Origin of the sequence: Streptomyces sp. NPDC006314, from assembly GCF_040613075.1 — a bacterium.
Classification (GTDB): Bacteria; Actinomycetota; Actinomycetes; order Streptomycetales; family Streptomycetaceae; genus Streptomyces.
This window is the reverse complement of the sequence record NZ_JBEXRL010000029.1, coordinates 1-55,270: the sequence shown is the minus strand read 5'-3', so window position 1 is coordinate 55,270 and position 55,270 is coordinate 1. Positions and strand designations below refer to the sequence as shown.

52 protein-coding genes and 8 pseudogenes are annotated in these 55,270 nt (G+C 72.3%); 28 read left to right on the top strand and 32 right to left on the bottom strand.

The window, feature by feature from the left end; all coding sequences use genetic code 11:
- Window positions 1-68: 68 nt before the first annotated feature.
- Window positions 69-2,261 (bottom strand): MMPL family transporter, encoded by a 2,193-nt coding sequence (locus tag ABZ079_RS33980; RefSeq protein WP_356943306.1) that lies wholly within the window; start codon window positions 2,259-2,261, stop codon window positions 69-71.
- Between the two features lie 549 nt (window positions 2,262-2,810).
- Here ABZ079_RS33980 and ABZ079_RS33975 point away from each other — a divergent pair.
- Window positions 2,811-3,767 (top strand): MerR family transcriptional regulator, encoded by a 957-nt coding sequence (locus tag ABZ079_RS33975; protein WP_356943305.1) that lies wholly within the window; start codon window positions 2,811-2,813, stop codon window positions 3,765-3,767.
- 91 nt (window positions 3,768-3,858) lie between these two features.
- Window positions 3,859-4,503 (top strand): FMN-binding negative transcriptional regulator, encoded by a 645-nt coding sequence (locus tag ABZ079_RS33970; RefSeq protein WP_356943304.1) that lies wholly within the window; start codon window positions 3,859-3,861, stop codon window positions 4,501-4,503.
- A gap of 58 nt (window positions 4,504-4,561) precedes the next feature.
- Here the strand turns inward: ABZ079_RS33970 and ABZ079_RS33965 are convergent, their stop codons facing one another.
- A complete protein-coding gene (locus ABZ079_RS33965; RefSeq protein ID WP_356943303.1) occupies window positions 4,562-5,185 on the bottom strand; it encodes a histidine phosphatase family protein in 624 nt (207 codons plus the stop codon).
- 235 nt (window positions 5,186-5,420) lie between these two features.
- The gene (locus tag ABZ079_RS33960; protein WP_356943302.1) at window positions 5,421-6,299 is read right to left on the bottom strand and encodes a GNAT family N-acetyltransferase; all 879 of its coding nucleotides are present in this window, start codon (window positions 6,297-6,299) and stop codon (window positions 5,421-5,423) included.
- A gap of 758 nt (window positions 6,300-7,057) precedes the next feature.
- On the opposite strand from ABZ079_RS33960, the gene ABZ079_RS33955 reads away from it, so the two are divergent.
- Window positions 7,058-7,720 (top strand): hypothetical protein, encoded by a 663-nt coding sequence (locus ABZ079_RS33955; RefSeq protein WP_356943301.1) that lies wholly within the window; start codon window positions 7,058-7,060, stop codon window positions 7,718-7,720.
- 354 nt (window positions 7,721-8,074) lie between these two features.
- Here the strand turns inward: ABZ079_RS33955 and ABZ079_RS33950 are convergent, their stop codons facing one another.
- Window positions 8,075-8,701, bottom strand: coding sequence for a tetratricopeptide repeat protein (locus tag ABZ079_RS33950; protein WP_356943300.1), 627 nt, complete (start codon window positions 8,699-8,701; stop codon window positions 8,075-8,077).
- Between the two features lie 7 nt (window positions 8,702-8,708).
- The gene (locus ABZ079_RS33945) at window positions 8,709-9,287 is read right to left on the bottom strand and encodes a hypothetical protein (RefSeq protein WP_356943299.1); all 579 of its coding nucleotides are present in this window, start codon (window positions 9,285-9,287) and stop codon (window positions 8,709-8,711) included.
- A gap of 213 nt (window positions 9,288-9,500) precedes the next feature.
- On the opposite strand from ABZ079_RS33945, the gene ABZ079_RS33940 reads away from it, so the two are divergent.
- Window positions 9,501-10,484: a peptidase gene (locus ABZ079_RS33940; protein ID WP_356943298.1), complete on the top strand. Its 984-nt coding sequence runs from the start codon at window positions 9,501-9,503 to the stop codon at window positions 10,482-10,484.
- Here ABZ079_RS33940 and ABZ079_RS33935 read toward each other — a convergent pair.
- Window positions 10,481-11,224, bottom strand: a complete 744-nt coding sequence (locus ABZ079_RS33935) for an FAD binding domain-containing protein (RefSeq protein ID WP_356943297.1) — start codon at window positions 11,222-11,224, stop codon at window positions 10,481-10,483. The genes ABZ079_RS33940 and ABZ079_RS33935 overlap by 4 nt on opposite strands.
- Before the next feature lie 343 nt (window positions 11,225-11,567).
- On the opposite strand from ABZ079_RS33935, the pseudogene ABZ079_RS33930 reads away from it, so the two are divergent.
- Window positions 11,568-11,657, top strand: a pseudogene (locus tag ABZ079_RS33930) (alpha/beta hydrolase); the annotation flags it as partial.
- A gap of 215 nt (window positions 11,658-11,872) precedes the next feature.
- Here ABZ079_RS33930 and ABZ079_RS33925 read toward each other — a convergent pair.
- Complete coding sequence (locus ABZ079_RS33925; RefSeq protein ID WP_356943296.1) at window positions 11,873-13,162, bottom strand: hypothetical protein; 1,290 nt, start codon at window positions 13,160-13,162, stop codon at window positions 11,873-11,875.
- A 734-nt stretch (window positions 13,163-13,896) separates the two neighbouring features.
- Between ABZ079_RS33925 and ABZ079_RS33920 the strand changes: the two genes are divergently transcribed.
- Complete coding sequence (locus tag ABZ079_RS33920; protein WP_356943295.1) at window positions 13,897-14,646, top strand: SDR family oxidoreductase; 750 nt, start codon at window positions 13,897-13,899, stop codon at window positions 14,644-14,646.
- A gap of 101 nt (window positions 14,647-14,747) precedes the next feature.
- On the opposite strand, the gene ABZ079_RS33915 is transcribed toward ABZ079_RS33920, so the two are convergent.
- Window positions 14,748-15,833: a YihY/virulence factor BrkB family protein gene (locus ABZ079_RS33915; RefSeq protein ID WP_356943294.1), complete on the bottom strand. Its 1,086-nt coding sequence runs from the start codon at window positions 15,831-15,833 to the stop codon at window positions 14,748-14,750.
- A 156-nt stretch (window positions 15,834-15,989) separates the two neighbouring features.
- Here ABZ079_RS33915 and ABZ079_RS33910 point away from each other — a divergent pair, with 156 nt between their 5' ends.
- Window positions 15,990-16,580: a YdeI/OmpD-associated family protein gene (locus ABZ079_RS33910; protein ID WP_356943293.1), complete on the top strand. Its 591-nt coding sequence runs from the start codon at window positions 15,990-15,992 to the stop codon at window positions 16,578-16,580.
- 106 nt (window positions 16,581-16,686) lie between these two features.
- Here the strand turns inward: ABZ079_RS33910 and ABZ079_RS33905 are convergent, their stop codons facing one another.
- The 4 genes and pseudogenes from ABZ079_RS33905 to ABZ079_RS33890 form a co-directional block, all read right to left on the bottom strand.
- On the bottom strand, window positions 16,687-17,136 hold the full coding sequence (locus ABZ079_RS33905) for a peptidoglycan-binding protein (protein WP_356943292.1): 450 nt from the start codon (window positions 17,134-17,136) through the stop codon (window positions 16,687-16,689).
- Window positions 17,137-17,576: 440 nt separating this feature from the next.
- Window positions 17,577-17,783, bottom strand: a pseudogene (locus tag ABZ079_RS33900) (FAD-dependent oxidoreductase); the annotation flags it as partial.
- A gap of 1,413 nt (window positions 17,784-19,196) precedes the next feature.
- Complete coding sequence (locus ABZ079_RS33895; RefSeq protein WP_356943291.1) at window positions 19,197-20,078, bottom strand: diacylglycerol kinase family protein; 882 nt, start codon at window positions 20,076-20,078, stop codon at window positions 19,197-19,199.
- 56 nt (window positions 20,079-20,134) lie between these two features.
- On the bottom strand, window positions 20,135-21,727 hold the full coding sequence (locus tag ABZ079_RS33890; RefSeq protein ID WP_356943290.1) for an FAD-binding oxidoreductase: 1,593 nt from the start codon (window positions 21,725-21,727) through the stop codon (window positions 20,135-20,137).
- Between the two features lie 121 nt (window positions 21,728-21,848).
- Here ABZ079_RS33890 and ABZ079_RS33885 point away from each other — a divergent pair, with 121 nt between their 5' ends.
- Entirely contained in the window at window positions 21,849-22,448 is a 600-nt protein-coding gene (locus ABZ079_RS33885; protein WP_356943289.1) for a TetR/AcrR family transcriptional regulator, read from the top strand.
- Window positions 22,445-24,028 carry a glycerol-3-phosphate dehydrogenase/oxidase gene (locus ABZ079_RS33880; protein ID WP_356943288.1) on the top strand — a complete coding sequence of 528 codons (1,584 nt, stop codon included), beginning with the start codon at window positions 22,445-22,447 and terminating at the stop codon, window positions 24,026-24,028. The genes ABZ079_RS33885 and ABZ079_RS33880 overlap by 4 nt, the downstream gene beginning before the upstream one ends.
- A 419-nt stretch (window positions 24,029-24,447) precedes the next feature.
- Here the strand turns inward: ABZ079_RS33880 and ABZ079_RS33875 are convergent, their stop codons facing one another.
- The gene (locus ABZ079_RS33875; RefSeq protein WP_356943287.1) at window positions 24,448-25,899 is read right to left on the bottom strand and encodes a WGR domain-containing protein; all 1,452 of its coding nucleotides are present in this window, start codon (window positions 25,897-25,899) and stop codon (window positions 24,448-24,450) included.
- 300 nt (window positions 25,900-26,199) lie between these two features.
- Here ABZ079_RS33875 and ABZ079_RS33870 point away from each other — a divergent pair.
- Window positions 26,200-26,406 (top strand): annotated as a pseudogene (locus ABZ079_RS33870) (spore-associated protein); the annotation flags it as partial.
- Between the two features lie 134 nt (window positions 26,407-26,540).
- Here ABZ079_RS33870 and ABZ079_RS33865 read toward each other — a convergent pair.
- The 4 genes and pseudogenes from ABZ079_RS33865 to ABZ079_RS33850 all read right to left on the bottom strand — a co-directional run.
- On the bottom strand, window positions 26,541-27,230 hold the full coding sequence (locus tag ABZ079_RS33865) for a DUF6882 domain-containing protein (RefSeq protein WP_356943286.1): 690 nt from the start codon (window positions 27,228-27,230) through the stop codon (window positions 26,541-26,543).
- 108 nt (window positions 27,231-27,338) lie between these two features.
- Window positions 27,339-28,304, bottom strand: a complete 966-nt coding sequence (locus ABZ079_RS33860) for a threo-3-hydroxy-L-aspartate ammonia-lyase (RefSeq protein ID WP_356943285.1) — start codon at window positions 28,302-28,304, stop codon at window positions 27,339-27,341.
- A gap of 50 nt (window positions 28,305-28,354) precedes the next feature.
- Entirely contained in the window at window positions 28,355-29,020 is a 666-nt protein-coding gene (locus ABZ079_RS33855; RefSeq protein ID WP_356943320.1) for a PAS domain-containing protein, read from the bottom strand.
- Between the two features lie 217 nt (window positions 29,021-29,237).
- Window positions 29,238-29,449: pseudogene (locus ABZ079_RS33850) on the bottom strand (short-chain dehydrogenase); the annotation flags it as partial.
- On the opposite strand from ABZ079_RS33850, the pseudogene ABZ079_RS33845 reads away from it, so the two are divergent.
- Window positions 29,446-29,756 (top strand): annotated as a pseudogene (locus ABZ079_RS33845) (SAM-dependent methyltransferase); the annotation flags it as partial. The pseudogenes ABZ079_RS33850 and ABZ079_RS33845 overlap by 4 nt on opposite strands.
- Window positions 29,757-29,999: 243 nt before the next feature.
- Window positions 30,000-31,478, top strand: a complete 1,479-nt coding sequence (locus tag ABZ079_RS33840; protein WP_356943284.1) for a glutamate--cysteine ligase — start codon at window positions 30,000-30,002, stop codon at window positions 31,476-31,478.
- Between the two features lie 245 nt (window positions 31,479-31,723).
- Here the strand turns inward: ABZ079_RS33840 and ABZ079_RS33835 are convergent.
- A pseudogene (locus ABZ079_RS33835) lies at window positions 31,724-31,927 on the bottom strand (hypothetical protein); the annotation flags it as partial.
- 217 nt (window positions 31,928-32,144) lie between these two features.
- Here ABZ079_RS33835 and ABZ079_RS33830 point away from each other — a divergent pair.
- The 9 genes and pseudogenes from ABZ079_RS33830 to ABZ079_RS33790 all read left to right on the top strand — a co-directional run bounded on the left by ABZ079_RS33830 (window position 32,145) and on the right by ABZ079_RS33790 (window position 36,608).
- Window positions 32,145-32,471 (top strand): hypothetical protein, encoded by a 327-nt coding sequence (locus ABZ079_RS33830; protein WP_356943283.1) that lies wholly within the window; start codon window positions 32,145-32,147, stop codon window positions 32,469-32,471.
- A 102-nt stretch (window positions 32,472-32,573) separates the two neighbouring features.
- Window positions 32,574-32,855, top strand: coding sequence for a hypothetical protein (locus ABZ079_RS33825; RefSeq protein ID WP_356943282.1), 282 nt, complete (start codon window positions 32,574-32,576; stop codon window positions 32,853-32,855).
- A 543-nt stretch (window positions 32,856-33,398) separates the two neighbouring features.
- Window positions 33,399-33,563 (top strand): hypothetical protein, encoded by a 165-nt coding sequence (locus ABZ079_RS33820; protein ID WP_356943281.1) that lies wholly within the window; start codon window positions 33,399-33,401, stop codon window positions 33,561-33,563.
- 2 nt (window positions 33,564-33,565) lie between these two features.
- Window positions 33,566-33,841, top strand: coding sequence for a DUF4190 domain-containing protein (locus tag ABZ079_RS33815; protein ID WP_356943280.1), 276 nt, complete (start codon window positions 33,566-33,568; stop codon window positions 33,839-33,841).
- Window positions 33,842-33,899: 58 nt separating this feature from the next.
- On the top strand, window positions 33,900-34,382 hold the full coding sequence (locus tag ABZ079_RS33810; RefSeq protein WP_356943279.1) for a DUF2071 domain-containing protein: 483 nt from the start codon (window positions 33,900-33,902) through the stop codon (window positions 34,380-34,382).
- The gene (locus ABZ079_RS33805) at window positions 34,367-34,636 is read left to right on the top strand and encodes a DUF2071 domain-containing protein (protein WP_356943278.1); all 270 of its coding nucleotides are present in this window, start codon (window positions 34,367-34,369) and stop codon (window positions 34,634-34,636) included. The genes ABZ079_RS33810 and ABZ079_RS33805 overlap by 16 nt, the downstream gene beginning before the upstream one ends.
- Window positions 34,633-35,262, top strand: a pseudogene (locus ABZ079_RS33800) (hypothetical protein); the annotation flags it as partial. The gene ABZ079_RS33805 and the pseudogene ABZ079_RS33800, both read left to right, overlap by 4 nt.
- A 63-nt stretch (window positions 35,263-35,325) precedes the next feature.
- Window positions 35,326-35,877, top strand: coding sequence for a hypothetical protein (locus ABZ079_RS33795; protein WP_356943319.1), 552 nt, complete (start codon window positions 35,326-35,328; stop codon window positions 35,875-35,877).
- A gap of 374 nt (window positions 35,878-36,251) precedes the next feature.
- A complete protein-coding gene (locus ABZ079_RS33790; protein WP_356943277.1) occupies window positions 36,252-36,608 on the top strand; it encodes a hypothetical protein in 357 nt (118 codons plus the stop codon).
- A gap of 130 nt (window positions 36,609-36,738) precedes the next feature.
- Here ABZ079_RS33790 and ABZ079_RS33785 read toward each other — a convergent pair whose 3' ends face one another.
- Complete coding sequence (locus ABZ079_RS33785; RefSeq protein WP_356943276.1) at window positions 36,739-37,158, bottom strand: CBS domain-containing protein; 420 nt, start codon at window positions 37,156-37,158, stop codon at window positions 36,739-36,741.
- Between the two features lie 344 nt (window positions 37,159-37,502).
- Between ABZ079_RS33785 and ABZ079_RS33780 the strand changes: the two genes are divergently transcribed.
- A complete protein-coding gene (locus tag ABZ079_RS33780; RefSeq protein WP_356943275.1) occupies window positions 37,503-38,384 on the top strand; it encodes a DMT family transporter in 882 nt (293 codons plus the stop codon).
- A 289-nt stretch (window positions 38,385-38,673) separates the two neighbouring features.
- On the opposite strand, the gene ABZ079_RS33775 is transcribed toward ABZ079_RS33780, so the two are convergent.
- On the bottom strand, window positions 38,674-39,288 hold the full coding sequence (locus ABZ079_RS33775) for a TetR/AcrR family transcriptional regulator (protein ID WP_356943274.1): 615 nt from the start codon (window positions 39,286-39,288) through the stop codon (window positions 38,674-38,676).
- A 92-nt stretch (window positions 39,289-39,380) separates the two neighbouring features.
- Here ABZ079_RS33775 and ABZ079_RS33770 point away from each other — a divergent pair, with 92 nt between their 5' ends.
- Window positions 39,381-40,202, top strand: a complete 822-nt coding sequence (locus tag ABZ079_RS33770; protein ID WP_356943273.1) for an NAD(P)H-binding protein — start codon at window positions 39,381-39,383, stop codon at window positions 40,200-40,202.
- 244 nt (window positions 40,203-40,446) lie between these two features.
- On the top strand, window positions 40,447-41,691 hold the full coding sequence (locus ABZ079_RS33765) for a hypothetical protein (protein WP_356943272.1): 1,245 nt from the start codon (window positions 40,447-40,449) through the stop codon (window positions 41,689-41,691).
- A gap of 52 nt (window positions 41,692-41,743) precedes the next feature.
- Here ABZ079_RS33765 and ABZ079_RS33760 read toward each other — a convergent pair whose 3' ends face one another.
- Entirely contained in the window at window positions 41,744-42,133 is a 390-nt protein-coding gene (locus tag ABZ079_RS33760) for a RidA family protein (RefSeq protein WP_356943271.1), read from the bottom strand.
- A gap of 72 nt (window positions 42,134-42,205) precedes the next feature.
- Here ABZ079_RS33760 and ABZ079_RS33755 point away from each other — a divergent pair, with 72 nt between their 5' ends.
- Window positions 42,206-43,150 (top strand): LysR family transcriptional regulator, encoded by a 945-nt coding sequence (locus ABZ079_RS33755; protein ID WP_356943270.1) that lies wholly within the window; start codon window positions 42,206-42,208, stop codon window positions 43,148-43,150.
- Here the strand turns inward: ABZ079_RS33755 and ABZ079_RS33750 are convergent.
- Window positions 43,116-43,563: pseudogene (locus ABZ079_RS33750) on the bottom strand (carboxymuconolactone decarboxylase family protein). The gene ABZ079_RS33755 and the pseudogene ABZ079_RS33750 overlap by 35 nt on opposite strands.
- 160 nt (window positions 43,564-43,723) lie before the next feature.
- On the opposite strand from ABZ079_RS33750, the gene ABZ079_RS33745 reads away from it, so the two are divergent.
- Complete coding sequence (locus tag ABZ079_RS33745) at window positions 43,724-44,698, top strand: pirin family protein (RefSeq protein WP_356943269.1); 975 nt, start codon at window positions 43,724-43,726, stop codon at window positions 44,696-44,698.
- Window positions 44,699-44,852: 154 nt separating this feature from the next.
- On the opposite strand, the gene ABZ079_RS33740 is transcribed toward ABZ079_RS33745, so the two are convergent.
- The 10 genes from ABZ079_RS33740 to paaA all read right to left on the bottom strand — a co-directional run bounded on the left by ABZ079_RS33740 (window position 44,853) and on the right by paaA (window position 53,083).
- Window positions 44,853-45,191 (bottom strand): hypothetical protein, encoded by a 339-nt coding sequence (locus ABZ079_RS33740; RefSeq protein WP_356943268.1) that lies wholly within the window; start codon window positions 45,189-45,191, stop codon window positions 44,853-44,855.
- 199 nt (window positions 45,192-45,390) lie between these two features.
- Window positions 45,391-46,641: a kynureninase gene (gene kynU, locus ABZ079_RS33735; RefSeq protein ID WP_356943267.1), complete on the bottom strand. Its 1,251-nt coding sequence runs from the start codon at window positions 46,639-46,641 to the stop codon at window positions 45,391-45,393.
- Window positions 46,638-47,483 (bottom strand): alpha/beta fold hydrolase, encoded by an 846-nt coding sequence (locus ABZ079_RS33730; RefSeq protein WP_356943266.1) that lies wholly within the window; start codon window positions 47,481-47,483, stop codon window positions 46,638-46,640. The genes kynU and ABZ079_RS33730 overlap by 4 nt, the downstream gene beginning before the upstream one ends.
- Window positions 47,473-48,321 (bottom strand): tryptophan 2,3-dioxygenase family protein, encoded by an 849-nt coding sequence (locus tag ABZ079_RS33725; protein WP_356943265.1) that lies wholly within the window; start codon window positions 48,319-48,321, stop codon window positions 47,473-47,475. Before ABZ079_RS33725 ends, ABZ079_RS33730 begins: the two co-directional genes overlap by 11 nt.
- 67 nt (window positions 48,322-48,388) lie before the next feature.
- A complete protein-coding gene (locus ABZ079_RS33720; RefSeq protein WP_356943318.1) occupies window positions 48,389-49,165 on the bottom strand; it encodes an SDR family oxidoreductase in 777 nt (258 codons plus the stop codon).
- 53 nt (window positions 49,166-49,218) lie between these two features.
- A complete protein-coding gene (locus ABZ079_RS33715) occupies window positions 49,219-50,364 on the bottom strand; it encodes a 2Fe-2S iron-sulfur cluster-binding protein (protein ID WP_356943264.1) in 1,146 nt (381 codons plus the stop codon).
- An 8-nt stretch (window positions 50,365-50,372) separates the two neighbouring features.
- Entirely contained in the window at window positions 50,373-50,828 is a 456-nt protein-coding gene (gene paaD / locus ABZ079_RS33710) for a 1,2-phenylacetyl-CoA epoxidase subunit PaaD (protein ID WP_356943317.1), read from the bottom strand.
- Window positions 50,829-50,902: 74 nt separating this feature from the next.
- Entirely contained in the window at window positions 50,903-51,703 is an 801-nt protein-coding gene (gene paaC, locus ABZ079_RS33705) for a 1,2-phenylacetyl-CoA epoxidase subunit PaaC (RefSeq protein WP_356943263.1), read from the bottom strand.
- Window positions 51,687-51,998: a 1,2-phenylacetyl-CoA epoxidase subunit PaaB gene (gene paaB / locus ABZ079_RS33700; protein ID WP_356943262.1), complete on the bottom strand. Its 312-nt coding sequence runs from the start codon at window positions 51,996-51,998 to the stop codon at window positions 51,687-51,689. The genes paaC and paaB overlap by 17 nt, the downstream gene beginning before the upstream one ends.
- On the bottom strand, window positions 51,995-53,083 hold the full coding sequence (gene paaA / locus ABZ079_RS33695) for a 1,2-phenylacetyl-CoA epoxidase subunit PaaA (RefSeq protein WP_356943261.1): 1,089 nt from the start codon (window positions 53,081-53,083) through the stop codon (window positions 51,995-51,997). The genes paaB and paaA overlap by 4 nt, the downstream gene beginning before the upstream one ends.
- 317 nt (window positions 53,084-53,400) lie before the next feature.
- On the opposite strand from paaA, the gene ABZ079_RS33690 reads away from it, so the two are divergent.
- Complete coding sequence (locus ABZ079_RS33690) at window positions 53,401-53,655, top strand: acyl carrier protein (RefSeq protein WP_356943260.1); 255 nt, start codon at window positions 53,401-53,403, stop codon at window positions 53,653-53,655.
- The gene (locus tag ABZ079_RS33685; RefSeq protein WP_356943259.1) at window positions 53,655-55,133 is read left to right on the top strand and encodes an AMP-binding protein; all 1,479 of its coding nucleotides are present in this window, start codon (window positions 53,655-53,657) and stop codon (window positions 55,131-55,133) included. Before ABZ079_RS33690 ends, ABZ079_RS33685 begins: the two co-directional genes overlap by 1 nt.
- The last annotated feature ends 137 nt before the right edge of the window (window positions 55,134-55,270 follow it).

Sequence of the window (55,270 nt, the reverse complement as noted above, 5' to 3'; positions counted from 1 at the left end):
GATCCTGGCATCCGCGGAGCGTTCCGCCGGGCCGCGTGGCCCGGCGGAACCGCCCCGGCACGCCGCCGCTAGCTGCGGCGGCCCGCCGGATCGCGGGCGACCGTGTCCCGGCCGTCACCGCCGGCCGGTCCGGCACCGTCGGTCGCGGTGCCCGCACCGACTGCCGTCGCCTGGGCCCGGTCGCCGTGCCCCGGCCACCACGCCGCGTGGCCGATCAGCGCGGTGAGGCTCGGGGTGAAGAACATCGCCATCACGAAGGCGGCGACCGCGATGCCGAAGGAGACCGCGAAACCCATCTCCGTGAGCAGCGAGTTGCCCGCGAGCATCATCGTGGCGAAGGTCGCCGCCAGGATGAAGCCGGCCGCTGCCACGGTCGGCCCGGCGTGCCGCAGCGCCATGCCGGCCGCCTCGCGGGGCTCGCGGCCCTCGCGGGCCTCCTCGCGGAGCCGGGCGATCATGAGGATGTTGTAGTCGGTGCCGATGGCGACCACGAAGAGATACATGATCACCGGGAGCATGAACATCAGGCCCGGGTGCCCCTGCCCCTCCTGGAAGATCCACACGGTGGCACCGAGGGTGGCGCCGAAGCCGAGGCCCACCGAGGCGATCAGGTACCACGGAGCGACCACGCTGCGCAGCAGCAGCCCCAGGATGACCATGATCAGGACGGCCGCGACGGGGAAGACGGTGCGGTAGTCGTGGTTGACCGCGGTGTCGATGTCCTTGTAGATCGAGGACATGCCACCGACGAGGGCCTCGGTGCCGTCCGGGGCGTCGGCGTGGGCGACGTCGCGCACCCGCTCCACCGCGTCGATCGCCTTGTCCGTCGACGCCTCGTACTTGAGCGTGACGGTGAAGTCCGCGGTGGTGCCGGCCTTGTTCACCTGGGCCAGACGGGCGTTCGCGACGCCGTCCACGGCCCCGAGTTTCCTCGCGTACGCGTCGAAGGCGGCCCTGTCCAGTTGCGTGCCGCCGGTGCTGGACAGATAGACGTCGGTGGGTGCCGCGGCGCCGGCCGAGTACGCCTTCTGCATCTCGTCCTGGACGACCATGGACTCCTTGGTCTTGGGCATGGAGCCCGACGCCAGATCGAACGTGGCGTTGAAACCCAGGGTGCCGAGCGACAGCACGATCAGGACGAGGCCGGACACCGCGGCCGTCAGCGCCGGGCGGCGCTGCACACCACGGCCGAGAGCGGCGAAACGGGCGTTCTCCGGCTCCTTCTGCCAGGACTTGGAGGGCCAGAACACCTTCGGTCCGATGAGGGAGACCACGGCCGGGATCAGGGTCAGACCCGCGATCAGGGTGGCGGCTACGGCGATGGCGAGCGCCGGGCCCATCTGCTTGAGGAAGCCGAGCGTGGACAGCACCAGCGCGAGGAAGGCGATGATGACCGCGCCCGCGGCCGAGGCGATGGCCTCGCCGACCCGGTCGACCGCGTTCACCATGGCCTGCTTCGGCTCGTCACCGGCGCGCAGCCGCTCGCGGTAACGGAACATCAGGAACAGGAAGTAGTCCGTGCCCACGCCGAACAGCACGACGATCAGGATGGACGAGATCGAGCTGTTGGCCTGGAGGTCGAACAGCTTGGTGGCGTACGCGATCAGCCCGTTGGCGATGGCGGACACCAGGCCGATCAGGACCAGGGGCAGCACCGCCAGGATAGGCGCCCGGAAGATGATCAGCAGTGTTACCAGGATGATCACAAAGGTGCCTACGCCGATCAGCGTCTGACCCCGCTTGGACGAATCCTCCTGGTCGAGGGCCTGTGCGGCGGAGCCGCCGAGCTTGACGTCGAGATGGGTGCCCTTGGCCAGGTCCTTGACGTCCTTGCGCAGCACCCTGGCCGCGTCGACCTGTTTGGGCTGGCCGGCGTTCCTGCTGTCCATCTGCACCAGGGTCAGGGCGTACCTGCCGTCCTTCGACGGCTGGCCGGGGACGACCTTCTGCACCTGGTCGATGTGCTTCTTGCCCAGCTCGGAGGTGATCCGGGCGACGTCCTGCTGGTCGGCGGCGGTCAGTTTGCCGCCGTCGGTGCGCTGGTACAGCGCGATCGCGGACGGGGTGAAGGCGCTGGGGAACGCCTTCACCTGGAGATCCGCCGCTTTGATCGACTCGTAACTCCTGGGGAGGAAACTGCTCTCGTCGCTGTTCGAGGGCAGACTCGGAGCGGTGGCCACGATCGCCACCGCGGCGATCAGCCAGGCCACGATCGTCCAGACGGGATGTCGGACGACGGCCTTGCCTATTCGTCGGAACATGCGGAAGGTCCTCCTGGGGCAGGAAGATCACCGCAGCCCGGGGAGCGGTCCCTGGCATCGGCGACCCCGACCGGCACGCGCGGAACGAACCGGCCGCTTGGTTGTCTTGGCCTGACGTGGAAGTGACCAGGCATCAAGCTCGTTCCCGTTGACGGCCGTTGCCATGTGCCGACCGGGAGGGAGACAGACGGCAGGATCCGGCCAGGTCCCGCACCTCTGCCGAAACGACCGCCCCGTCCGCGCCGTTCACCGGCAGATGCGGGGCGGGCGGGCCCGGATGCCCTTCGGGCAGGCGTGTCTTCTCCGCCTCGGGACGGGCCGCGTTCAGGCCCACCTCCACGTGCACGAACGCGGTCCCGCCGCTCGCGCCGCCGCCGACGTACGTGCCCACCGGTCGCGGCAGCGTCTTGCACACGCCCGTCGACCGGATCCCTCAGGGGGCTCATGAAGCCCACGCCCGGCGAACGCGCAGCTCACACCGCGGCCGCCGGATCGGCGCTTGACCTTGCCCCAGAGGGCAGGGTTTAGCGTACGAGCGAGGTGAACGGCATGAGGATCAGTGAGCTCGCACGTCAGGCCGGCGTGACGACGAAGGCGGTGCGGTACTACGAGGGGCTGGGGTTGATCACACCCGAGCGCCTCGCCAACGGCTACCGGAACTACACCGAGGACGACGTACGCCTGGTGCGGGAGATCAGGGCCCTGTACCGGCTGGGGATCCCCGTCGAGCGCACCCGGCCCTTCCTGGAGTGCCTGGCGGCGGGAAGCCCGCACGCCGACGACTGCCCCGCCGCCCTTGCGAGCTATCGCGAGGCCATCGACGAACTCACCGGGCGGATCGAGGCCCTGACCGCCCGCCGTGCGACCCTGATCGCCAACCTCGACGCGGCCGCCCAGCGGGGCAGCACCGTCGCGCCACCCGAGGAGACGGCAACCGCGGGCGAGGACTACCTGACCCTGCCCGCGGACCTGCCCGCCCCCGAGGACGACGGCGCCGCGGACCACCTGCCGGGCACCCGGGTGCCGCCGGTCATCCTGACCGACACGGCGAGCAGAGCGATCAGCCTGGGCGCACTCGGGCCCCGCCGCACGGTGATCTACGTCTACCCCCTCACCGGCCGCCCCGGAACCGACCTGCCCGAGGGCTGGAACTCCATTCCCGGCGCCCGCGGTTGCACACTCGAGTCGTGCGGTTTCCGCGACCACTTCCAGGACCTTCTCGAAGCCGGCGCCGGCCGCGTCTACGGACTGTCCAGCCAGGACACCGACTACCAGAACGAGGTCGTGGAACGGCTCGGGCTGCCCTTCGACATGCTCTCCGACCCCGCGTTCGGCCTGGCCGACACCCTCGGCCTGCCCACGTTCCAGGCCGGCGGGGCCAGGCTGTTCAAGCGGCTGACCCTCGTCATCCGCGACAGCGTGATCGAGCACGCCTTCTACCCGGTCTTCCCGCCGAACGAACACGCCCAGCAGGTCCTGGCATGGCTGCGCGAGAACCCGCTGTAGGGCCACAGCAAGGACCGACGACTCCCGGATCTCCCTGCCGAGAGACCCACAGACATACCTTAGTCACTTTTGCCCGAAAGGCTGACTGCCCATGTACGTGCCCAAGCACTTCGCGCCCGACGAGGCCGCCGTCCATGACCTGCTGGCCCACCACGGCGCCTCCGACCTGATCACCATGACTCCGCATGGTCTGCTGGCCACGCTGCTGCCCTTCGAGTATGACCCGGACGCAGGTGAGCACGGCGCGTTGATCGGGCACATGGCCCGCGGCAACAGCCAGTGGCGCGAGCCGGTGCAGGGCGAGGCCCTGGTGATCGTCCGGGGGCCCGAGGCATACGTCACCCCGTCGTGGTACGCGACGAAGGCCGAGCATCACCAGGTGGTGCCGACGTGGAACTACGTGATCGCGCACGTCTACGGGGAGCTTGTCGTGCACGATGACCCGGCGTGGATCAAAGCTCAGATGCGCCGCCTGACCGACCGGCACGAAGCCGCCAACGCCGTGCCCTGGTCCGTCGACCAGGCCCCCGCCCCGTACCTCGAGAAGCGGCTGCGCGGCGTCGTGGGCGTCGAAGTGGTCATCCACCGTGTCGAGGCGAAGTTCAAGCTCAGCCAGAACCAGCCGCGGCAGAACATCGAGGGGGTGGTCACGGGCCTCGAGGCCCGCGGGCGGAGTCATGATGCCGCGTTGGCCGCCGCCGTCCGTGCCCACAGCCCGCACCCATCCACGTCCTGACGGCCGCCGTAGCGGCTCTCCGGCGTGCGGCGGCCGGTCGTCCCGTGTGTCCGGGCCCTCAGGCGCGCAGCTCGGGCGGGAAGCCGGTCCAGCGGAGTTCGGGGGGAAGGTGCCCCATGTCGTTGTGGAAGAGGACGGAGGGAGCGCGGTCGGGTGCGTAGCGGATGACGGTCAAGGAGGCGTTGCCGTGGTTGAGTCCCATCCAGCGCCAGGCCGGTGCGTCCAGGGCGTCCCGGACGAGCCAGGCGACGAGGAAGTTGTGGGTGACGATCAGCTCGTGCCGGGGTTCGTCGCCACTGACCGGCCCGGTGAACCGGGCGAGAGCCCTTCGAGCCAGCCCCGGCCCGTTCTCGCGCTCCTCGGCCGGGAACTGGTCAAGCCGGGCGAGCAGAGTGTCGGCGAATTCCGAAGGCAGTTCTTCTCTTGCCGGCAGGTGGGGAAGGTAGTCACCGGCCAGCTCCGAGGACTGCACCGGAACGTCGTCCAGCTGGTCGCCGATCAGCCGCGCGGTCTGCTCCGCCCGCGGCAACGGGCCGTGGTAAATGGCCGAGAGAGGGCTGTGGCGAAGCCGTTCACCCAGGAGTTCCGCCTGACGGCGGCCGATGTCCGTCAGCTCGGTCTCATCCGGCGAAGCCTCTCCGTGCCGTGCCAGGTACAGGTAGCGAGGGGCTGGTCCAGCCATGTGCGGGACTCTTTCCTCCGTCAGTGTTCACGATCTTGCGGGTGATCGGGAAGACGCTGCCGTTCCCTGGCCGGTTCCCTCCGGCGGACGGAGCGCGCGGTCCGGCCTGTCCCGCAGCAGGAGATGACGACTGAGTGGGTCCTTCTCTCACTGCACCCTGCGTGGAAGAAGCACAGCCGGGTCCCGGCGGTGAAAGTCCTCCGACGGCGTGGTGCCGGCTGGGCCCGTCACCTTCCTAGCCGGCTTCCGGCGCGGCATACGCGAAGTCGTACGCGGCCCAGTCGGTGATCGGGCGGTATCCGATGCGCTGGTAGAGGGCGTTGCTGGTGGGGTTGGCCGCGTTCGTGAACAGTACGACCTCCTTGGCGCCTGCGGCGAGCGCGGCCCGGCTCACCTCGACCGTCACTGCGCCCGCGTAGCCGCGACCGCGTAGGTGGGCCGGGGTGTAGACGGGGTCCACCCGGGCCTGGCCGCCGACCATCGGGTTCACACCCGCCATGGAGACGGGCGTGCCGTCCGGGGTCTCCCAGAAGGTATAGCGTTTCTCGGCGAAGCGTGTGTCGGCCCAGGAGTCGGCGTCGATGGAGACGACTTCCCCGACGTCCGCGGCGAACTCACGGCACCAGCGCATGAGGTGCTCATGGTCCCGTTCGCCGACGGGCCGGCCCTGACCCGCCGGGACCGGCTCCGGCGGGGTGAGCGTGCCGAGGCGGTACAGGTGGAGCCGAACGCGGAGCGTCGGCGTCGCGCCCGTCTGCCGCTGCCAGGCCTCGGCGAAAGCAGTGGCGGTACGGTGGTCCGCGCTGATCGAGCGAAGGGAGTGTCCGGGAGCGACCAGGCAGGCGGCGAGGGTGTCGGCCTGCTCAGGAGTCAGAGGGGTGACGCCCAGGCCGCCGGACGGTAAGCGGTAGAGGGTGGCGCCGACCTCGCCCGCTCGCTCCAGCCAGCCCACGACGGTGGGTTCGCCGCCGTGTGCGTCCGCCCCGCGTGTTCGCAGTTTCTCGAGCACTGTCAGCTGCATGTTGTGCAGGGCGGGGCGCGAGCGCAGGAAGTCTCCGGCGCGGGCGAGGAAGTCGTCGATGTCTTCGGTGAGGTGCCAGGCCTCCGGGCGCATCCTTCATGTTCCCGTACGCACGCGACTCCGGGGAACCCCTGCCCCGAAGACGAGTCGTCGTCCTGCACCGAACCGCTGTGACCACGCGCGCTCACACGGGAGTTGTTCTCGTCCTGCGGTTGGTGTCGAGACTCCTGCGGGTCATGCGCCGGGTCATCATGGTGATGAGTGCCCAGTTCAGGTGGGCCGGTCGGCCATGTCTGTCATGGTACGCCCGCACCCTCATCGGTCCGGGCCCGCAGGCGCTCCTCGACACCTTGCGTGCCCGATGCCCCGCCGACGGAGCTGCCGGCGTACCCCCGCTGGACCGTGCAAAACGTTGCCGCACATGTGCTCGACGACTACCCCGGCCGCCTCGGCCGGGTGCTGCCGCACGCCCGCGCGCCACGGCAGCGCCCTTCGGGACACACACAGGCGGCTGCCGGGGCATCGGCCCTGCCTCGGCCCCGACCCGCGTCCAGGGTGACCAGCGGCTTGTCCCGGCCGCGTCTCGGATCGTGTCCGTCGTCCACTGAGGACTCCTCGTGATCGTCCGGCACCCATGACGCCCGGCTCGACGAGGCCTGTTCCAGAGCCGGACATGGGGTGACAGCTCCGTGAACTGGGCCAAGGCGGGACTCATGTGAGCTGAACCAGGTGGAAACAGGTCTACCGGCCCGTATGATCCAGGTATCGGGCACCCCGCAGTACCCCACTCCTGCTCCCTGCACGCCGCGACCGGCCGCCGGGAGCGCACCACGGTTACGAATGGAGGACAGATGCCTGAGCACACCGCGTCCGTCACCGAACTGACGTCGCACTACGTCAACCAGGTGGCCGGCGACCTGGAACAGAACGTCAAGCAACAGGAACGCATCACGGCCGAGATCACGGCCCTGCAGGAGCAGTTGGCCACGCTGCAGCGCGATCACACCGTCCTGGTGAACATGCAGCAGGCGCTCGGCATCGCGGCATCGGTCGGCACGCCAACCGCCGAGCCCGAGAGCCCGGTTGTGCCCTCCCCGCGGAAGAAGTCCGCCGCCGAGCCCGCCAAGCGCCGTACGGCCAAGGCGGCGACGGGGGAACAGTCCCAGACCAAGAAGCGGTCCGCCAAGAAGACCGTGGCCAAGCCCGCGGCCAAGCCCGCGGCCAAGAAGGCACCTGCCAACACGGCCCAGCCCACGCTCGTCGAACTCGTCCGCGGTCACCTGGCGGAACAGAGGGAACCCCGCTCCGCGGCGGAAGTCGCCGAGGCGCTGGGCCAGGACCACCCCGATCGGGAGATCCAGACCAAGGTCGTGCGCACCACTCTGGAGAACCTTGTGGCCAGGAACGGTGCGCAGCGCACCAAGCAGGGCTCCTCCGTCTTCTACACGGTCCCCAACTCCCCGGAGTCGGCGGCCGCGAGCGAGGACCAGGCAGAGCAAGCCGCCGCCGGTTAGGCCGAGACGTGCCGGGCGGCATGTCCGGACCCGAGCCGAGATCGTGGCGTTCGGAGCCGTTTCCGAGGTGACCGCCCGGCCGTTCTCGCGAGGCCGGGGCAGTCGGCGACGCGGACGGCATCGACTCGACGGTGAGGCGTCACTGCTCGGTTCACGGGGCGAGCGGCCCCGTCGCCGGCCGACCGCCGAGACCGCGGGCCAGTTCCCGCGCACACTCCTGGTGCCGGCGGTGCTGGATGAGCCGGGCGACGCTGATCGCCTCGTCCTCGAAGAGCCGGTGCGGGTACGGAGGTGGTGTGCCGCGGCGACGGACTCCTGGGTCATGTCCGGGCCTTCGAGGTGACGGTCGATGTGTCACGGATACGCGGCACCTATGTGTTCGCGCGCGCTGCCGGCGATACCGGTTCCACTCCGCTCCGCCACCAGCGTGCCGAGCAGGTCCACCACACTCACCGCGAGCGGCCCGCTGACGGCCGGCGGGTGGGAGTGCCAGCCGACCAGCGTCGCGAAGAACGGGGTGAGGATCGCGCCGAGCTCCTCCGTGGCCGCGATGGGTGTCGCCGTGAGCCCGCGGAGGTGTTCGTCGGGCAGGCCAGCGTGTGCCCGGCGCAGGTGCACGACGCGGTTGGCGCACGGCTCCGGGAACTTCACGATGTACGGGGGTGCGACGCCGTGGACCACCAGGGTTTTCCGCGTCGACGGCGGCGTGGCGGCCGTCCGGCAGGATGCTCTGCCATGCCCGCCACCCGGATGTGGACCACATTCCGGGTCGGCACCGGGGCTGAGCGCGACGCCTCGCGTGAAGGTCTCACGTGCCTCCACCGGGCGTCCGGCCGCGAGGAGGGTTTCGCCGAGCACGACGAGGTAGCGGCTCTCCAAGGCGGTGTTGCCCCGGATGTGGCACAGGTCGATGGAGGTGCGGAGGTGATCGACCGCTTCCTCCCAGCGGCCGAGGCGCGCGTAGGTGCGGCCGAGGCCCACGAGCGCGCTACGCGCTACCCCGGGTGAATTCGGCGATGTGCGGTTCTACGCGGTCACCGGCCTCCTCCAGTTGGTCCAGGGTCTCCTGGCAGGCGCCGAGCGCCTCTTCGTTCAGCCCGGCCTTCTGCAGGTCGTAGGCGCGTTGGAGGAGGGCCTGGAGCGTGCCGTGCGGGTCCCCTGCGACGTGGAACAGCGCAATGGCCCGCTTGTCGTGGTCGGACGACAACGTGCCCTCGCCCAGGAAGCAGTGGGCCCAGCCGGCGTACTGATGCGCCCACGCCTCCTGGACGGGGTCACCGGCGAGTCGTGCGGCGGCGAGGGCCCGGGCGGAGTACTGGAAGCTGTCGCGGGGCCTGCCCTGGCACAGCAGCGCGGCCCAGGCGTAGTAGTCCAGCTGGGTCGCTTCCAGCAGCGGGTCGCCGAGAGCTTCGGCGGAGCGGGCAGCGGTGCCGAAGACCTCGGGCCAGTGGCCCCAGAAGATCCACTGGCCGGAGTACCAGTGGAGAGGGCCTCGGCCACCTCGACGGCGGTGGTCCTTGAGGACCGGTTTGAGACGGGGATCGACACGGATGCCGTTGGAACCCACCGGGCGTTGCCGCCGGTTCCGGCCTGACCGCCGTCTACCCGGCGGCGGGAAAGGCTTGACGCGCCGGGTTCCCCGGCCGGGAAAGACCTGACGCGATCCTGACAAAGCAAGATTTCCGTGGCACGCTGCCTCACGCACGTCTATCCGCACCGCTCTTCGTTCCCCCACCCTGCCCGGACCCGACCGGTCCTGGCACGGCAGAAGGAGACCTGCGTGAGACGCCATCGCACTGCCGCGGGCATTCTGTTGGCCGTAGGAGCCCTGTTCACAGGCGGCCTTGCCGGGGCCGGCGCCGCCGACGCGGCGCCCGCCGAAACGACTTCCGGGCCGTCGGTGGCGGCCCATACCGCCTCCACCGCCGAACAACACGGAGCCCGCACCTTCTGGACCCCTGAGCGGATGCGCAGCGCCACTCCCCTCGATCTGCTGCTGACCCCGCGGGCCGCCAAGCGCCTGAAGACCCCCGAGCCCACCGGCCGGTCGACGACCGTCGAGCCCACCGCTGCCCCCGCCTCCTTCCCGCAGGCCGGTGGCGCGTGGACCGGGGGCGGTGCCGTCGTCACGACCTCGGGGCGGGTGTTCTTCACCTTCCAAGGACGGACCGCGTCCTGTACCGGCAACGCCGTGACGAGCCAGAACGCCAGCACCGTCATCACCGCCGGGCACTGCGTGAAGTACCAGGGCAACTGGCACACCAACTGGGTCTTCGTACCCGCCTACGCCAACGGCAACGCGCCGTACGGCCAGTGGAGCGCGGCCAGGACGCTCACGACCCCGCAGTGGGAAGCGAGCGAGGACATCAACTACGACGTCGGCGCCGCGGTCGTCGCCCCCCTGAACGGCCGGACGCTCACCTCGGTCGTCGGCGCGCAGGGCATCCAGTTCAACGGCGGCTACAACAAGCAGATGTACTCCTTCGGCTTCCCGGCCGCGTCGCCGTACGACGGCACGAAGCTGATCTACTGCAGCGGCAACAGCTCGAAGGACTTCCTGTTCTCGCAGGACCACAGCCTGGCCTGCAACATGACGGGCGGCTCCAGCGGCGGCCCCTGGTTCACCGGATTCGGCGAGGCCACCGGCACCGGCCTGCAGGTCTCCGTGAACAGCTTCGGCTACTCGTTCCTGCCGAACCGGATGTTCGGCCCGTACTTCGGCGACGTGGTCAAGTCCCTGTACGAAAAAGCCCAGACGTCCTAGTCGGGCAGCCGGGGGCTGTCCCGGTTGCCGCGACCCTCCAGAAGACCGGTGACCTGCGGGCCGACGACCTCCCACGCGGCGGCCGGCAGGTCACCGAGTGCCGTCCCCCGCAACGCGTGCAGGACCTGCCCGGCGTCGGTGTCACAGGGGGTGCCACCGCTGAGCACGTCGTAGCCGTCGCGGACGGCGACCAGAAGGCGGTCGCCTGCTCCGTCGTCGGCGTGCAGCGCCGAGGCGACGACGAGCGGCGGCTCCCCGCCTGCTTCGGCCGGCAGCTTGCGGTACGCGGAGGCGATCGGCGCACGCCACCGGAGGCCGAGCAGCGTGGGGCGCTTGGCCACCACTTCGGCCAGGTCCGTCTCGTGCACGCCGTCGGAGTCCAGTACCGCCGCCCGGGCGTCCAGCACCAGCGCCGCGGGCAGCAGACAGCGCAGTGTGCTGCCGACGAGGTTCCCGCCGACCGTCGCCGTCCGCCGCACGGCGCCGGTGCCCACCGTGGCGGCCGCCAGGCGCAGTACGTCGGGCACCCGGTCGTCGATCCGGTTCAGGACCACGGCGGCCCCCACGGCCTCCCGACCGATGACGTTGGCCTCCGGCAACTCACGGAAGGACACCGACAGTTCGGGGAAGCCGTCGCGTTGCCAGGTGGCCCACACGAGGGTCGCCCCGCCGATCGGCACAGCGCCCGCGGCCAGGCACTCCTGCGCTTCTGACACGGATGTGGGCAGACGCAACAGCACAGCGGCCGACCTGCCTTTCTGAAGAGTTGGGCGATGGACGGGGACGGTGCGTCGGCCACCGCCTCACCGGCAGTCGCAGTCTTCTCGCACAGGCAGGGGCGCGTCCAGGGCTCACACGCGCACGCCGTGCGCCCTCGCCGGCGCCACAGACCACTGTGCGGGCTCCGGCGTGGCCCACCACCGGGGTACCGCGTGCCGCCCGCTCCGGTCCAGGGGCGGCTAGTGGCCGTGACGGTTCGCGTGCCCGCCGGCCTGGTCCCACTCCTGGGCACGGCCTGCTCGGCGAGCACCGGCAGGCGCCCGGTCGCACCGCCCAATCCGCTGCGCGGCCTCGCCGCCGACCGAGCTGGACGGCGCGTCGCACGCGGTTGCCGTGTCCCAGCCCAGGGAGGTCGCCGGCCCGATCCGGGACGCCGTCCGCGCGACCGGTTGACGGATTTGCACGGCCCTCGCCCTTCCGCCGGTGCGGGAGGGCGTGGCGTCTCAGCCTTCGCGCGGCGCCGGGGTTTCGGCGGCGCCGGCCAGGTCAGCCGCTCCTTCCGCGCCGCCGTGACACCCGGGGACTGGCGGCTCGACGGCTCGTCCGGTGGACGGAGTGTCACGGTGGGCGTGTGGGCCGTGTGGGCCTCGCTCACGGACGCCCCTCGCTCACCGAGGTGTCTCACTCCGTCCCTCGCACACGGACCAGACCTCCTGCAGCACGGTCCGATGGCGCTCGCCGTAGGTGACGACGGCTGCGAACACCGCGTCGAGGGCCGCCCGCAGCGGGTCGGCCTCCGCGGCGGCGACCAGCGCGGGGAGAGCCATGTGAGGCTGGGACATGCGCAGGGGCCGGTCCGGTGCGCCGATGGTGACCGCCATGCCGCGCCCGGTACCTCTCGCATACGTCGGGACCGGTTTCGACTGGTTCACCATGAGGGAGGCGGGGCCCAGGATCTGGGCGGTCGGCTCCGCGTCATCGGCAGGCGGCTGGAAGGGCGGCCGCTCGGGCGGGACGGCCCGGCCGACCGTCCTGTCGGGGACACGCGGATCGGAGCCGAGCGCCTGCCACATCCGGTCCCAGTCGTCGAAGGGCGGCGGCAGCGGCCGTTCCCCGACCAGGGCGGTGAGCCCTGCTGCCACCCAGTCCAGCTCGGCGAGACCCGCCGCTTCGCAGGCCCGTCGCGCGGCCAGCAGAGCCACCGCGCGCTGAACGGCAGGGCCCGCGGCGTCGATGGCGTGGACGAGGGCCGCGTCGAAGTCGAGCAGACCGCGAACGTTGCCGCCGACGTCCTTCAGCGCCCGGCTCGGCGACTGCCCGCCCCAGGCCCATCGTTCATAGGCCTGCTCGCGCTCTCTTTCCGCTGCTTCCCGCGCGAGGCGGGCCTGGAGCTCGGCCTCCGCGCGTTCGGCCGGTGTGGGAGGGGGCGGTTGCCGGCGGGCGTAGTCGTGCCAGTACGCGGCGACCTGCGCGGTCTGCTTCAGGACCTGGTCCGGCGCGGGCGGGGCGGGCCAGAACTGCAGCAGGTAGCAGTCCAGTTGGGGCTCGCCGTCGAGTCGGGTGTCCTCCTCGCCGGCCTCGTCCATGCCCTTGGCGCAGTAGCGGACCCGGTAGTCGGTCTCCCCCAGACCCAGGGCCCAGGAGGCCTCGCCTGCCCATTGCATGAGCCGACTGCGGCCCGAGACGGGACGGAAGGACACCTCCACGACGTCCTCCCAGCTCTCGTCCAGCGGCGGAGCCTGGTCGTGCACTTCGACGGTGAAACCGACATTTCCCGTGTGCAGGCCGGTCGTCAGCCACAGTCCGCCGGGAACCGCCGCCCCGCACAGCCCGGAGTTCTGCCCGGCGAACGCCTCCGCCAGGTCGGGGCCGTAGCTGTCCGGATCGCTCTCGACGTAGATCTGACCGTAGTGGACATGGACCTCCCCCTCGACCGGCCTGCGCACCATTACCCCCATCGCTCCCAGGAACTGGTCATGTCCGGGAGCCTACGGTCCGGCACTGACAGTGATGGTGATACTCAAGGTCCGGTGGCCGTGACTCGCGCACTGACTGACGTCCTGCTGGGCTGTCTTCGCGTTGTTCTTCCGGCCGCCGGAACCTGTTCTCATGGCTCCGGCCGGGCGGAATGACCTGACAGGAGCTTGGTCAGAAGCCCCTTCGATGTCCTGACCGCGCCACCCGGCCGGCGCCCACCTCCGGTCGGTAAGGCAGTATCAGCATGACATCGGAGCTGCGCAGGACACCGCGGGACCAGGACGTGTTCGGCGGGGTCGACTCACACGCCGACACGATCCACGTCGCTGTCATCAGCGACAACGGCGGCCATCTCGCAGACGCCGAGTCCGCCACCACCTCCGCTGGACACACGGCGGCCCTGGCCTTCCTGACCGCACACGGACGCGTGACCGCGATCAGGGTGGAAGGCACCTCCTCCTATGGGGCCGGCTTCACCCGGACCGCTCGCGCCCACGGACACCAGGTCGTTCCGCTGTCTTACCACCACGGTCACCAGGAAGTACGGGGTGCCCGGGAAGGGGGCCGGACGGCTACCTCGCGTACGGGAGCGGGCTGGTCCTGCCCCGCGGGCCCCGGTGGGGCTGACACCGACCGGGATTCCGTTCCCCCGCCGGACCAGGTCGGCGTCCGTTCGCCGCCAGCGTTCCTCACGGCCGCCCGGTGGAATGACCACATGAACACACAAGCGATCCTGAACGGAAAGAAGGCCCTGGTCACCGGCGGCAGCCGGGGTATCGGTGCGGCGACGGCACTGCGGCTGGCGCGGGAGGGCGCGGACGTGGCCGTGAGCTATGTGCGCGGCAAGGACGCGGCGGAAGAGGTCGTACGGACCGTGGAGGCGCTGGGACGGCGGGCCGTCGCCCTCCGCGCGGACTCCGCGGACGCCGAGGAGGCAGCGGGCGTGGTGGGGCGTGCGGCCGAGGCGTTCGGTGGGCTGGACATCCTGGTGAACAACGCGGCGACCGGGCTGATGGGGCCGCTGGAGAACATGTCCCTCGCCGACGTCGACCACGTCCTCGCCGTGAATGTCCGCGGGGTGTTCCTGGCCGCCCAGGCCGCCGCCGGGCTCATGGGGCCCGGCGGGCGGATCATCACCATCGGCAGTTGTGTCACCCGGCGCGTACCGGGCCCCGGTGCCACCGTGTACACGATGAGCAAGTCGGCCGTCACCGGGCTGACGAAGGCCCTGGCCCGGGAGCTGGGCGGGCGCGGGATCACGGCGAACGTCGTGCACCCGGGCCCGATCGACACCGACATGAACCCCGCGGACGGTCCCCACGCGGCCGGCCAGGCGGCCATGACCGTCCTGGGCCGCTTCGGCACCGCCGAGGAGGTGGCCTCCACGGTGACCTATCTGGCGGGACCGGAGGCGAGGTATGTGACGGGCGCGGAGTTCTCGGTGGACGGTGGGCACGCCGCGTGACCGGGCGCGGGGCGTGCCGGACCCTGGGCCCGGCACGCCCCGCGTGTCCCGACGGCGCCGGCCCGGCCGCCGCGCCGGCGCACGTCGCATGCGAAGGGGAGTCACGTCCCGTCCAGCCGGCGGACGTCCTCTGCGTCCCACTTCCTGGTATCGCGGGGCTGGGTGTAGGGCTCGGCCTGAGGCGGATGCCCGCCTGCGATGGCGCGCTGGCGCACGGTCTCCGCGTCGAACTCCAGGCCCAGCAGGATCGCCAGGTTGCTGATCCACAGCCAGACCAGGAAGACGATGACGCCGGCCATGGTGCCGTAGGTCTTGTTGTAGGAGGCGAAGTTCGCGACGTAGAACGCGAAGCCGGCAGAGGCGATCATCCAGATCAGCAGGGCGAGGACGCTGCCCGGGGTGATCCATTTGAAGCCCTTGACCTTGGCGTTCGGGGTGGCCCAGTACAGTATCGCGATCATCACTGTGACCAGCAGGACCAGGACCGGCCACTTGGCGATCGACCACACGGTCAGGGCCGTGTCGCCGATCCCCAGGGCCTGACCGGCACGGCGGGCCAGACCGCCGGTGAAGACCACGATGAGCGAGCTGGCCACGGCGAGCACCATCAGCACCACCGTGACGCCGACGCGCACGGGGAGGATCTTCCACACCGGGCGGCCCTCCGGCATGTCGTAGACGGCGTTGGCGGAGCGGATGAAGGCGGCCACGTACCCGGACGCCGACCACACGGCCAGCACGATGCCGACCAGGGCCATGACGGAGCCGATGCCCGCGCCGTCCTGCAGCTGCCGCACGGCCCGGGTGACGATGTCCCGCGCGGAGCCGGGTGCCAGGTGCTGGAGATTGGCCAGTACCTTGTCGGTGGTCGACTTGCCCGCCATCGCCAGTATGGAGACCAGCACCAGCAGCGCCGGGAACAGGGACAGGATCCCGTAGTAGGTCAGCGCGGCGGCCCGGTCGGTCAGCTCGTCGTCCTTGAACTCGCGCAGCGAGCCCTTGAGGACCGCGCCCCATGCCCGCCTGGGCAGCTTCGTGGGGGTGTCCGGTGCCGCCCGCTCGACCTCCTGGTCGGGCCCGGCCTCGTCCGGCGCCGGCACGTGCGGTGCCGCCTCGTCGTCGCGTTGCTGCGCCGCCTCGTCGTCGCGTTGCTGCGCTTTACGCCCTGGAAGGTGGAGCTTCGCCATACCCCGCCGAGTAACCCGGCCGCACCGCCTCAACCCCCTCCATACGTCGTGTCCTCGAAGACGCTCCGGGGCGACCCCCTCGTCGGCCCGCAGCCGGGTGTGCACCCCTCGGCCACATTGTTGACCGGGTCACGGCGGTGGGCTTTCATGAAGGCCATGTCCGAGGGATCACAGAGAGCACCGGATCCGGTGCTCTTCTTCGCCACGCAGGACGCGTGGGAGAACTGGCTGGAGGAGCACCACGAGGACGTCCCGGGCGTCTGGTTCAAGATTCCCAGGATCGGCTCCGGACTCGACGGCGTCGACTACGCGACGGCGCTGGAGTCGGCACTCTGTTACGGCTGGATCGACGGGCAGAAGAAGAAGCTGGACGAGCAGCACTGGCTGCAGCGCTTCACCCCGCGGCGGCAGGGCAGCAAGTGGTCGAAGGTGAACCGGGAGAAGGCCGTCGCTCTGATCGAGCAGGGCCGGATGCGGCCCGCCGGTCTGCGCGAGGTGGAGAAGGCCCGGGCGAACGGCCGCTGGGAAGCGGCGTACTCGGCCCAGAGCGAGGCGACGGTACCCCACGACCTCCAGGCGGCCCTGGACGCGGCGCCGGCGGCCGGCGACTTCTTCGCCACCCTGGACAGCCGCAACCGGTACGCCGTCCTCCACCGGATCGAGGATGCCAAGAAGCCGGAGACCCGGGCGGCCCGCATCGAGAAGTTCGTCGCCATGCTCGCCGAGCGGAAGAAGCTCTATCCCTGATTCGCGGGGCACCACCCGGGACATGAGCGACGCCGGACGGGTACGCCCTCCGCCCCCGTCCGGATCGGGGGTGGAGGGCGTTGTGGTCACAGCGCCGCGGCGGTGATCAGTGGGCGTTGGCGAAGCGCTTGAAGGCGGCCTTCGTGCCCGAGCCGGCGATGCCGTCGATCCCGCCCGTGTAGCCGTAGCCGCTCTTCAGCAGGCGCTGCAGGGACTTGATCGTGCCCTTGCCGACGACGCCGTCGACGGGGCCGGTGTAGCCCCAGTACTTCTTCAGACAGCGCTGGAACGCCTTCCAGCTGTCGGTGCCGAGCTTGCCGTCGATGGAGCCGGTGTAGTGCCAGTAGCTCCTCAGCCAGCGCTGGACCTTCTTCGCCTGGGCGGCACTCAGGCCGAGGTTGTTCACCGCCTGCGGCGTGACGGCCTCGGTGGTCACCGCCGGGTGGGCGGCCGCGGGTGCGGCGAAGCTGGTACCCGCGGCGGCGAGGCTGCCTGCGGCGAGGGCCGCGACGGTCGTGGTGGCGAGGAGCGTCCTGGTGACGATGTTCGTTCGCATCGTTTTCTTCCCCCTGGCGGTCGGGTGCCTCATGGCACGCCACACAAGCTACGGTTCAGGCGTGTGCGCGTCGCCAACCCAGGAGTTGATGCCTGACTCCACCGGCCGCGGTAGGACCGCGTGACGTACAACTCCCGCGGTATACCGGAGCAGCGGGACGCAACGGGAGTACGTTCGCGCTCTCGGTGTACGCGGTGGACCGGGGCCGGAACCGGGACGGGGTCGGGTTCCGGGCCGGTCATGGACCGTGGACCGGCTCCTTGAACGGCGGCCGGCCTGGGAGCCGTCCTCGCCGAGGCAACCGCCGGCATCGTCGGCGGGTCACCGCTGGTCGTCGTGGCCCGGGTGGTGGGCCGTCTGCTCGGACCCGACGCCGAGGCGGCGCAGCGGCTGAGGCGGCCGTCAGGCTGCCCTGAGGCTATCGTTCGGGCGACGTCGACTCCCAGGTGGCGCAGGGCGGCTGCCGCCGCTCCGGCACCGCACATGCCGTGGGCGCCGGGGCCGGGCGGGGTGGCCGCCGAGCAGAGGAACACCCCGGGCAGACCGGGGCAGACCGGTGGGACGGGCGCCGACAGCCGGGGTACGGTCTTGGCTCCGGTCACGATGTCGCCGCCCGCGAAGTCGGGGTTGTCACTGGCGAAGTCGGCGGGGCGGGTGACCGCCCTGCTGTGGCGAGGAGGGCTGCTGCGACGAGGCCGTTGGGGCCGCCGACGACGTCGTACCCGTGACAACCATGGCGCCGCACGGTCACGGCGCCCGTGACGCCGAGGCACCGTCGGCGCCCACCGACGGCCCCGGGTCCGGGGCCGCCGCCCGGGGAGGCCGCGTGATGACGTCCGCGGTCGTTCGGGCGGCCGGGGTGAAGGCGGGCCGGATCTGCTTCAGGGAGGGCTGGTCGCTCTGGATCGGCCCCCGTGTGGGGGCCTCAGCCGCTCCTGCTCCTCAGGCTCGCGCCGCCGCTCCTGCTCGTCGCGGGAGGCGCGCCCGGCCCTCGTTCTTCCGCTCTGCCCGGCGCAACTGCCGTACGGCCGCCCGGCCGCTCAGCACTGGGGGCGGCGACCGTGATTCGCGGCGTGGTTGCGCCGGGACTTCTTCTTGCGACGTCGCTTCGAGGACATGGAAACTCCTGAGGGGAAGGGGTGGAGAATCATCCGGCTTCGGAGAACACGCAGACAAACACCGTATCCCCGGTTGTTTCGCCCCTCCACCGGAGCCCATGAGGAACAGGGAGAGGCGACCGAACGACCCGGCCGCCGCGATCACACCCGGTTGACATGATACAGAATGTCGGATCTTGTTTACTTTCGTGCGACTGTTCCGTCGGGGCGTCCGCCGGCGAGGAATGAGCCGGCGCCCGGCAGCGGACGCCGTCGGACAGCCCCCCGTTCGCCCCGGGCTCACGTCTCCGGCTGCGCGCTGCCTGCGCCGGACGGTTCACCGGAGCTGTTCTCTCGTACGCTCGCGCACGATCCTGCGACGGCATGCGGGCGGTGCCGTCGGCCGCGGCGGCGGTACCCGTCGGTCTCGTGATCACCGCCCGGGAGACGGGATCCGTCATGGCCCGAGCCCCGACGACATCTCCAGCGCCAAGGACGTGGGCGCGCACCGGAGCGCGTGCCGGGGGATCCACGCGGGTGAGCGCCCTCAGCTGACGGGCTCCGGCTGGAGCCGATCGGTGCCGGAGCGGGCCGTGGACGGGTCGGGCCGACTGGCTGCCACAGGCTGCATCGACCGGGTGATCGCCGGCCGGCAGCGGTTCCTCTCGGGGACTGCCGGGCCGGCGGCGGACCGGTGATCCGGCCGGCAGGCGGGTGCGGTCACACCGGCGTGTGGCCCTGGGGGTACCACGCACGGCCGCCGGCAGCAGGCCGGCGCCGGCGGTTTCCGCGATCGCGGCCCAGCGCAGATGCTCCGGCGCGAGGCGTGCTCCGTCCGACGGGGACCTTCCAGCGTCATGACCGCCCGCCCCTCCCCTGGTCACCCGACAGGTTCCCGTCCCCTGCCCAGGGGCGAGCGGTGACGCACCTCCGATCCCGGTCGGGTGGGCATCGACAAGCGGGTCAGTACAGCACCGGCAGGTCTCCGGGGCGTACCCGCACCGTCACCGGCAAGGTTGCCTCCACCTCGCCGTCGGCACCGTAGGGAACCGGCCTGGTGGCCTCGATGCGGATCTCCTTGCCGCGCAGGACCCGCACTTCGGGGCGGTGGATGTGGGCGCCGGTCCCGAGTTCGTTCATGAGGGCGAAGAAGAGCCGGCGCGGCGCCTCGCGGATCATCACGACGTCGAGCAGCCCGTCGTCGACCCGTGCGCCGGGGGCGATGAGCCGTCCGGAGCCGTAATAGGGGGAGTTGGCGGCTACGACGGTGTAGCCGCGGTGGCCGTGCTCCTCGCCGTCGACGGTGACGCGGTAGTCGGCCGGCCGCCAGGTGGTGACGGCGCGCAGACCGCCCGCGTAGTAGGAGGCGGCACCACGCAGCAACCGGGCGTTGTTGGCGTGCCGGTTGGCCAACGCGTCCACCCCGGCGTAGACGCTGCCCAGGACCACGGTGCGCCGGTGGACGGCCGACTCCACCTCGATGGTGTCGACCGCCCGGGGCTCGGCGTGCAGCAGGATGCGGACGAGTGCGGAGGGATCGGCGGGCAGGTCCAGCGCGCGGGCGAAGTCGTTGCCGCGTCCGGCGGGTACGAGCCCCAGGACCGTTCCGGTGCCGCTCAGCGCACCGCCGATGCCGCCGACGATGCCGTCGCCGCCGACGGCCAGGACGATCCGGCCGCGCTCACCGGCCCTCAGGGCGATGTCCTGGGCGTGGGCGAGGCTGTGGCTGTACTCCGTCTCCAGCTCGGCCCCGGCCTCGCGGAGCAGACGGCCCAGGTGGAGCAGGGTCGCCGCCCCGGTGGAGCCGCCCGCGGTGGGGTTGACGACGGCGGTGAACTGTCGCATCGGTGTGCCTCCGAGGCAGGCGGATCGGTGGGGCCGGTCCGGGCGGATCTGATGGGTCAGTCTGTGGGCAGCAGGACGCCGGGATTGAGCATGCCCTCGGGGTCCAGGCGGTGCTTCACGGCGCGCAGGGCGGAGATGCCGAGCGGGCCGGCTTCGCGGACGTACCAGTCGCGGTGGTCGGTGCCGACCCCGTGATGGTGGGAGATGGTGCCGCCGGCTGCCAGCACGGCCTCGTTGGCCGCCTGCTTGGCGGGGGCCCAGTGGGCCACCGGGTCCTCGCCCTGGGCGCTGACGACGGTGAAGTACAGCGAGGCGCCGTTCTCGTAGACGTGGGAGATGTGGCACATCACCAGGGGCGGGGTGCCGGCCTGGGTGAGGGTGTCGGTGAGTGCGGTGCGGACGGCCGTGTACAGGTCGGGGATGCGGGACCAGAAGGCCGCCGTCTCCAGGGTCTCGGCGAAGGCACCCGCGTCGAGGAGGGCGTCGCGCAGGTAGGGCGCGGCGTAGCGGCCGTGGGCCCAGCGTTCGCCCGGTTCGGCGCCGGCCAGAGTGCCGCCGCAGGCCGTCAGGACGGCCGCCGCCTGCTCGCGGCGCCGCGCCGTGTCCTCGGCGGTGCCCTCGTAGCCGGCGATCGCCAGGCATCCGGCGTCGTTCTGCGCCAAGTCGGCGCCGATCGCGTCGGGTCGGGTGAGGCCGATGAGTGTCTCGGTCTCGTCGGACAGGCGCAGTACGGTCGGCCGGGGCCCGTCCTGGGCGAGCCTGCGCAGTGCGGCGGCCCCCTCCTCGAACGAGGCGAACCGCCAGCCCTCGTAGAGGCGTACCTGCGGCACCGGGCGGATCCGTACGGTCACGGAGGTGATGACGCCGAAGGCGCCCTCGGAGCCGAGGATCAGCTGGCGCAGGTCGGGTCCGGCGGCGGAGCGGGGGGCGCGGCCGGTCTCGAGGGTGCCCTCGGGGGTGGCGAGCGTCAGGCCGAGCACCATCTCGTCGAAGCGGCCGTACCCGGCCGAGGCCTGCCCGCTGGAACGGGCCGCGGCGAACCCTCCGATGGTGGCCCACTCGAAGGACTGCGGGAAGTGGCCGAGGGTGAAGCCGTGTCCGGCGAGCAGGGCCTCGGCCTCGGGGGCGCGCAGGCCGGGCTGGAGGACGGCGGTGCGCGAGACGGGGTCCAGGTCCAGCAGGCCGTTCATGCGGCGCAGGTCCAGGGCGACGAACGCGCTGCGCTGGGGGGCGAGTCCGCCCACGACCGACGTGCCGCCGCCGAAGGGCACGACGGCCAGGCGGTGCGCGGCGCAGGCGCGCAGTACGGCCAGGACGTCGTCGTGGGATGCGGGCAGGACCACGGCCTGGGGGACGTCCGAGAAATCGCTGGCGCGGATGCGCAGCAGGTCGGGGGTGGACTTGCCGCGGGTGTGCCGGACGCGGCTCTCCCCGTCCGTGCGGACGTGCTCCTCGCCGCCGACGGCCTCGGCGAGTGCCTTCAGTGCGGCGGGGCCGGCCGTGGGGGCGGGCAGGCGGATGTCCTCGAGGGCGAGCACGGGTGTGGTGCGCGGCCTGACGCCGAGCAGGTCGCGCAGCAGTGCCGTCACCGTGTCGGGCAGCGGTGCCGCCTTGGCCGGGTCGCCCCAGCCGTTCCACAGCATGTCCATTGAACGGTCGTCCTCACAGGTCGGTGTGCTCGGTTCGCGCGGCGGCTCCGCGGCCGTACCCCGGGGTGGCGCCGGCGGTCTGCGGCTTCCGCCCGACTCCCGGGGCGTTACACTGTGACACATGACGCCTATTCGTCACAACAGCTCGGACAGCGATCACGTCCTCGACGCGGTACGCGACTGTGTGCTGGCCGTCGGGGTACGCCGCACCACCCTCGCCGACGTCGCCCGCCGCGCCGGCGTCTCCCGGATGACGCTGTACCGGCGCTGGCCGGACCTGCGGACACTGGTGGGCGATCTGATGACCCGCGAGTGGATCGACGTGGCCACCCGGGCGATCCCCGAGCCCGCCCCCGGCACCCGCACGCGCGCCCGGATCGTGGACGGACTGGTGGCCGGCGTCGAGGCGTTCCGCGCGCACCCACTCTTCCGCAAGATCGTCGACGTCGATCCGGAACTGCTGCTCCCCTATGTGCTCGACCGGCGCGGAGCGAGCCAGGAGGCGCTGCTGGCCCTGCTGGCCGATGCCCTGCGCGAGGGCCACGCGGACGGCTCGGTGCGCCCCGGTCACGTCGAACGACAGGCCCGGGCCCTGCTGTTGACCGTGCAGTCCTTCACCCTGTCCCTGCGCACGATGACCGACGAGGACGACCCGGAGCTGGACTCCGTCGCCTTCCTCGGTGAGTTGCGCACCCTTCTGGAGAGGACCCTGACGCCATGAGTCACACCGAGGCCGCACCCGGCTCGTCCCTCAGCGCGCCCCGACGTACCCGGGAACTGGCCGAGGCCGCGGACGGCAGGGTCGCCGACGTCCTGGTCGTCGGGCTCGGCGCCACGGGGGCCGGGGCCGCCCTGGACGCGGTCGCCCGCGGACTGGACGTCGTCGCGGTGGACGCCCACGACCTGGCCTTCGGCACGTCCCGGTGGAGCTCGAAGCTCATCCACGGCGGGCTGCGGTATCTGGCCTCCGCACAGTTCGACGTGGCGCACGAGAGCGCCGTCGAGCGCGGGGTGCTGATGACCCGTACGGCCCCGCATCTCGTGGCCGCGCAGCCCTTCGTGCTGCCGCTGACGCCGCTGGTGTCCCGGGCGCAGGCCTCGTTGGCATGGGCCGGGTTCCGGGCCGGGGACATGCTCCGGCTGGCGGCCCGGACCCCGCGGCAGGTCCTGCCCGCCCCGCGCCGCCTTTCGGCGACGGAGGCACGGCACCTGGCACCCGCGGTGCGCGCGGCCGGGCTGCGGGGCGGACTGCTGTCCTGGGACGGCAAGGTGACCGACGACGCCCGTCTGGTGACCGCCCTGGCCCGGACGGCCGCCGCACACGGCGCCCGGGTGCTGACCAGGGTCAGGGTGCTGGAGCTGACCGGGGCGGGCGCCCGGATGCGGGACGAACTCACTGGCGAGGAGGGCGAGATCAGGGCCCGTGCCGTGATCAACGCCACCGGCGTGTGGGCGGGCGGCCTGGTCGACGGCATCCGGATACGGCCCTCCCGCGGCACCCATCTGGTCCTGCGTTCGGAACGGCTCGGCGCCCTGCCCGCCGGTCTGCACATCCCGATCCCCGGCGAGACCAACCGTTTCGTGCTGGTCCTGCCGCAGGGTGACGGACGGGTCTACGTCGGCCTCACCGACGAGCCGGTCGAGGGCGGGATACCCGACGTGCCGGAGGTGCCGGAGACCGACATCGGTTTCCTGCTGGACGTGCTCGGCTCGGTCCTGGACGCGCCCGTGGCCCGGGACGAGGTCGTCGGCGCCTTCGCAGGGCTGCGCCCGCTGCTGGACACGTCCGGACACGAGGGCACCGAGGGGGCGCCGGCCCGTACCTCCGACATCTCCCGCCGGCATGCGGTACTGACCTCGCCCGACGGTGTCACCACGGTGGTCGGCGGCAAGCTCACCACATACCGGCGGATGGCGCAGGACGCCGTGGACGCCGCGGCCGAGGCCCGGGGCCTGCGCGCGGCCCCCTCCCCCACCGCCGCACTGCCGCTGGTCGGCGCCGCCGCACCCGAGCGGTTGCGCGCCCTGCCCGCACCGCGCCGGCTGACCCGCCGCTACGGCACGGAGGCCATGGCGGTCCACGCGCTCGCGGCGCAGGACCCCGCCCTGGCGGAACCCGTGCTGCCGGGCCAGCCGGTCACCCGGGCCGAACTCCTGTGGGCCGTGCTGCACGAGGGCGCCCTGGACGAGTCGGACCTCCTGGACCGGCGCACCCGCATCGGGCTGGTCCCGGAGGACCGCACCCAGGTGCTCGCCACCGCGCGGGAGGTGCTGGAGCAGGCGGCGGCCGCACATCCCTGACGGGGCGGCGGGCGCCGGCTCGTCGGCTGCTCGGTTGCGGACGGGCCCCGGTTCGGCAGGGTGCGGCCGGGTCAGCGCCGGTGCCGACTGCTGGGACGAGGCCTCCCCTACCGGCTCCTTCGGTCCGCTGACGTTCCTGGGGGACGGGCTCGGCCTGCCGACGGCCTCGCTGTGCCCGCACTACGACGGCGAGCCGGGCCGCCGCCCCTCCTCACGGCAGAACGTGGCCGGCGGTGACTGCCGGCCGGTTGGGCCGTGGAGGACGGAGCGGGGGTCCTCTTCACGGACGGGCGCCTTAAGGAGAAGGTGACCGGAGGGCGGGCGCCCGTCTGTACCGGGTGGCCCCCCGACCGGGGCGGGCGACGCCGGTGAGCGTGCGGTGCCGCACCGCTTGTTCGCACAGGCGGAGTGCGGGGCCGTCACAGCAGGCGCCGGATGTCGCCGCGGACCCGGTAGAAGCCGCCGGCCGCCGGGTGCAGGGCGTCTACCACATAGCGCGCGCCGGGCTCCCGTATCGCGCGCGGGAACTGGACCCTCCAGGAGGACTCGTAGCCCTCGGACACCACATGCACCCGCAGCCGGCCGGCCTCCCGGACGCATTCGACCACGACCGCTCCGGCGGGAGCCTGGGCCACGGTGGCCACGGCACCCACGGCCATGGCGGGCTCGTAGGTCGGCAGGGCGGCGGCCAGTTTGACGTCCCGCACGACCGGCACCGTGCCCTGCTGGGCCGCTGACACAGCCGCCTCGGTCGCGTCCACGCACACCAGCGAGCCGTCCGTGGTCACCAGGTACAGGCGCTCGTCGCGGTACTGCATCGACAGCGCCGAGCCGCCGCCCGTGCCGAGCTTCCACAGCCGCGTACCGTCCTGGTCGAAGCAGTACACGGACGAGGCCGCGTCCCCGGCGAACACGAACCGCCCGCCGGGCGAGGTGGCGCACGAGTACACCGCGCTGTCGCAGGCGTATGTCGCCTCGATCGCTCCGGTCGCCTTCGCCAGCCGCTGGACCACGCGCTGCGCGGTGCCCGCGTACACGGCGTCGTCCTCCTGCCAGCCGAAGAGGACGCCGCCCCGGGTGGGCGTGTGCCACAACTCGCCGCCGCCGTCCGGGGCGTAGGCGGTGACGCCCACGTGGTGACCGTGGTAGACGGCCCGGTCGTCGGCACGGACCATCCAGGCGTGCTCGCCCCGGCTGCGGCGGGCCCACTGGTGTTCGTCCTCGTGGTCGATGACGGTGAGCCGGCCTGCGCGGTCCGAGACGTTCAGGATGCCCTCGTGGATGTCCAGCCAGAAGATGTCGACGTCGGCGGCGATCTCGTACGCGGCGAACGGCAGTTTGGAGGAGAGGTCGTAGACCTTGCCGTCGTCGCAGCCCGCGTAGATCCAGAAGTCGTCGGCGACCAGGCATTTCACGCCGTCCGGCAGGCTGAACCGGGCGAGGACGGCGCCCTCGTGGTCCAGGGTGTAGACGTCACCGGCCTGGTTGCCCACCCAGCAGCGCTCGTCTTCGACATGGATGCCGAACGCCGCGGAGCCGGTACGAAACCGCCACAGCACAGGCGCCACGGCGCGGGCGGTGGAGGGAGCGGAGCCGACCTGACGCCGGGTCACCGCGCGCGGGGCACGCTGCCCCCGGACCGCCGGGGCGTATCCCTTGCGGACCTTCTCCCCCACCTTCCTCGCGGCGGCGGCCTGCGCCTTCTCCACGGTCGGGAACGTCGTCGTCTGTGTCTGTCCGGGGGCACCGATCCGCCCGTACCGCACCGTCACCACCTTGCCGTCGACGATGACCTCATAGAACTTGTGGGCGCCACCGCCTTCCTGCGACAGCTCCAGATACGTGGTCGACACCGTGGACGCCGTGGACATGACAGACCCCTCCCCAGGACGGACCCGCGGCCGTTCCGGCAGGTCCTCACTGCTCGAACCGTAAGGGGGGCCACTGACAACGGCCCGTGCCGCGAAGCCGGTCATGAGCGGTCGGAGAACGGCTGCGTGTACGCAACGGCCCAACGCCGCCCAACGCGCGCCTGAGCCGGGCGAGTTGGTGCGGACAGCACGAGCGCAACCATTTGGACACTCCGCGGTCACACCAGACAGGAGCAAGTACCTCCAAGAGACACAAGGGGGAAATATGGGATTCGCTCGTTCCGCCCTGGCCGCCGCCGCGTGGCCATGTCCGCATGGATCTACGTGCCCGACACCGAGCAGGGTGACGAGGGCTACGGGCAGTACACTTCATACGCGGGGCCGGCCCACGTCTACGGCAAGGCGCACTGCATCGACTGGGGCGGCCACATCAACAACGTGTACGTACAGGTGTCCGGCTCCAACTGCGGCGCGCTGAAGGAACACCGGGTCACCTTCACCCGCTGACCGGCCGTCATCTGCGGCCCATCACGCACCTCGCACGGACACCGTTCGCACGGCGCGAGCCGGGCCCCGTCTCCGGTGCTGCACCGGAGACGGGGCCCTTGCCGCGGCTGCCCGTTGCGCCGTGCCCGCGAGCGTCAGGGCAGCACGTTCACCCCGACCTTCGCGATCCGTCCGGCCGCGTCGAAGTCGACCTCGGCCGCGCTGCCGTCGGGCAGGTCGGCGACGATCCGGCCGCCCTCGGCACGCTGGGGCAGTCCGTGGTGGTCGAAGTAGCCGCCTACGACGTGCCTTGCTGAGTGGCCGATCAGTCCCGCTCCGGTGAGCAGGGTCCGAGGCAGGGTGACCGGGTCCAGGCCCGCGCGCGGGACCCGGGGGTCCTCGGGGAGGAAGTAGACCTGGGTGTCACCTCCGGCGGGAACGCCGATGTACCCGGGCGCTCCGGCCACTCCCATGCCGGTGAAGGCGAGCATCTCCGCCGCGCGCCGTGGGTCGGGGAAACCGGACAAGTGCAGTACTTCCTGGCTCAGTTCCGCGATCCCGCGTTCCCGCCCGTACCGCTCGACAGCCCCGGTCCGAGCCACGACCTGGGTGCCCCGCAGGCCCGGGTTCGCCCATCCCCACATCCAGGAGCGCTCGGCCATGTCGTACGTACCCAGCACGGCCACCCGCAGCTCCAACTCCCCCTGCCGGTAAGCGCAGGAGGACAGATCGGCGCTCCACGGCCCCTCGGGCAGGAAGCCGGTCAGCACCTCGAGCTGCGCCGCGCCCCAGGCGGCATGCCGTTCGGCCTCCAGCAGGAACGCGTCGCTGAATTCACTGATCATGCCCCGACCTTATGGGGCGGCTCTGCTCACCCCTCGGGCAGGGTCGTGCGCCCTCGGACCGCGGCGCTCGCCACCCGGGCGGAGCGCGTTCTCCGACGCCACGACCGGTCAGCCGTGCACGAGTTGGGTGAACCTCCGGGTGTCGATGTTGCCGCCGGAGGCGATGATGCCGATGCGGGGCGGCAGGTCGAGGTGGCCCGCCAGGAGCGCGGCGAGGCTCGTGGCGCCACTCGGTTCGAGGACGATCTTCAGTCGTTCGAAGGCGAAGCGCATGGCACTGACGATCTCCGCGTCGCTGACGAGGGTGACGGTGTCCACGAGGTGCCGGTTGATGGCGAAGGTGATCTCGCCCGGGGTGGGCAGGGCCTGCCCGTCGGCGACGGTGTGCGGAACCGGCACGGTGACTCGCGCACCGCTTTCCAGGGAGCGTTTGGTGTCATCACCCGCCTCGGGCTCCACTCCGATGACCCGCATGCCGGGCTGCAGCGCCTTGGCCGTGATGGCGCTGCCCGCGATGAGACCACCACCGCCCACGGGTACGACGAGAGCGTCGAGCGGGCCGGTTTCCTCGAGGAGTTCGAGGGCGGCCGTGCCCTGGCCGGCGATGACGTGGGGGTGGTCGTAGGGCGGGATGAGGGCCAGGCCGCGGTCCGCGGCCAGCGCCTCACCGAGCGCGGTGCGGTCCTGGGTGTAGCGGTCGTAGGTGACGATCTCGGCGCCGTACCCGGCCGTGGCCTCCCTCTTGGAGCGGGGGGCGTCCTCGGGCATCAGGATGACGGCGCTGGTGCCCAGCTCCCGGGCGGCCAGGGCGGTGGCCTGGGCGTGGTTGCCTGAGGAGTAGGCGGCGATGCCCTTGGCCAGTTGGTCCGGGGAGAGCTGGGCGGCGGCGTTGTAGGCGCCGCGGATCTTGAAGGCGCCGACGCGTTGGAAGTTCTCGCACTTGATGAACACCTGGGCGCCGAGGCGGGCGTTCAGAGTGCGGGAGGTGAGGACGGGGGTGCGGTGCGCGACGCCTTCGAGGCGCGCGGCGGCCTCACGGACGTCGGCGAACGTTACGGGCAGGGTGGCGGCCATCGCGGTGTCCTCTTTCGGCGTCTCGAAATGCTCTTGGATCTTTCGCTGCTTCACTTCGCGTAGTTGTAGACCGTCGCCCGGGAGACGCCGAGCAGGTCCGCGATGGTCTGTGCCGCGTCCCGCGAGTCGAAGTAGCCGTCCCGGTGGAGCTGCCGCACGAGCGCCTTCTTGTCCTCGCGGCTCAGCGAGCGGGGGGTGGCGGCGCGCCGGGCGGACAGCTCCTCCACCGCCTGACGCAGCTCGCGGGCGCCGCGGTCCCGTAGCGTCTCGATGGGCTGGTCGCGGTGCCCGGTCTCCGTGGCCACGAGGTTCGACAGCGTGAGCGTCACGGCGGACAGCACCGAGACGTCGAGGTTCAGACAGAGCGCCGCGACGTACTCCCCGGCCGCGTTCTTGATACCGATGGACGTGCTCTTCGCCGGACGGCCGTCGGGGAATCGGTTGGGGTAGTTCTGGATGACGCCGGGGTACTCGGGATCGGCGATCCGGGCGAGCCCCAACTCGGTGGCGGGATCACCGATCTGACGACCCGACAGGTTGTTCTCGATCACGCGGATCGCGTGCTCCGGGTGCCGCAGGTCGTGCAGCACGACCTCGCACAGCCCCGGAAACATACGGCCGAGTGCGCCGGCGATCTTCTCTGCTTCTCGAACGAGGTGCTCGTCCGCGTCCGCGGAAGCGACGCCACCTTGCCGGTCTCGCCGTGCGTCGGCCACCGTGTCGTCCACCTCGCTACTTGGACTGGTTTTCCACTTCTGGACCAAAAGGCTAAACAGTCCGTCTGGCTCTGTCCAGGGCTGTGGCCGCGACGACTGGGGGGGATTCCACGGGCCGCCGCTCCCGCGCCCCTCGCATTCCGGCCGCGCACCCGTGCCACCCACCCCGTGCCCTGCAGTCGGCGAGCAGGCCGCCCGGGCCCCAGATCACGTTCACCAGCTGCGGATACATCACCGCCAGGTCTCCCGAGAGTGCCGCCGCACGCCGGGAGACGTCGTCCGCCAGCACCTCGTACGCCCCGGCTCGATTCCGTCGAGCGCCAGGGCGGCCACGTCACGGGGCGTGGACTTGGCCGCGTCGACACCCGAGGCCGTGTCCGTGTCGATACAGCCGGCGTGCAGCCCGGTGACCCCGATGCCGCGCGCACGAGGTCGCCCAGGAGGCGGCGCCGCACGTACGCGTCGCCTACGTCGGCAACGATCCGGGCGTCGCCGCGCACGGCAACGCGCTGCTCGGCCGTTCCGGTACCACCGGCATCGTCCTCGGCGGCCTGCGTGACCCCGTTCCGTCCTGGACCACCCCGGTGTCCGCAGGGTCATCGACTTCGGCCGGCCGGTCGCCCTGCTCCTCGTGGCCATCCTTCGTTTCCTCGCGGACGCGGAGCAGCCCGCAGAGGTCGTCGCCACTCTGGGCGACGCGCTGCCGTCCGGCAGCTACCCGGTGCTGTCACACGCGGAGATCGGCTTCTACGGTGGCGTGGCCCGCAAGCGCACCTGACCGAATTACCGCGCCGGCGCTCGGCGCGATGGCCATGCACAGGCCAAGGAGGTGCGGTTCCGGCCTCTCGCACCCTCGCACCCTCGCACCCTCGCACCGGAAGATCACCCGTGGTCCGGCGGGATCCGCTTGGTGCGGGTCGTTCGGTGGTGCGACGCTGGGGGGAGAGGTGTGCCCGACTAGGGAAACCCTGGAGGGCCGATGGGACGGGACGTTCCGGCGCTCGTCTTCACCCGCGAGGACCGCCGCCGGTACCGGATCAAGATGCAGCAGTGCCTCGACGCGCTCGCCCAGATGCTGCGCGAGACACGGTTCGAGTCCGAGCGGCCGCAGGTCGGCCTGGAGATCGAACTGAATCTGGTCGACGACGCCGCCCAGCCGGCGATGCGCAACAGCGACGTGCTGGAGGCGATCTCCGATCCCGCCTGGTCCACCGAGCTGGGCCGGTTCAACCTGGAGATCAACGTTCCGCCCCGACGGCTGACGGCGGGCGGCCCCGACGCGTGGGAGTCGGAGATCCGGGCCGCGCTCAATCACGCCGATGAGCGGGCCCGGTCGGTCGGCACCCGGCTGATCATGATCGGGATCCTGCCCACCCTGCGGCAGCAGGACATCGGCGAGGGGGCGCTGTCGGAGAACCCCCGCTACCGGTTGCTCAACGACCAGGTCTTCGCGGCCCGGGGTGAGGACCTGCGCATCGAGGTGGACGGCGTGGACCGGCTGCGGACCTACGCGGACACGATCACCCCGGAGGCCGCGTGCACCAGCACCCAGTTCCATCTTCAGGTGGCACCGGAGGAGTTCGCCGCGTACTGGAACGCGGCGCAGGCGATCTCCGGGGTCCAGGTGGCACTGGCGGCGAACGCGCCGTTCCTGTTCGGCAAGGAGCTGTGGCACGAGACCCGTATCCCGCTGTTCGAGCAGGCCACCGACACCCGCCCGGAGGAGATCAAGGTGCAGGGGGTGCGGCCCCGCGTGTGGTTCGGGGAGCGGTGGATCAACAGCGTCTTCGATCTGTTCGAGGAGAACCTGCGCTACTTCCCGGCCCTGCTCCCCCTGTGCGACGAGCAGGACCCGGCGGAGACGCTGGACCGCGGCGACATCCCCGAGCTGGGCGAACTCACCCTGCACAACGGCACCATCTACCGCTGGAACCGCCCGGTCTACGCCGTCGCCCACGACGTACCGCACATCCGGGTGGAGAACCGGGTGCTGCCCGCCGGGCCGACCGTCGCCGACACCCTCGCCAACGGCGCCTTCTACTACGGGCTCACCCGGGCACTGGTGGAGGAGAACCGGCCGGTGTGGTCACGGATGTCCTTCGCGGCCGCCGAGGACAACCTGCACACCGCCGCCCGGTACGGCATCGAGGCGCTGCTGTACTGGCCCGGGATGGGCGAGGTGCCGGTGCCGGAGCTGGTCCTGCGGCGGTTGCTGCCGCTCGCGCACCGCGGCCTCGAGCGCTCCGGCATGGACGCGGCGTGGCGGGAGCCGCTGCTCGGGATCATCGAGCAGCGGTGCGTGACGGCACGCAACGGAGCCGTGTGGCAGAAGGAGATGTTCCACCACCTCGACGCTTTCACGCAGGCCGGCCGCCACGAGGCGCTGCGGCGGATGACCCAGCTGTACATCGACTACATGCACCTCAACGCCCCGGTGCACACCTGGCCGGTCGACTGAGCGGCTCAGGCGCGCGGCGCCAGGCCGTCCACCGCGCCCGGCCGGACGCCGAGGCACGGTTTCTTCACCGCCCCCCTTGGTGACGACCGGTTCGGTCCACTGCGGTGGGACGCCGGTGCCGTCGAAGGCGCGGCCGCTCCAGGTCAGGTAAGGCCGGCCGCGCTGCGGCGGTGCGGGGGCGCCGGCACATGCACGTCCACGAACTCAGCCCGTACCAGCCATGCCCCCGAGCCCGACGCGCGTGCTCAGGCCAGCACGAGCACCAGCGGAATCCCCCGGCACGGCACCAGCCGCATGCCGTCGTACGTGCCGGGCCGGCCTTCGGTGAGGAGTGCGCCGAAGTCCGGGCCCCTGGTGAGGGAGCCGGCCAGGTGGGCGGGTTCGGCGGAGGCGGCGACCCGGCCGCGGGCGTTCACCAGACGGGCGGGGCGGGACAGGCGCCGCAGCAGGGTCTTCCACTGTCTCCAGGACGCCCAGCGCGGGCTGGTGGCGCTGCACACGCCCTCGGACGAGCCCGCGGACCGGGACGCGGTGACGTACTGGCGGGACTGGCGGCCGGGCTCCGCCGGGGCGGCGAACGGCCGGCGCTGGGCCCGGGTGACGCGAGCACGTTCCTGGACCTAGGTCAGTTGCAGGAGCTGTAGCTGGAGACGCTCGCGGCGGCCCGTGCACGCGGCGCACGCGGCCGACCCCACCCGGCGCGTGGCCACCCAGGGGCACGTGCTGACGGCCGGCGACCTGATCGCCACGCTCGCGGTGGAGGCGACCGTCCACCATCTCGACCTGACCCACCGGCTCCCTCTTGCCCCGGCACCCTCGCCCGAGGGCCCGGCCGCGGTGCGCGCCGCCCTGGACGGCCTGTTCGGCCGGCCCGCTCCGCCGGAATGGCGTGACGACCACTACGCGCGCGTGGGCACCGGGCGGACCGTTCTCACCGACGCCGAACGCGCTGCCCTGGGCGCGGCGGCGGACCGGTTCCCGCTGTTCGGCTGAGGGCGTCCGGCGCCCTGGCCGCACGCCCAACATGGGGACACGCGCGGGCGACACCTGCGCGGTGCGGGGCATGCCGGTCAGGTTGATGGAAACCTGCGCCCCATGAACAACCCTCCCAGCATCAAAAGTTATGTCGACCGGGTCACGGCCGGTCCCGGCGGGGCGATGACCGACGAAGTCGGCGTCATCACCGGCGATCTCACCGTCGCGACCATCCTCCTGTCCGACGGCCACAGTGTGCGCGTCGCCATCCAGCATGCCGGCAGCGACACCTGGTACACCCTCGCCGGGAGCCCCGCCCCGGTGCCGGCCGGCCAACTCGCGGCCTATCACCGGGACCTGCTGGGCCGGATCCGCCGGGGCGGCGGAACGCGCGCCACCTGAGCCGGGCGGGCGGAGCGGAGGCGATCCGTGGAGGGCCCGCGTTCGGCGTGGGAACGTCACCGGGCTCCCCGATGCCGCCGGCGCTCACGCCCACGCTCCCCGGCCGCCCTGGCCTTGGCACTCAGGCGGCTTTGACCGACTGCCGCCAGGAGTGCCGGCGGTGTCACGACCAGGCCGATCAGCAGGGCGGGCCCCAGTCCATTCCGTCACGGCGATACCGCGTCAACGGGACGGACACCGCGTACGTCAGGACCACGATCAGCGTGCCTCTGAGTGGCTTCGGCGGGCTCATGTCCGTCAGGTGCCCCCACGGGCGCCTGTACGAGGCACTTCCCGGCGCCTCGCCACTGATGAGCCGTCATCGACGCTCCTCGCACAGGGGAAAGCTGCGTGAGACGGCCACTCGCGGGTAACCCGCGATGTCATGAACGCATTAAGGAAGCGGCCACAGCAGCCGCTGCACAGGCAGCCGAGGAAACCGGCGACGGCACCGGCGAGGAAACCGCCGTCCGTGGCCACCACCGCCGGAGCGGGGAGGTAGGCGTGCTCTTCCTGGTCGTCGCCCTGCTCCTGCTGGGCATCGTCGTGGGAGCGGCCGCGTATCTCCCCTGGCCTCTCACGCTGGTGCTCGGCTCGCTCATCGCCGTCTGGCTCGCCGTCTTCGCGGGACGGGAGCGGCGGCGCCGCAACCGGACAAGGAGGGCCTGACGATGCGGCTGACCGCTCCACCCTCGCGCTACACGGGCCGGCGGGACACCGAAGGCATGGCCGTGGCCTCCTTCGTCCTCGGACTCGTCGGGCTGCTCGTCCTCAACCTCGTCCTCGGCCCCATCGCCATCGTGCTGGCCGTCATCGCCCTGCGCCGGGACACCCCACGCCGGTTCCGTGCGCTCCTGGGCCTCGGGTTGGGCATCGCGGACCTGGTCGTGCTCGCCGCCCTCGCGTCCGCGCACGGAACGGCGTCCTGGTCCGTGTGGGGCGGCTGAGCACACCCGGAGGCGGGCCACCGGGTTTAGGCACCTGCGTCCGGGGGAGTCGGTGCGCGTGGTCTCGTACGGACCGGAGCAGCGTGTCCACGTCGCCGCCCTGCGGGCCGGCTGGCTGACCCAGACGTTCGTGCACTGGGCCTACTCTCCCGATGAGGTCCAGCTCCTGCTGCCGCAGGGGCTCGCCGTGGACACCTACGACGGGTCGGCGTGGGTGAGCCTCACGCCGTTCGTCATGGCCGGTGTGCGCCCGCCGGGGTCGCCCGCGGCCCTGCCCTCCTTCGCGGAGACGAATCTGCGCACCTATGTGCGTGGCCCCGACGGGCGGGACGGGCTGTGGTTCCTGTCCATCGAGGTGGCCTGCCCGGTGATGCTGGCCGCCCGCGCGGTGGGGGCGCCCTACCACGTCGGCCGCCTGGAGCTGGCGCGGCGCGACGGTTCGGTGGCCTACACCGGCGCCCGGCGGAGCGACGGGCCCTGCTACCACTGTCCGTCCGTCCGGGCGAGCCGATCCGGCCCACCCGCATGGACGTGTGGCTGACCTCGCGCTGGCGCGCCTTCACCCGGCACCTCGGCGCGGTCTGGGAGACCCCCGTCGAGCACGCGCCCTGGCCCCTGCGCGAGGCGCGCCTCGACGCGATGGAGGAGACCCTCACCCGCGCGGCGGGGCTGCCCCCACCCGCGACGGAGCCGGTCGTGCACTTCTCGGACGGGGTGCGGAACGTGCGCCTGGGTGTCTCACGTCCGGTACGGCGGCGCGGTCGGGTCCGCCACCTCGCCGCCCCGGGCGGATGAACCGGTCCGTGCCGGGCCTGCCGGGCCCCGTCCGAGTCGCTCGGCTGTGCTTCGACGGCTGGATCGCCGGTATCGGGACGACGTCCGGCACCCGCGTGGTGCTCGGCCACTGGCCCCGCTCGCCCTTCGGCCCGTTCAGCGACGTGATGCTCGAACGGGAGGACGGCCACCGCCTGCTGCTGGCCCCGACGCGGCGCACGGCGGACTTCATCGCCGGCACCTATGCCTTCGACGAGGTGCGGGTGGTGCCGGTACGCGTCCGCGTCGCCGGGAACCAGTGGACGGTCACCGCGGGTTCGCTGCTCGACCTGCGCCTCACCGTCGGCCGCAGGGGTCCGTCCGGGCTCCTGCTGAGGGCCGTCCCCGGTGCGCTGACCGCCCGGACCTGGTGGACGGCGGTGACCGACCCGGCCGCCCGCGTGCTGCTCGGCGCGCGGACCCGCGGGAGCGCCGGCGGCGGCCGGCGCGAGTGGTACGGCGCGCGTGATCTGCACCGGATCACCGCGGCGAGCACCGTCCTCGAAGGACGGGACCTCGGCTCCCTCGCCCCGGTCACGCCGGCCGTGCGGTTCGGTTTCGGCTCGACGCCCCGCACACCCTGCCTGGTACGCGTCACGACGACGGTGAGCGCGCCGCGCGCGGCCGGACGCCGTGAACGCGCACGTCCGAACCTACGGAGGAGGCCCGTCATGAACGGCCCAGCGCGGTCCGGTACGCCCGGGCCCGAGTCCACCGGCGGCACCCAGATGAAGCTGCTCGGTATCTATCTCAACGACCACCTCGCCGGCGCCACCGCGGGCGCCCAGCGGGCCGGGTACCTGGCACGCGCCTCCCGCGGTTCCGCCCTCGGCCGTGCTCTGGCTCCCGTCGCCGCCGAGATCGACGAGGACCGGGCGGCGCTGCTGGACATCATGCGGGATCTGGGCGTCCCCGTACGCCGCTACAAGGTCTGGACGGGCTGGACGGCCGAGAAGGCGGCTCGGCTCAAGGGCAACGGCCGCCTGGTGCGACGCTCTCCGCTCAGCACCGTGCTGGAACTGGAAGCGCTGCGGCTGGGGGTGGAGGGCAAGGCGGCCGGGTGGGCCACCCTGCGCCGGATCGCCTCGACCGACGAGCGCCTGGATGCCGCGCTGCTCGACGCACTCCTCGACAGGGCTGGCCACCAGCGGGACACGGTGGAGGAATGGCGTGTACGCGAGGCCGACGCGGCTCTGCGCACGGCCGGCCGGGACGCCGCGTGATCCCGTGGTCAGGATGCCGACCCGGCCGGCCGACGCGGCGCTGCGTGCAGCCGGCGCGGTTGCCCTGACCCGTGATCGAGGTGGCGTCCGGCCTGGCCGACACGACGCCGCCCACGGGGAGCGGCGATGCCGCCCGGCCCCGTGCTCAGGGCGCGTCCCGCCTCGCGTGCCCGGTGCTTCGGCGCTCTCCGCCCGCCGGGGTGCCGTACCGCAGCCGCGGGGCCGGGACGGCAGGACGGCCCCGCGGCCCGGGGAGACCAGGAACACCGAGGGCACGGGGACGGATGCCGAGGGAGATCGCCTCGGTGGAGAAGGCGATGCCCCAGCCCGAAGGGGAGCCCTGACCGGTCGACCCCGGCGGGGCGGTGACGTCGGTGACGTCGAAGACGTCGGGCAGCGCCCGGACCGTCGGCCTGACGGTGAGCCGCGCCGAACGGGGGGACGGCCGCACTCGGCCCGGCCTCGGTCACCGTAGGCGGCACCGCGGTCAAGGCCGGAACCACCGCGACACCGGCACCCAAGTCCGCGCGGTCGCCGTCACGGCGGGCTCGACCCGGCGCGGCTCCACGCTCAGCCTGACCGTCGACGGACCGGGCGGAACCGCCGTATCCGGCAACGGTGACTTCGAGACGTGGTCGCTCGCGTCGTGGACCTGCGAGAACGCCTACCTCGGCGTCAGTGGCGGCGCTACCGGCGGCGTGTGGGCCTCGTCCTCGTCGGGTCGAAGCTGACGGTACCGTTCTCCACCGGCATCTCGGGCACGGTCACCGTGTACGTCCACCGCTGGTGCGGACAGGGCGCCGTGTACCGGACGTCCTGGCGGTCTCCTGAGTGGTCCACTCGGCCGGCCCCGCCCGGGGGTCACCGGGTGGGGCCGGCCGCGCTGATGAGACCCAGCGTGGACTCCGGGTCGTACTCCACGGCCACATCGCCGAGGGCGACGATCCCGACCACGCGCCCGTCCTCGACCACCGGCAGCCGCCGCAACGCCTTGCCCCGCATCAGCTGCACGGCACGGTCCACGTCGTCGTCCGGGGCCACGGTGACCAGCTCGCTGCTGCACGCCTCGGCCACCGTCCGCCCGGTGACGTCTCCACCCTCGGCCAGGATCCGCACGGTCAGATCCCGGTCCGTGACCAGCCCGCGCAGCCGGTCACCCGCGCAGACCAGCACCGCGCCGATGTCCTCGTCGCGCATGCGGGCGGCGACCTCGCAGACCGGGGTGTCCGGCGCCACCGCGACCGGATTGCAGGTCATGATCTCGCGGACCGCCTGAGTCATGCACTCCTCCAAGTCCCTCACCCGACCGGCCTCCTCGGGCAGGTACCCCGGATTCGGCCGTATCGCTCGTCCGGCTTACCTCCTGCGCACCGCCGAACCCGCGTCCGCCCGCCCGGCCGGCCGGGCGCACCGGCCTCGATGGCGGAGTACGTGCTGGCCGCCGACCCCGGCATCGGGTGCCGCGGAACCGCTTTCGGCCCGGTCACCGCGGTCCCTCCGACCGACGGTCACCGACCGGGCGGTCATCCTGCCCCACGGCTGGGCCGGGCGTGGCAGCGCAGCCTTTCGTAGGCTGAAGGGGCCCGATCCTCCTCGGGAGGACTGCCCGCAGGCGGGAGACGGTCGTGATCGAACTGGCCGCGGCGTTCGCCGTCGCGGGAGCGGCGAGCAACGCCGTGGGCACCGCGTTCCAGCGCAAGGCGGCCTCGGCCAGCAGCCGCGGCGGGATCCGGCTGCTCGTGGAGCTGGTGCACCGGCCCTTCTGGATGATCGGCATGGCCGGCGTGATCTGCGCCGCGCTGTTCCAGAGCCTGGCCCTGGTCAACGGCCCGCTCGCCCTGGTCCAGCCGCTGTTCATCCTGGAGCTGCCGTTCGCTCTGCTCGTCGCAGCTCCACTGATGCACCGGCGGCTGCCCCGCTCGGGCTGGTGGGGAATCGGTGGCTGCGTGGGGGGCCTCGCCGTGCTGCTCATCGCGGCCGCCCCGCACGGCGCGACCGATCAGGCGCCCCTCGTCCGGTGGATCCCGGCCCTGTGCCTGTGTGCCGGCGCGATGGCCGCGACCGTTCTCCTGGCCGCCCGGGGACACCCGCCGGCCCGCCGCGCCGCGCTCCTGGCCGCCGCCTCCGCGACGGGCAACGCCCTGACCGCCGCCCTCCTGAAGTCCGCCAGCGGCACATTCGCCGACCACGGCTTCACGGCGTTCCTGCGGTCGTGGCAGACGTACGGCTTCGCGCTCGCCGGCGTCGCCTCCGTGCTCCTGCTCGAGAACGCGCTGCAGGCCGGTCCGCTGGCCGCGGCGCAGCCCGCGCTGACCATCGGCGACGCGGTGGTGAGCCTGACGCTGGGCGTCACCCTCTTCGACGAGCGGGTCCGCACCGGGTGGTGGCTCGTGCCGGAGGCCTGTGGTGTCCTGCTGATCGTCGCGGGCGTGCTGGTCCTCAGCCGGGCCGTCCAACGCATCATCGTGCTGCCGGTCCCGGCCGAGGAGCAGCACCAGAGGACGTGAGGCCCGCTCAGGGAGGGCCACGAGCGGCGGCTCCCCCAGTCGGACGTCAGCGCGTCCCGGCGAGCGCGGACCGGGGCCGGGCCGATGCGCGCTCCACCAGAACCGACTCGATCACCTTGGTCGTGGCCTGCGCCCGCTACCGCGCCCTGGGTGACATAGGAGACCTCGTAGGTGTCCGCGTGGGAGTGGGGGGATCAACTCCCCTTTGGGGCCCTCACCGGTGAAGCTTGCGCCGGGATCCGGCCCGATGCCCGCGGGCCGGTCTCCCCCGGTTGTCCGACCGCCTGCTCTACCGTCCGGCGATCCCGTCGATCCAGGACTGGAGCCGTTCCCCCTGGGCGGCCATCAGGCCCGGGTCCCGGAGGGTGTGGGTCAGGACCGACATGCCCTGGTAGGCGCCGACGAGTTCGATGGCGAGGGCCGGGGCGTCGGAGCGGCCGAGCTGGGCGAACTGGGACTCCACCCAGTCGAGCAGGGCCCGCATGACCTTCGCGGCGACCTGGCCCAGGCCGTCGTCGCGCTTGTCGAGTTCGGTGGCGAGGGTGCCGAACGGGCAGCCGAAGCGGGCAGCCGTCTCCCGCTGCTCGACCCACCCGGCGACGAGCGCCTCCAGCCGGGCCGCGGGGTCCGGGAGCCTGTCCAACTGGGCTGTCAGCGTGCCGAGTTGGTCGCAGTGGGCGTCCACCGTGGCTTCGACCAGCTGGTCCTTGGTCTTGAAGTAGTAATAGACGTTGCCGAGCGGGACGTCGGCCACGCGGGCGATGTCGCCGAGGGTGGTCTTCTCCACGCCCTGCTCGTGGAAGACCTGGACGGCCGCGTTCACGAGGCGCTCGCGCTTGCCACCCCGTCCGGATCGGCTCGGTCGTGGCGCTTCGACCGCCGCGGCGGATTCTGAGTCAGTCACCTGACTAAGGATAACCGGGGATGGACACCGGCGGGTGGCGCACACTATCGTCCGACTTAGTTAGTCAACTAACTAACACGAGGAGAGATCTCATGATCGTTGTCACGGGCGCCACGGGGAACGTCGGGCGGGCCTTGATCGCCGAGCTGATCACGGCCGGGGAGGCGGTGACCGCCGTCGCGCGACGGATCGGGAACGAAGACGTTCCCCCGGGCGTGCGGGCCGTCGCCGCCGATCTCGGACAGCCGGAGAGCCTCGCCCCCGCACTGGAAGGGGCCAAGGCCCTGTTCCTGCTCGTGGCGGGCGACGAGCCGGCCGGTGTTCTGCGGCAGGCCGTCGCGGCCGGGGTCACGAAGGTGGTGCTGCTGTCCTCCCAGGGTGTGGGCACCCGACCGGAGACATACACCCACGCCGCCACCTTCGAGGCGGCCGTGGCCCGATCGGGGCTGACCTTCACCGTCCTGCGCTCGGGCGGCATGGCGTCCAACGCGTTCGCCTGGGCGGAACCGGTCCGCCGGTACCGCACCGCGGCCGCACCCTTCGCCGACGTGGCACTACCGTTCGTCGACCCGGTCGACGTCGCCGCGGTCGCCGCGGCCGTACTACGGGAGGACGGTCATGACGGCGCCACGTACACACTGACCGGCCCCGAGGGCACCACTCCACGGCAGCGGTCCACCGCCATAGCCGAGGCACTCGGCGAACCGGTGGCGTTCATGGAGCAGAGCCGCCAGGAGGCCCGGGCGCAGATGATCCGCGTCATGCCCCCCGCGGTCGCCGAGGGCACGCTGGCCATCCTCGGCGAGCCCACCCCCGAGGAGCAGGCGGTCGGCCCGGACGTGGAGCGCCTGCTCGGCCGGCCCGCCACCCCCTTCGCCGCCTGGGCGGCACGCAACATCGCGGCGTTCCGCTGAACCGCCGCGCGTCCATTCGTGCCGGTCACGTCACCGTCGCCCGTGTCATGACCCCCGGCATCCGGCGGCATGCGCCCGAGGCTGTGCAGCCCGGCATTCCCGGACGGCCGCCGCGCGTGGAATCCGCGCGCCACGCCGCATCAAATCAGCCGATTTATATGTTAATCCGATCTATTGTCCCCAATGGAGAGGCCACCGATCGAGGAGCGAGCAACGTGTCGGCAGGGCGCGGGTGGGGGTGGGGATGAGTGGAATCAGCCGCCGGGGCGTGGCACGCCTGGGCCTCGGCGCCGGCATCGGTGTGGCCGCCGTCTCGCTGGCCACATGCGGTGGACAGGACCACCCCACCGCTCCCGGTGCCCCCGGCGGGCCGGGTGGGGCACCCCGGCTGATCGGTGACGGCTCGACGTCGTACACCGGACGGCAACCGCACCAGCCAGACCCGCCCACGCCCCTCGAACCCGGTGCAGCGCCGCCGCAGTTCGTGGTGTTCTCCTGGGACGGCGCCGGCGAGATCGGCACCGGCCTGTTCCCGCGGTTCCTGGACCTCGCCCGCGCCCACGGTGCGCACATGACGTTCTTCCTGTCCGCCCTCTATCTGCTGCCGGAGGGGAAGAAGCGGCTGTACCGGCCGCCGAACAACCCGGCCGGCGCATCGGACATCGGCTACCTGACCGACGGACACATCAAGGAGACGCTCACCTATGTGCGTCAGGCCTGGCTCGACGGCCACGAGATCGGCACGCACTTCAACGGGCACTTCTGCGCCGGCCCGGGCTCGGTGGCCGACTGGACCCCGGCGCAGTGGCGTTCGGAGATCGAGCAGGCCCGTACGTTCGTCACGTCCTGGCGCACCCACACCGGTTGGCGCGACCACCCGCCGCTGCCCTTCGACTACGACAGGGAACTGGCCGGCGGCCGCACCCCGTGCCTGCTCGGGCAGGAGAACCTGCTGCCGGTCGCGCGGGAGCTGGGCTGGCGCTACGACGCCTCGTCACCGGGCGGACTGCAACGCTGGCCGAGGAAGCGGCGAGGCGTCTGGGACCTGCCCCTGCAGAGCATCCCCTTCCCCGGACACAGGTTCGAGGTGCTCTCCATGGACTACAACATGCTGGCGAACCAGTCGAAGAACTCGACGCGGGCCCCCTCGTACAACTACCCCTACTGGCGTGCTCAGGCGACTCAGTCCTACATGGCCGGGTTCGAGCGGGCGTACGAGACCAACCGCGCGCCCCTGTTCATCGGCAACCACTTCGAGGAGTGGAACGGCGGCATCTACATGGACGCGACCGAGGAGGCCCTCAGGCGGATCGCCGACCGGAAGGAGGTACGCCTGGTCTCCTTCCGGCAGTTCGTCGACTGGCTCGACACCCAGGAGCCGGACGTCCTCGCCCGACTGCGCACGTTGCAGGTCGGTGAGAAACCGGAGGGAGGCTGGGCCGGCTTTCTCCGTCCGGTGAAGGGCGCGTACGACACCGCGAGCCGGTGAGCCGTTCAAGGGGGCGGTCCGCGGGGCGTGACCGGTGGCCGCGTTCACCGGGTCAGCCCGCGCGGCGTCGGGCGTCCACCTCTATCTCGATCTTCATGCGGGGGTCGGCGAGGCCGCACGCCAGCATGGTGGCGGCGGGGCGGACCTCGCCGAAGCAGCGGCGCAGCACAGGCCAGCACGGCTCGAAGTCCGCGCGGTCGGGCAGCAGGTAGCGCACCCGCACGACGTCCGCGAGCGTGCATTCCGCCTGGGTGAGCGCCGCCTCGATGTTGCGCAGGCACTGCTCGGCCTGGGCCACCACATCGTCCGGGATCGCCATGGTGGTGTAGTCGAAGCCGGTGGTCCCGGAGACATGCACCCAGTCGCCGTCGACCACGGCACGGGCGTAGCCGATCCGCTCCTCGAAGGGCGAGCCGCCGAGGATCGCACGTCGTTCTGTCATGCGCGGAACGCTAGGCGACCAGCATGGATACGTCTAATACGAAGATCGGCATGAGGTGATATCCCTTGGGATATGGAGCGCCCCGAACTGCCTCTGCCGCAACTGCACGCCTTCGTCGTGCTCGCCGAGGAACTGCACTTCGGTCACGCGGCCGCCCGCATGGGCATCGCCCAGCCGCCACTGAGCCAGCAGATCCGCCGGCTGGAGGAGAAGGTCGGCCATCCGCTGTTCGACCGGGCACCGGGGCGTGTGACGCTCACCCCGGCCGGCCACGCCCTACTGCCCGCCGCCCGCCGGGCCCTGGCCGGGCTCGCCGACGGGCTGGCCGCGGCACGGGCCGTCGGCAGCGGACGGGCCGGACGGCTGCGGATCGGTTTCGCCGCCTCCCTCGCCCTGACCGTCCTGCCGGGCCTGCTGCGCGACTTCCGGCAGCGGTTCCCCGACGCGCGTCTCGACATCCACGAGATGACCACGGCACCGCAGCTGGACGCCCTGCGCGACCGTACGATCGACATCGGACTGCTGCGGGAACCCCCGGCCGGGGAAGCGGAGCTGGACTTCCGGACCGTGCTGAGCGAGCCCTTCGTGGCCGTGCTGCCGTCGGCCCACCCGCTGGCCGCCAGACGGAGCGTGCGACTGGAGGAGCTGGCCGACGAGCCGTTCGTGCTGCTGCCGCGCGCGGTCGGCCCACAGTTGTACGACCAGATCACCGGCCTGTGCGAGGCGGCGGGGTTCACGCCCCGGATGTCGCAGCACGCGGTGGAGTGGCAGACCGTGTGCGCCCTCGTGGAGACCGGGCTGGGTGTGTCCGTGGCACCGGCGAGCATCCGCCGCATCCGGCTCAAGGGCGTCGCCTTCCGCCGGATCGCCCCCGGCACCGCCCGCACCCGGGTCGCCGTGGCATGGCGCAGGAACGACCGCAATCCCCTCGTCGGGCACCTGCTGGCGACGGTAGGCCGGGCCCCCCGAGGCCAAGGGGCCGTCACTGCTCCGGGCGCACCGGATGCCTGCGCATGACCGATACCCGGTTGAACGCGTTGATGGTGACGGTCACCCAGATCACCGCCGGGATCTGCTCGTCGGTGAGCACTTCCCGCGCGCCGAGCGGGCCGTGCCCTGCGCGGAGCCGTCCGCTGCGGAGGTCGTCGCCTCGGCCAGGGTCAGGGCGGCCCGCTCGGGCGGGCGTGAACAGCTCGGTGTCCCGCCAGGCGGCGAGCACGCCGAGCCGCTGGGGCGTCTCGCCCACCCGCGGTGCGACGCGGGTGCGCAGGTGCAGGCGGTAGGCACAGCCGTTGATCTGCGACACACGGAGGTTGACCAGCTCCACCAGGGCGCGGACAAGACCGGCGTCGGCGGCGACCGCCCGGACGGCCTCGGATGTCTGCAAGGGGGGCGCGATACGCCTTCCAGCTCTGCTTGTCGACGAAGATCCGCCGGGTGCCGCCGGCCGGGACGGGACTGGCCGACCTGGACTCCTCCGGGTGCCGTCGCCGGCTCCTCGCCCCGACGGGTGCGGGGAGCCGGATTCGGGGCTATGATCGTGACATAGTTGTTGAATTTGAAACTACCATGGAGGGGAGGTGGGTTCCGGTGAGCAACACCGAAGTGAGGCCCGCCGAACTGCGGTGCGGCTCCCCCGCCGGAGGAAACCTGCCGGACCCGGCGCTCGAGATCCTCAGTCCCCGCGACGTGCCGCTCGGCGGCCCCCGCGCGATGACGGTGCGGCGCACGCTGCCCCAGCGGGCCCGCAGCCTGATCGGCGCCTGGTGCTTCGCCGACCACTACGGCCCCGACGACGTCTCCCGCAGTGGCGGCATGGACGTCGCCCCGCACCCGCACACCGGGCTGCAGACGGTGAGCTGGCTGTTCAGCGGGGAGATCGAGCACCGGGACAGCCTGGGCAGCCACGCCCTTGTACGGCCCGGCGAGCTGAACCTGATGACCGGCGGCCACGGCATCAGCCACTCCGAGGTCTCCACACCCCGCACCACCGTGCTGCACGGCGTCCAGCTGTGGGTCGCGCTCCCCGGGGAACACCGGCACACCGCACGGGACTTCCAGCATCATGTGCCCGAGCCGGCGCGTCTCGACGGTGCCGTGCTGCGGGTCTTTTTGGGCTCCCTCGCCGGAGCGGCCTCCCCCGTACGGACCTTCACGCCACTGCTCGGCGCCGAGATCGTCCTGGAGCCGCGGGCCACGCTCACCCTTACGGTGGACCCCGGCTTCGAGCACGGTGTCCTCGTCGACCAGGGTGACGTCCGCGCCGCCGGCACCCTGCTGCGGCCGGCCGAGCTGGGCTACGTACCGGACGGCGGTGACACCCTCGCCCTCGCCAACGAGTCGGACGGCACCGCCCGCGTCGTCCTGCTCGGCGGACCGCCCTTCGGCGAGGAGATCGTGATGTGGTGGAACTTCATCTGCCGGTCCCACGAAGAGATCGTGCAGGCCCGCGAGGACTGGATGAAGGGGACCCGTTACGGCGAGGTGCAGGGTTACGACGGGGATCCGCTGCCCGCGCCGGAACTGCCGCACGTACCCTTGAAAGCACGGGGACGGGTGCGCTGACCTGGGAGGAACCGGCCTTCCCGGCCAGGGAGTACGAGACCGTCTCTCCGCCTGGCCAACCACGACGGCCTCCGGTGGCGCGGGCCTCGGAGGCTGCCGCATTGACGCCTCTCGACCGCATGACGGCCTCCGGCAGGGCTGTGCGGGAGGAGAGTCACGGGACGGGCTCGATGCGGAAGACCTGCCCGCCCTTGCCGACACACCGGCCCATCACGGCCTCGGTGCCCGCGCCGCTGTCCGGCCCCCTGATGCCCACGCATCCCTGCCCTGGCATCCGCTTCACGTACCGGCCTCTTCCGTATGCGCCGGACGGCTCCAGCAGGAAACGGCTGCCGTCCCCGCAGTCGTCCATCGGCGCCACAAGCCCCGCGCCCGGCCCTTCCGCGAGCGCCTTCAGGCGGCCCTTCCCGTAGCCGGGGTGCTGCCACTGGAGGCGGAAGGCACCGGCACCCAGGGTTCCAGCAGCGTGCCCCGCGGCGCCACTTCGCCGCATGGGGAGAGTTGCGCCTCGGTCCGAGGACCGGGGCACACCGTCTGGACGGACACCTGGGTGTCCGGCAGGCCGCCACCGATCACGCGGCAGGCGGAACAGCCGGTCGGCGACGCCCTGGCCGCGGCGAGACGCACGGCGGCACGAAGAGGCCGGTATGTGCGGGGCAGGGCGGATCGGAGAGCCGGGTCTCCGCGTGTGCTCAGGTGACCGGGCCCGAGGGTGCCGGAGCCGGGTCGTAGGCCGCCTCCCGCACGATGTCCCGCAGGTGGTGGGCGGCGGTGAGCAGCTGGTGATGGGTGGTGTACAGGGCGTTCACGCCGAAGCGGAGGAGGTCCGGGGCGCGCATGTCGACGATCACGCCCCGGTCCCCCAGCGCACGGGTCAGGCCGTGGGCGTGGGGATGGCGCAGGGCGACGTGGCTGCCGCGGCGCGCGGGATCGGGCGGGGTGACGGGTTCGATGCCCAGGGGGGTGAGGAGTTCGGTGGTGCAGTGGAGGAGGAAGTCCGTCAGGGAGAGGCTCTTGGCGCGGACCTGGGCGAGGTCGACGTCGTCGAAGACGGTGAGTGCCGCTTCCAGGGCGAGCAGGGAGAGGATGGGCGGGGTGCCGATACGGGCGCGGGCGATACCTGCCGCGGGGGTGTAGTCCCGGTCCGCTCCGAAGGGGGCGGCGTGACCGTTCCAGCCGGTCAGGGGGGTCTCGAGTGACATGTGGTGGCGGTGGGCGGCGTAGAGGTAGGCGGGCGCGCCCGGGCCGCCGTTGAGGAACTTGTAGCCGCAGCCGACGGCGAAGTCCACCCCGAGGGCGTCGAGGTGCAGCGGCATGGCACCGGCGGCGTGGCACAGGTCCCACACGGCGAGCGCGCCGGCGCGGTGCGTGGCCTCGGTCACCGCGGCCATGTCGTACAGCTCCCCGGTGCGGAAGTCGACCGGCGAGTAGCTGACCACGGCGACCCGCTCGCTGTGCGCGGCCAGGAAGGACGCGAGGCCGGCCGGAGGCACCCGCCGCACGTGCAGGCCCTGTCGTCGGGCGACCGCCTCCGCCAGATACCGGTCGGTGGGGAAATGGCCGGGGTCGGTGACCAGCAGCGGCCGGTCGGGGCGCAGCGCGATGGCGGCGCTGAGCGCGGTGAACAGCTGCACGCTGGTGGAGTCCCCCGCCACCGTCTGGCCCGGCGCCGCTCCGATGAGGCGGCCGATGGTGTCACCCACCCGCAGCGGCGCGTCCCACCAGCCGTTGCCGTTCCAGGAGCGGATCAGGTCGGTGCCCCACTGCCGGGTCACGGCGTCGGTCAGGAACGGGGGCACGGCGGCCGGCAGGGGGCCCAGTGAGTTGCCGTCGAGGTAGACGACTCCTTCCGGGAGCAGGAACCGCTCGGCGAGAGGGCCCAGGACGTCGTCCGCGTCGGCTTGCGCGGCCCGTTCGTCGAGGGCGGTGGGGACGGTCGTCACGGCTGGGTGGCCTTCCGGGTGTCGGTGCCGGGTCGTGCGCCGAAGGCGGCCGACATCTCCCACAGGGTGCCGGCGACCGCGCAGGCGCCGGGTGCGCCCGGCTCGATGAGCGTGTAGTGGCCCGTTCCGGGCAGCACGACGGTCTTCAGGTCGTGGTGTACGGCCGCGTAGTCGGCGAACTGGGTGAGCGGGACCTCCTCGTCGACGGCGCCGTGCAGCAGCACCGTCGGCACGCCGGTCGTGCCCGTGTCGCGCAGCAGGGTGACGGGGTCGACCGAGGGCAGCCGCTCCCCGAACAGCGCCTTTCCACCCAGGAGTTGCAGGGCCGCCCCGTTGCTGAGGTCGTCGCGGCGGGTGGCGGCGAGGTCCGTGATCGGTGCGAGCGCCAGCACGCTCGTCGGCAGGCTGCGGGTGTGCCAGCGCGAACCGGCGGGCAACAGACCGCGGGCCGCGCACCACAGGGCCAGATGGCCGCCCGAGCAGTGACCCGCCAGGACGTACGGCCGTCCCTCGGGCAGGGTGTCCACGATCCGTGCGACGTCGTCGAAGGTCTCCGGGTAGCCGCCGGCTCCGCCGGACCGACGGAAGCCGGGCAGCAGCACGTCGAAGCCCCGCCGGGAGAGATAGGCCGCGAAGGGGGTCAGATGCATCCGGTCGTAGCGCCAGTATCCACCGTGCAGCAGGATCACCAGCGGGGCGCCGGGGTCCTCGGCCGGCCAGGCGTCGTAGACCTGGTGAGGGTGGTCCCCATAGCGGCCGTGCACCGGTGCCAGCACGGGTTTCAGGCTCAGCACCCGCTTCTCCTCCTCGGCCGCGAAGGCGGAGATGACCCTAGACACCACCGCGCACCTCCCACAGTTCAGGGAAGACCGGGCGGACGGCGCGCTGTTCCAGCCAGGCCAGCCCGGTGGAGCCGGCGCTGCCGCTCTTGCCGCCCATGGCACGGCGTACGACCATGACGTGGTCGAAGCGCCAGCGCAGGACGAGTTCGGCGACGTCGGTGAGCAGTTCACCGAGGGCGAGCAGCGGGTGGTGCCGCGAGCCGGCGTAGATTCCCCGCCACACCTCGACGACGCCCGGGTCCGAGCGGTAGGGGGCCGTCACATCCCGTTCCCGCACATGATCGGGGACGGGAAGTCCCTGCCGGTTCAGGAAGCCCAGGACCTCGTCGTACAAAGACGGTTCACGGTGCGTCTCGCTGAGAGCCTCGTGCACGGCGGTGTCACCCCGGTGCATGCGGAGCATCGAGGCGGACTTGTCCCCCAGGAGGAACTCCATGTGCCGGTACATCGCCGACTGGAAGCCGGACGCCTGGCCGAACGCCGCCCGGAAGCCGTTAAACTGAGCGGGTGTCAGGGCGGCGAGCGGCGCCCAGGAGGCGTTGAGGGCGGTCAGGGCGCGACGGCTGCGCACCAGGGCGTCCATGGCGGTGTTCAGGTCGTCCTTCGCGAAGGCCGTCCTGGCCATGCGCCACTCGTGGACGATCAGGGTGAACCACAGCTCCATCACCTGTGTGGTGACGACGAACCCCATCTCGTCCGGAGCCTCGGTGAGGGGGTGCTGGAGAGTGTTGAGGACGGACGCGTGCACGTAGGCGTCGTAGGGGCTGGCGCCCGCGCGGGGCTGGGTCAGGGAGTCGTCCGCGGCCGGGTGGGCGGGTGCGGGCGTGCTGTCATTCATGGGGTCTCCTGGTGCTGCCGTCGACCGGGGGCGGCCACCGCGCGGCGCGGCGGGAAGGGCTCAGGTCTCACACGCCGAGGTGGGCGCCGCCGGATGCGTCGATCCACTGGCCGGTCACCCAGCGGGCGTCGTCGCCGGTCAGGAAGGACACGACGTCCGCGATGTCCGCCGGGGCGCCGAGCCGGCCGAACGCCGAGGCGTCCGCGTACCTCTGGCGGATCTCCGGGATGCTGAGCGTGGGATTGATCTCTGTCTCGGTGTAGCCGGGGGCGACGCTGTTCACCGTGATGCCCCGGGGGCCCAGTTCCTGCGCGAGGGCCAGCGTGAGGTAGTCCAGCGCGGCCTTGGTCATGGTGTACGCGATGATCGGCGGGAAGGCGACGCGGGTGGCCACCGAGGAGACGTTCACGATCCTGCCACCGTCGCGCAGTCGGTCCAGGCCGCGTTGGACGATGAAGAACGGCGCCTTGGTGTTGATGGCGAACACCCGGTCGTACTCGGCCTCGGTCACGTCCGTGATCCGGCGCGGGACGGTGATACCGGCGTTGTTGACGAGGATGTCGAGCCCGGGTTCGGCGTCCTGGCCGGCCAGCGCACGGCCGAAGGCCGCCCACAGCGCGTCCGCGTCACCGGGCACGCCGAGTTCGGCGTGGACGGGGAAGGCGCGCCCGCCATCGGCCTCGATCTCCTTGACGGTCCGCTCGGCCGCCGCCCGGTCGTGCCCGTAGTGGACGGCCACCAGGGCTCCCTCGCGGGCGAGCCGCCGGCTGATGGCCCGGCCGATGCCGCGGCTGCCTCCGGTGACCAGGGCGGTCCTGCCCGCGTGCCGCAGGGGGGTGGTCATCGTCTTCTCCTTCATCCGGGAGTCCCGGCCGTGGCGGGGATGGTGTGCATCGCTCATGCGTCGAAGTCGAGGGTGATCTCGCCGGTGAGTGGCCGGGCGCGGCAGGCGAGCGTGTAGCCGGCGGCCAGTTCCCCGGCGTCCAGGGCGTGTTGGGAGCCGGTCGTCACCTGGCCGGCCAGGACTTTGGCCCGGCAACTGCCACAGATGCCCTCGCGGCACGCGTAGGGCACGTCGGGGTGGGTGCGCAGCAGCGCGTCGAGGAGTGCGGCGTCCTGTGGGCCGACGGTGGCCACGCGCTGGTGGCCGTCGAACACCGCGGTGACGCGGGTCTCGTGCGGGGCAGTCGTCGGATCGGCCGGTGGCGGTGTCCGTGGCGTGTCGCCGAGGGTGAACGGTTCCCAGCGGACGAGGTCCGGGGCGGCGCCCCATTCCGCCAGTGCCTGCCGGACCGTGGCGACCAGGCCGGCCGGGCCGCACAGGGCGAACGTGGTGCCGCGGCCGGGGCGGGCGTGGAGCGCGGTGAGCAGGCGAGGCAGTTTCTCGGCGTCGATCCGCCCGCGCAGCGGGCCATTGTCCCGTTCCTCCCGGGTGAGGACGTACAGGGCGGTGAACCGGTCGACGAACGCGTCCTTCACCACGGCCAGTTCGTCGGCGAGCAGGGCGTGCGCGGGGGTGGGCACCGAGTGGATCAGGGAGACCCGGCAGTCCGGGTCCTCGCGCAGCGCGGCCGCGGCCATGGCGGCGAGCGGGGTGATGCCGGAGCCGCCCGCGACCAGGACATGGTGGGCTCCGGGTCGCTCCGGCAGGGCGAAGGCCCCTCGGGGAGGGGAGAGTTCGAGGATGTCGCCCGGTGCCAGGCCGCTCATGGCGTAGGCGCCGAAGCCGTCGGGGGCGCCGCGCCTGATCACCAGGCGGAGCGCGGCCGGATCGTCCGGCGGAGGGCACACCGAGTAGCTGCGGCGCAACTCGGTGCCGGTACCGGTACCGCGGTGCCGGACGACGACGTGCTCGCCGGGCCGGTGGGCGAAGATCTCCCGCAGGGCGTCGGGGACGTGCAGGGTGACGGCGACCGCGTCCTCGGGCAGGTGCCGGACCCCCGCGACCGCGAGCCGGTGCCAGCCGGTGTGCCGGCCGACGGCCCGAGCCCGGGCGGCGGGCCGGGCCGCATGCCCGGTGGGAGCGGTGGTGGCGGTGTTCACGGGGGGCCTCATAGCGCGGTCAGGTGGGGGAACAGCTCGTGGCAGGCCGTGCAGCGCAGCACCGACTGGCAGCGGGCGGGCCCGAAGGCGCTGTGCGGCCGGGTTGCCCGGGAGCCGCAGTGCGGGCAGAGCACCCCGGCGAGCCGGACGAGGACCGGTCCATCCTGCTGCGCGGCCGCGGGTGGGGCGATGCCGTGGGCGGCTAGCTTGTCCCGCCCGGCGGCCGTGATGCGGTCCGTCGTCCACGGTGGGGACAGCACCTGCCGGACCCGCCCGTCCGGGTGACCGCCGGCCGCGAGCACCTCCTCGATCGCGGAGACGATGGCCGGCAGTGCCGGACAGCCCAGATAGGTGGGGGTGACCTCCACCTCGAGTACTCCGTCGGCGGCGGGGGCGACCGAGCGGATCACGCCGAGGTCACCGAGGCCGATCACGGGCAGCTCCGGGTCCGGCAGGGCCTCCACCAGCACCCTGAGCTCCTGTGCCGTACGCGCGGGGCGGCGGGGTCCGGGCCGTGCCGCGGGAGGCGTTCGATCGCTCACCAGGTGCCTCCGGGGAACTGGCGGTGAACCGACTGCAGTTCGGCGACCAGCGTCCCGAACTCCTCGGTGTGCAGGCCCGCGCGCCCACCACGGGCCTGCCAGTGCGGAGTGGGCACGGTGAGTCCGGCGCGGGTGACGGCCTCGGCCGTCCGCTGCTCCCACAGCGGGCGCAGCGGAGCCGGTGAGGGCACCGCGCCGGCCGCGACGAGGTGACGCAGCACGTCGTCCTCGTCGAACAGTTCCGCCGTGTAGGGCCACACCTGGTCCAGGCCCCGCTGCATCCGGCGGGTGCTCTCGGGTGTGCCCAGGCCCAGTCGCTCGGTCCAGGTGTCGGCGTGCAGCCGGTGGAACGCCACCTCCTTGGCGGCGCGCTGCCCGAACGCGGCCAGTTCGGGGTCCGCGCAGCCGCCCAGCGCCTCGTAGTACAGGACGGCGTAGTGGGTGTAGGCGAGCTGCCGGGCGATGGTCGCCGCGAAGTCCCCGTTCGACAGCTCGGTCAGCAGGGCATTGGTGAACTCGCGCTCGGATCGGGTGAAGGCGAAGTCGTCCTCGCCGCGGCCGGTTCCGTCGGCGCGTCCGCTGAGGGTGAGCAGCATCCGGGCCTGGCCGACGAGGTCCAGGGCGATGTTGGACAGCGCCAGGTCCTCTTCGACGGTCGGCGCCCGCGTGATCCACTGGCACAGCCGCTGCCCGAGGACGAGGGCGTCGTCACCGAGGCGCAGCAGGTGTACGGCGAGGTGGGCGTCGACACGGGAGCCTCCCGCGGTGCGGGGTGCCGGGTCAGTGGTCGTGGTCACCGTCGGGGCCTTTCTCGGTCAGCGGCGCGAACTGCTGCGGGTACCGGTAGGGCTTGTGCCGGGCGTGGGCGAAGTACGGGTCGCGTTCGTCCGGGGAGGCGGTGTGCACGGCGTCCGAGCGGACCACCCACAGCGACAGCGGGTCGCCGCGGCGCGTGTACAGGTCGCGGGCTGTGAGCAGGGCCGTGTCCGCGTCGGAGGCGCGCACGGAGCCCACGTGCTGGTGGGCCAGACCACGTCGGGGCCTGAGGAAGACCTCCCAGGACGCGGGGGCGCCCTCTCGCTCCCGGCTCATACGCGCTCCCCCGTCCGGTCGTGAGCGCTCTTCCCCGCGCCCGGGGCGGCGGGCGGATCACCGGTGTCCCGGGCGGCGGGGGCATCACCGCCGGCCTCCGTGCGGGCGGCGTACGCGGCGGCGGCCTCCCGTACCCAGGCGCCGTCCTCGTGCGCGGCACGCCGGTGCGCGATGCGCTGCCTGGCCCAGTGTGTGTCGTCGCCGAGCGCACGCCGGTAGACGTCCCAGTCGACCGGGGTGAAGTCGTAGTGGCCGCGCTTCTCGTTCCACCGGATCGCCGGGTCGGGCAGGATCAGGCCGAGGCGTTCGGCCTGCGGGACGCAACTGTCGACGAAACGCTGGCGCAGTTCGTCGTTGGTGTGACGCTTGATCCCCCAGGCCATGGCGCGGCGGGAGACCGAGGCACCCAGCGCCGCGGTCCGGGCGTCGGCGCCGCCCGCCTCCGTGTCGGGTGGCCCGAACATCAGCGCCACGGCCGGCAGCCACCAGCGGTTCACCGCGTCCTGGGCCATCGCCTTCTGCTCCGGCGTCCCTTCGCACAGTGCGCGCATCAGGTCGTAGCCCTGACGCACGTGGAAGGCCTCCTCCTGACAGACCCGGCGCATCGCCCGGGCGTAGGGCCCGTAGGACGTGCGGCACAGGGGTGCCTGGTTGATCACGGCGGCGCCGTCCGTCAGCCAGGCGATGGTGCCGGTGTCCGCCCACGTCAGCGCGGGGTGGTTGAACGTCGCCGAGGCGCGTTGCTGACCCCGGTGCAGGGCGTCGAGGAGTTCGGCGCGGTCGACCCCCAGTGTCTCGGCGGCGGAGTAGAGGTACAGCCCGTGGCCGGCCTCGTCCTGGACCTTGGCGATGAGCACCGACTTGCGATGCAGGGACGGCGCCCGGGTGACCCAGGCACCTTCCGGCTGCATGCCGATGATCTCGGAGTGGGCGTGCTGCGCGATCTGACGAACCATCATGCGCCGGTAGCCGTCGGGCATCCAGTCACGCGGTTCGACGGCCTCACCCGCGGCGATGAGCGCTTCGAAACGGTCGAGCGGCTCCTCCTCGCCGGCGGCCGCGGTGCCGGCCGGCGGTGGGCTCATGCTCCGCCTCCCGGGCCGGTCTCCGCCGCGACAGGGGCGTACGCGCCCCGGAATCCTCGCCTGGCCACTGGCATCACTCCTTCGGCACTCCTCGGGCGTCGTGGCTCCCCACGTCGCCCGGCAGGTCGGGCGCAGCCTCCGTCCCGGAAAGAGGTCCCGCGGCGGGCCCGCAATCCCCCGGGCGACGGCATGGGCGGGTGACAAAGGTCACGCCGGGTCCCGGGGATTGCGGTCCGGCGCGAGCGCCTCTTGTTCGGTTGACAGGCGACAGACGCGATCCGCTCGGCGGCCGGCTCGCCGCGGTGGAAGGGGAAACCATGAGCACCATCAGGGAGTTGCTGGTCGAACTCACCGGTACGCAGGAGTTCGCCGACGGTGAGCGGGTCGGCGACGATGTCGACCTCGCCGCGAGCGGAATCGACTCCGGAGACCTGGTGCGTCTCGTCCTGCTCGTCGAGCAGCGGGCCGGTGTGGAGATCACCGCCGACGACATGGAGAAGCTGCACACGATCGCCGACTACGAGCGGTTCGTGGCCGAGCGTTCCGCGGCCGGTTCCGGCGGCGGTGCGTGATGTGGCTGACACAGCTGCTGGAACGCAACCGCCAGTGCTGGCCCGACCGGACGGCACTGGTCGACGAGCAGCGCAGGCTCACCTGGTCGGAGTTCCACGACCGCACGCTCGAACTCGCCCGTGGCCTGGCCGACCTGGGCATCGAGCGCGGCGACCGGGTCGCCGTCCTGTCGAAGGACCGCGTCGAGGTCCTGGAGAGCTACTTCGCGCTCGCCCGGCTGGGCGCGCTGTTCGTCCCGCTGAACCACAGCCTGACGGTGCCCGAGGTGGCCGGCATCGTCGAACGCGTCGGCGCGGTGGCCGTTCTGGGCGAGTCGGAACTGCTGGACCGGCACCCCGAGCTGCCGGCGTCGGTGCGGATCAGGATGGCGTTCGACAAGCCCGTGTTCGAAGCGCTGGGGACCATGGCCGCCGACCGGGTCCTTCCCGCGGTGGCCGACACCGATCCGGTCGCCGTGCTGCACACCTCGGCGACCACCGGGCAGGCCAAGGGCGTCACGGTCGACAGCGCCTCGTTCCGCGCCATCGCCCTGGGCTGGCTGGTCATGGCCCGGCCCACCGACGACATCGTCATGGTCAACTGCTGCCCGCTGTACCACGGCAGCATGGTGGTGTCCCTGACCTACATGGCCGCCGGGGCCACCATCGTGCTCATGCCGGGCTTCACCCCCCAGCGGGCGCTGGCCGCGGTGGAACAGCACCGGGCGACCCACCTGTGGATGGTGCCGCAGATGCTGCGTTTCATGCTGCGGGCCAAGGGCGCCGAGCGGGCCGACCTGTCCACGCTGCGGGAGCTCCTCTACGGCGCCGCGCCCATGCCCCTCGACGTGTACGCCGACGCCGTGCGGCGGCTCGGCTGCGGCTTCCGGCAGGTCTACGGCATGACGGAGGTCGGCGGGCCGTTCGTCACCCTCGGCCCCGACGAGCACCCCGCTCCCGGGGACGTCACCGTGCGCATCCCCTGCGGACGCGTCGTACCCGGCATGTCCGCCCGCGCGGCCGACGAGGCCGGAGGGGAACTGCCCCGCGGCGAGATCGGCGAGATCGTCGTGCGCGGGCCGGGCGTCATGCAGGGCTACTGGAACGATCCCGAGGCCACGCGCGAGATCACCCTCGACGGCTGGATCAGGACCGGGGACCTGGGGTTCGTCGACGAGGCCGGCCGTATCCACCTCGTGGACCGCACCAAGGACGTCATCATCCGGGCCGGCCAGAACGTCTACCCCTCGGAGATCGAGCGTGCCCTGATGACCCATCCCGCGGTCCGGGACGCCGCCGTCGTCGGCATGCCCGACGAGGACTACGGCGAGGTACCGCTGGCGTACGTCGTGGCCGAGCCGGACACCCGGGCCACGGACCTGCTCGGGCACGTCGCTCAGCAGCTCGCGCCCTACAAGCGGCCGCGGCGGGTGGAGTTCATCGAGCAGGTGCCCCGCAACCCCGCCGGCAAGATCATCAAGAAGTCGCTGCGGGCCTGACGGCATGCCTCGGCCGCCGGCGGTCACCCGGTCCGCCACGGACCGGGCCGGGGGCCCCGCCCCCCCCGGGGGCGCCCCGGGGGGCCCCGGGGGGGCCCCCCGGGCCCGGGGGGCGCGCCGGGGGGGGGGGGGCGGGC

What these genes read in the sequence shown, in the direction of transcription:
- ABZ079_RS33880 (WP_356943288.1), top strand. Translation starts at nt 22,445, where the DNA reads ATGAGTCACACCGAGGCCGCACCCGGCTCGTCCCTCAGCGCGCCCCGA.
- ABZ079_RS33955 (WP_356943301.1), top strand. Translation starts at nt 7,058, where the DNA reads ATGCCTGAGCACACCGCGTCCGTCACCGAACTGACGTCGCACTACGTC.
- paaB (WP_356943262.1), bottom strand. Translation starts at nt 51,998, where the DNA reads ATGAGCCGGGAGCGAGAGGGCGCCCCCGCGTCCTGGGAGGTCTTCCTC.
- ABZ079_RS33815 (WP_356943280.1), top strand. Translation starts at nt 33,566, where the DNA reads ATGCGGCTGACCGCTCCACCCTCGCGCTACACGGGCCGGCGGGACACC.
- ABZ079_RS33970 (WP_356943304.1), top strand. Translation starts at nt 3,859, where the DNA reads ATGTACGTGCCCAAGCACTTCGCGCCCGACGAGGCCGCCGTCCATGAC.
- ABZ079_RS33770 (WP_356943273.1), top strand. Translation starts at nt 39,381, where the DNA reads ATGATCGTTGTCACGGGCGCCACGGGGAACGTCGGGCGGGCCTTGATC.
- ABZ079_RS33805 (WP_356943278.1), top strand. Translation starts at nt 34,367, where the DNA reads ATGGACGTGTGGCTGACCTCGCGCTGGCGCGCCTTCACCCGGCACCTC.
- ABZ079_RS33875 (WP_356943287.1), bottom strand. Translation starts at nt 25,899, where the DNA reads ATGTCCACGGCGTCCACGGTGTCGACCACGTATCTGGAGCTGTCGCAG.
- ABZ079_RS33760 (WP_356943271.1), bottom strand. Translation starts at nt 42,133, where the DNA reads ATGACAGAACGACGTGCGATCCTCGGCGGCTCGCCCTTCGAGGAGCGG.
- ABZ079_RS33765 (WP_356943272.1), top strand. Translation starts at nt 40,447, where the DNA reads ATGAGTGGAATCAGCCGCCGGGGCGTGGCACGCCTGGGCCTCGGCGCC.
- ABZ079_RS33960 (WP_356943302.1), bottom strand. Translation starts at nt 6,299, where the DNA reads ATGCGCCCGGAGGCCTGGCACCTCACCGAAGACATCGACGACTTCCTC.
- ABZ079_RS33905 (WP_356943292.1), bottom strand. Translation starts at nt 17,136, where the DNA reads ATGCGAACGAACATCGTCACCAGGACGCTCCTCGCCACCACGACCGTC.
- ABZ079_RS33895 (WP_356943291.1), bottom strand. Translation starts at nt 20,078, where the DNA reads ATGCGACAGTTCACCGCCGTCGTCAACCCCACCGCGGGCGGCTCCACC.
- ABZ079_RS33965 (WP_356943303.1), bottom strand. Translation starts at nt 5,185, where the DNA reads ATGGCTGGACCAGCCCCTCGCTACCTGTACCTGGCACGGCACGGAGAG.
- ABZ079_RS33685 (WP_356943259.1), top strand. Translation starts at nt 53,655, where the DNA reads ATGTGGCTGACACAGCTGCTGGAACGCAACCGCCAGTGCTGGCCCGAC.
- ABZ079_RS33740 (WP_356943268.1), bottom strand. Translation starts at nt 45,191, where the DNA reads ATGCGGCGAAGTGGCGCCGCGGGGCACGCTGCTGGAACCCTGGGTGCC.
- ABZ079_RS33980 (WP_356943306.1), bottom strand. Translation starts at nt 2,261, where the DNA reads ATGTTCCGACGAATAGGCAAGGCCGTCGTCCGACATCCCGTCTGGACG.
- ABZ079_RS33920 (WP_356943295.1), top strand. Translation starts at nt 13,897, where the DNA reads ATGAACACACAAGCGATCCTGAACGGAAAGAAGGCCCTGGTCACCGGC.
- ABZ079_RS33915 (WP_356943294.1), bottom strand. Translation starts at nt 15,833, where the DNA reads ATGGCGAAGCTCCACCTTCCAGGGCGTAAAGCGCAGCAACGCGACGAC.
- ABZ079_RS33785 (WP_356943276.1), bottom strand. Translation starts at nt 37,158, where the DNA reads ATGACTCAGGCGGTCCGCGAGATCATGACCTGCAATCCGGTCGCGGTG.
- ABZ079_RS33690 (WP_356943260.1), top strand. Translation starts at nt 53,401, where the DNA reads ATGAGCACCATCAGGGAGTTGCTGGTCGAACTCACCGGTACGCAGGAG.
- ABZ079_RS33885 (WP_356943289.1), top strand. Translation starts at nt 21,849, where the DNA reads ATGACGCCTATTCGTCACAACAGCTCGGACAGCGATCACGTCCTCGAC.
- ABZ079_RS33890 (WP_356943290.1), bottom strand. Translation starts at nt 21,727, where the DNA reads ATGGACATGCTGTGGAACGGCTGGGGCGACCCGGCCAAGGCGGCACCG.
- ABZ079_RS33925 (WP_356943296.1), bottom strand. Translation starts at nt 13,162, where the DNA reads ATGGGGGTAATGGTGCGCAGGCCGGTCGAGGGGGAGGTCCATGTCCAC.
- ABZ079_RS33755 (WP_356943270.1), top strand. Translation starts at nt 42,206, where the DNA reads ATGGAGCGCCCCGAACTGCCTCTGCCGCAACTGCACGCCTTCGTCGTG.
- ABZ079_RS33825 (WP_356943282.1), top strand. Translation starts at nt 32,574, where the DNA reads ATGAACAACCCTCCCAGCATCAAAAGTTATGTCGACCGGGTCACGGCC.
- ABZ079_RS33795 (WP_356943319.1), top strand. Translation starts at nt 35,326, where the DNA reads ATGAACGGCCCAGCGCGGTCCGGTACGCCCGGGCCCGAGTCCACCGGC.
- ABZ079_RS33860 (WP_356943285.1), bottom strand. Translation starts at nt 28,304, where the DNA reads ATGGCCGCCACCCTGCCCGTAACGTTCGCCGACGTCCGTGAGGCCGCC.
- ABZ079_RS33975 (WP_356943305.1), top strand. Translation starts at nt 2,811, where the DNA reads ATGAGGATCAGTGAGCTCGCACGTCAGGCCGGCGTGACGACGAAGGCG.
- ABZ079_RS33910 (WP_356943293.1), top strand. Translation starts at nt 15,990, where the DNA reads ATGTCCGAGGGATCACAGAGAGCACCGGATCCGGTGCTCTTCTTCGCC.
- ABZ079_RS33720 (WP_356943318.1), bottom strand. Translation starts at nt 49,165, where the DNA reads ATGACCACCCCCCTGCGGCACGCGGGCAGGACCGCCCTGGTCACCGGA.
- ABZ079_RS33725 (WP_356943265.1), bottom strand. Translation starts at nt 48,321, where the DNA reads ATGAATGACAGCACGCCCGCACCCGCCCACCCGGCCGCGGACGACTCC.
- paaA (WP_356943261.1), bottom strand. Translation starts at nt 53,083, where the DNA reads ATGAGCCCACCGCCGGCCGGCACCGCGGCCGCCGGCGAGGAGGAGCCG.
- ABZ079_RS33865 (WP_356943286.1), bottom strand. Translation starts at nt 27,230, where the DNA reads ATGATCAGTGAATTCAGCGACGCGTTCCTGCTGGAGGCCGAACGGCAT.
- ABZ079_RS33840 (WP_356943284.1), top strand. Translation starts at nt 30,000, where the DNA reads ATGGGACGGGACGTTCCGGCGCTCGTCTTCACCCGCGAGGACCGCCGC.